This window comes from Haladaptatus salinisoli, assembly GCF_020614375.1.
GTDB lineage: Archaea > Halobacteriota > Halobacteria > Halobacteriales > Haladaptataceae > Haladaptatus > Haladaptatus salinisoli.
In genome coordinates, this window is sequence record NZ_CP085327.1 from 875,159 (window position 1) to 928,668 (window position 53,510).

General features: G+C 66.7%; 61 protein-coding genes (2 of these 61 running past the window's edge). 28 read left to right on the forward strand and 33 right to left on the reverse strand.

Annotated features, from left to right (window positions below):
• The 6 genes from LIX00_RS04885 to LIX00_RS04910 all read right to left on the reverse strand — a co-directional run.
• Positions 1-1,371, reverse strand: partial view of an IucA/IucC family protein gene (locus tag LIX00_RS04885; RefSeq protein WP_227355081.1) — the 5' portion only. The gene continues 444 nt to the left of window position 1, outside the view; the window shows 1,371 of its 1,815 coding nt (coding positions 1-1,371); it begins with the start codon at positions 1,369-1,371; its stop codon lies off the left edge, out of view.
• A 2-nt stretch (positions 1,372-1,373) separates the two neighbouring features.
• Positions 1,374-2,762, reverse strand: coding sequence for a lysine N(6)-hydroxylase/L-ornithine N(5)-oxygenase family protein (locus LIX00_RS04890; RefSeq protein WP_227355082.1), 1,389 nt, complete (start codon positions 2,760-2,762; stop codon positions 1,374-1,376).
• Positions 2,759-3,352: a GNAT family N-acetyltransferase gene (locus LIX00_RS04895; RefSeq protein WP_227355083.1), complete on the reverse strand. Its 594-nt coding sequence runs from the start codon at positions 3,350-3,352 to the stop codon at positions 2,759-2,761. Before LIX00_RS04895 ends, LIX00_RS04890 begins: the two co-directional genes overlap by 4 nt.
• Positions 3,349-5,124, reverse strand: a complete 1,776-nt coding sequence (locus LIX00_RS04900; protein WP_227355084.1) for an IucA/IucC family protein — start codon at positions 5,122-5,124, stop codon at positions 3,349-3,351. Before LIX00_RS04900 ends, LIX00_RS04895 begins: the two co-directional genes overlap by 4 nt.
• Positions 5,121-6,545 (reverse strand): pyridoxal phosphate-dependent decarboxylase family protein, encoded by a 1,425-nt coding sequence (locus LIX00_RS04905; RefSeq protein WP_227355663.1) that lies wholly within the window; start codon positions 6,543-6,545, stop codon positions 5,121-5,123. The genes LIX00_RS04900 and LIX00_RS04905 overlap by 4 nt, the downstream gene beginning before the upstream one ends.
• A gap of 92 nt (positions 6,546-6,637) precedes the next feature.
• On the reverse strand, positions 6,638-8,059 hold the full coding sequence (locus LIX00_RS04910) for a diaminobutyrate--2-oxoglutarate transaminase (RefSeq protein ID WP_227355085.1): 1,422 nt from the start codon (positions 8,057-8,059) through the stop codon (positions 6,638-6,640).
• Positions 8,060-8,282: 223 nt separating this feature from the next.
• Here LIX00_RS04910 and LIX00_RS04915 point away from each other — a divergent pair, with 223 nt between their 5' ends.
• Positions 8,283-9,653: a bifunctional metallophosphatase/5'-nucleotidase gene (locus tag LIX00_RS04915; protein WP_227355086.1), complete on the forward strand. Its 1,371-nt coding sequence runs from the start codon at positions 8,283-8,285 to the stop codon at positions 9,651-9,653.
• 26 nt (positions 9,654-9,679) lie between these two features.
• On the opposite strand, the gene LIX00_RS04920 is transcribed toward LIX00_RS04915, so the two are convergent.
• The 3 genes from LIX00_RS04920 to gatC all read right to left on the reverse strand — a co-directional run bounded on the left by LIX00_RS04920 (position 9,680) and on the right by gatC (position 11,781).
• Positions 9,680-10,159 carry a hypothetical protein gene (locus LIX00_RS04920; protein WP_227355087.1) on the reverse strand — a complete coding sequence of 160 codons (480 nt, stop codon included), beginning with the start codon at positions 10,157-10,159 and terminating at the stop codon, positions 9,680-9,682.
• A gap of 78 nt (positions 10,160-10,237) precedes the next feature.
• Positions 10,238-11,506, reverse strand: a complete 1,269-nt coding sequence (gene gatA, locus LIX00_RS04925; protein ID WP_227355088.1) for an Asp-tRNA(Asn)/Glu-tRNA(Gln) amidotransferase subunit GatA — start codon at positions 11,504-11,506, stop codon at positions 10,238-10,240.
• On the reverse strand, positions 11,503-11,781 hold the full coding sequence (gene gatC / locus LIX00_RS04930) for an Asp-tRNA(Asn)/Glu-tRNA(Gln) amidotransferase subunit GatC (protein WP_227355089.1): 279 nt from the start codon (positions 11,779-11,781) through the stop codon (positions 11,503-11,505). Before gatC ends, gatA begins: the two co-directional genes overlap by 4 nt.
• Positions 11,782-12,100: 319 nt before the next feature.
• Between gatC and LIX00_RS04935 the strand changes: the two genes are divergently transcribed.
• From LIX00_RS04935 to LIX00_RS04950, 4 genes are all read left to right on the forward strand, one after another.
• On the forward strand, positions 12,101-13,075 hold the full coding sequence (locus LIX00_RS04935) for a transcription initiation factor IIB (protein WP_227355090.1): 975 nt from the start codon (positions 12,101-12,103) through the stop codon (positions 13,073-13,075).
• A 37-nt stretch (positions 13,076-13,112) separates the two neighbouring features.
• Positions 13,113-13,592, forward strand: a complete 480-nt coding sequence (locus LIX00_RS04940; protein ID WP_227355091.1) for an NUDIX hydrolase — start codon at positions 13,113-13,115, stop codon at positions 13,590-13,592.
• A gap of 32 nt (positions 13,593-13,624) precedes the next feature.
• Complete coding sequence (locus LIX00_RS04945; protein ID WP_227355092.1) at positions 13,625-13,795, forward strand: hypothetical protein; 171 nt, start codon at positions 13,625-13,627, stop codon at positions 13,793-13,795.
• A 169-nt stretch (positions 13,796-13,964) separates the two neighbouring features.
• Positions 13,965-14,135 (forward strand): hypothetical protein, encoded by a 171-nt coding sequence (locus LIX00_RS04950; protein ID WP_227355093.1) that lies wholly within the window; start codon positions 13,965-13,967, stop codon positions 14,133-14,135.
• A 14-nt stretch (positions 14,136-14,149) separates the two neighbouring features.
• On the opposite strand, the gene LIX00_RS04955 is transcribed toward LIX00_RS04950, so the two are convergent.
• From LIX00_RS04955 to LIX00_RS04965, 3 genes are all read right to left on the reverse strand, one after another.
• Positions 14,150-15,220 carry an asparagine synthase C-terminal domain-containing protein gene (locus LIX00_RS04955; RefSeq protein ID WP_227355094.1) on the reverse strand — a complete coding sequence of 357 codons (1,071 nt, stop codon included), beginning with the start codon at positions 15,218-15,220 and terminating at the stop codon, positions 14,150-14,152.
• Positions 15,220-15,903 carry a PHP domain-containing protein gene (locus LIX00_RS04960; RefSeq protein ID WP_227355095.1) on the reverse strand — a complete coding sequence of 228 codons (684 nt, stop codon included), beginning with the start codon at positions 15,901-15,903 and terminating at the stop codon, positions 15,220-15,222. Before LIX00_RS04960 ends, LIX00_RS04955 begins: the two co-directional genes overlap by 1 nt.
• 818 nt (positions 15,904-16,721) lie before the next feature.
• Complete coding sequence (locus LIX00_RS04965; protein WP_227355096.1) at positions 16,722-17,363, reverse strand: hypothetical protein; 642 nt, start codon at positions 17,361-17,363, stop codon at positions 16,722-16,724.
• 822 nt (positions 17,364-18,185) lie between these two features.
• Here LIX00_RS04965 and purL point away from each other — a divergent pair.
• Complete coding sequence (gene purL, locus LIX00_RS04970; protein WP_227355097.1) at positions 18,186-20,309, forward strand: phosphoribosylformylglycinamidine synthase subunit PurL; 2,124 nt, start codon at positions 18,186-18,188, stop codon at positions 20,307-20,309.
• Positions 20,310-20,320: 11 nt separating this feature from the next.
• Here the strand turns inward: purL and LIX00_RS04975 are convergent, their stop codons facing one another.
• Positions 20,321-20,470 (reverse strand): DUF7550 family protein, encoded by a 150-nt coding sequence (locus LIX00_RS04975; protein ID WP_227355098.1) that lies wholly within the window; start codon positions 20,468-20,470, stop codon positions 20,321-20,323.
• A gap of 202 nt (positions 20,471-20,672) precedes the next feature.
• Between LIX00_RS04975 and hisF the strand changes: the two genes are divergently transcribed.
• Positions 20,673-21,488, forward strand: coding sequence for an imidazole glycerol phosphate synthase subunit HisF (hisF, locus tag LIX00_RS04980; RefSeq protein ID WP_227355099.1), 816 nt, complete (start codon positions 20,673-20,675; stop codon positions 21,486-21,488).
• A gap of 37 nt (positions 21,489-21,525) precedes the next feature.
• Here hisF and LIX00_RS04985 read toward each other — a convergent pair whose 3' ends face one another.
• The 6 genes from LIX00_RS04985 to coxB form a co-directional block, all read right to left on the reverse strand.
• A complete protein-coding gene (locus tag LIX00_RS04985; protein ID WP_227355100.1) occupies positions 21,526-22,314 on the reverse strand; it encodes a TrmB family transcriptional regulator in 789 nt (262 codons plus the stop codon).
• 41 nt (positions 22,315-22,355) lie between these two features.
• A complete protein-coding gene (locus LIX00_RS04990) occupies positions 22,356-22,754 on the reverse strand; it encodes a DUF7344 domain-containing protein (RefSeq protein ID WP_227355101.1) in 399 nt (132 codons plus the stop codon).
• A 74-nt stretch (positions 22,755-22,828) separates the two neighbouring features.
• Positions 22,829-23,845 (reverse strand): lysylphosphatidylglycerol synthase transmembrane domain-containing protein, encoded by a 1,017-nt coding sequence (locus LIX00_RS04995; RefSeq protein ID WP_227355102.1) that lies wholly within the window; start codon positions 23,843-23,845, stop codon positions 22,829-22,831.
• Positions 23,846-23,940: 95 nt separating this feature from the next.
• Positions 23,941-24,225 (reverse strand): DNA-directed RNA polymerase subunit L, encoded by a 285-nt coding sequence (locus tag LIX00_RS05000; protein ID WP_227355103.1) that lies wholly within the window; start codon positions 24,223-24,225, stop codon positions 23,941-23,943.
• A 133-nt stretch (positions 24,226-24,358) separates the two neighbouring features.
• Complete coding sequence (locus LIX00_RS05005; protein ID WP_227355104.1) at positions 24,359-25,216, reverse strand: cytochrome c oxidase subunit 3; 858 nt, start codon at positions 25,214-25,216, stop codon at positions 24,359-24,361.
• A 130-nt stretch (positions 25,217-25,346) separates the two neighbouring features.
• Entirely contained in the window at positions 25,347-26,141 is a 795-nt protein-coding gene (coxB, locus tag LIX00_RS05010; RefSeq protein WP_227355105.1) for a cytochrome c oxidase subunit II, read from the reverse strand.
• Positions 26,142-26,242: 101 nt separating this feature from the next.
• Here coxB and LIX00_RS05015 point away from each other — a divergent pair, with 101 nt between their 5' ends.
• Positions 26,243-27,631, forward strand: a complete 1,389-nt coding sequence (locus tag LIX00_RS05015; RefSeq protein ID WP_227355106.1) for a heme o synthase — start codon at positions 26,243-26,245, stop codon at positions 27,629-27,631.
• Complete coding sequence (locus LIX00_RS05020; protein ID WP_227355107.1) at positions 27,628-28,290, forward strand: DUF7546 family protein; 663 nt, start codon at positions 27,628-27,630, stop codon at positions 28,288-28,290. Before LIX00_RS05015 ends, LIX00_RS05020 begins: the two co-directional genes overlap by 4 nt.
• Positions 28,291-28,493: 203 nt before the next feature.
• On the opposite strand, the gene LIX00_RS05025 is transcribed toward LIX00_RS05020, so the two are convergent.
• A complete protein-coding gene (locus LIX00_RS05025; protein WP_227355108.1) occupies positions 28,494-29,582 on the reverse strand; it encodes a phosphotransferase family protein in 1,089 nt (362 codons plus the stop codon).
• Between the two features lie 89 nt (positions 29,583-29,671).
• Between LIX00_RS05025 and LIX00_RS05030 the strand changes: the two genes are divergently transcribed.
• Both LIX00_RS05030 and LIX00_RS05035 read left to right on the forward strand, forming a co-directional pair.
• Positions 29,672-30,610 carry an ABC transporter ATP-binding protein gene (locus tag LIX00_RS05030; RefSeq protein ID WP_227355109.1) on the forward strand — a complete coding sequence of 313 codons (939 nt, stop codon included), beginning with the start codon at positions 29,672-29,674 and terminating at the stop codon, positions 30,608-30,610.
• Complete coding sequence (locus LIX00_RS05035; RefSeq protein WP_227355110.1) at positions 30,607-31,419, forward strand: ABC transporter permease; 813 nt, start codon at positions 30,607-30,609, stop codon at positions 31,417-31,419. Before LIX00_RS05030 ends, LIX00_RS05035 begins: the two co-directional genes overlap by 4 nt.
• Positions 31,420-32,034: 615 nt before the next feature.
• On the opposite strand, the gene LIX00_RS05040 is transcribed toward LIX00_RS05035, so the two are convergent.
• From LIX00_RS05040 to LIX00_RS05050, 3 genes are read right to left on the reverse strand one after another with little or no spacing between them, the layout of a single operon-like run.
• Complete coding sequence (locus tag LIX00_RS05040) at positions 32,035-32,595, reverse strand: hypothetical protein (protein ID WP_227355111.1); 561 nt, start codon at positions 32,593-32,595, stop codon at positions 32,035-32,037.
• Positions 32,592-33,146, reverse strand: a complete 555-nt coding sequence (locus LIX00_RS05045; RefSeq protein ID WP_227355112.1) for a hypothetical protein — start codon at positions 33,144-33,146, stop codon at positions 32,592-32,594. The genes LIX00_RS05040 and LIX00_RS05045 overlap by 4 nt, the downstream gene beginning before the upstream one ends.
• A 41-nt stretch (positions 33,147-33,187) precedes the next feature.
• Complete coding sequence (locus LIX00_RS05050; protein ID WP_227355113.1) at positions 33,188-33,778, reverse strand: DUF420 domain-containing protein; 591 nt, start codon at positions 33,776-33,778, stop codon at positions 33,188-33,190.
• 310 nt (positions 33,779-34,088) lie between these two features.
• Between LIX00_RS05050 and LIX00_RS05055 the strand changes: the two genes are divergently transcribed.
• The 3 genes from LIX00_RS05055 to LIX00_RS05065 are packed head-to-tail and all read left to right on the forward strand — an operon-like array spanning position 34,089 to position 36,483.
• Complete coding sequence (locus tag LIX00_RS05055; protein WP_227355114.1) at positions 34,089-34,505, forward strand: cobalamin B12-binding domain-containing protein; 417 nt, start codon at positions 34,089-34,091, stop codon at positions 34,503-34,505.
• Positions 34,502-35,500 (forward strand): methylmalonyl Co-A mutase-associated GTPase MeaB, encoded by a 999-nt coding sequence (meaB, locus tag LIX00_RS05060; RefSeq protein ID WP_227355115.1) that lies wholly within the window; start codon positions 34,502-34,504, stop codon positions 35,498-35,500. The genes LIX00_RS05055 and meaB overlap by 4 nt, the downstream gene beginning before the upstream one ends.
• Positions 35,501-35,544: 44 nt before the next feature.
• On the forward strand, positions 35,545-36,483 hold the full coding sequence (locus tag LIX00_RS05065; protein ID WP_227355116.1) for an alpha/beta fold hydrolase: 939 nt from the start codon (positions 35,545-35,547) through the stop codon (positions 36,481-36,483).
• Here the strand turns inward: LIX00_RS05065 and LIX00_RS05070 are convergent.
• Positions 36,460-36,831 (reverse strand): Zn-ribbon domain-containing OB-fold protein, encoded by a 372-nt coding sequence (locus LIX00_RS05070; protein WP_227355117.1) that lies wholly within the window; start codon positions 36,829-36,831, stop codon positions 36,460-36,462. The two genes, LIX00_RS05065 and LIX00_RS05070, sit on opposite strands and share 24 nt — an antisense overlap.
• Positions 36,832-36,886: 55 nt before the next feature.
• Positions 36,887-38,053, reverse strand: coding sequence for a thiolase domain-containing protein (locus LIX00_RS05075; RefSeq protein ID WP_227355118.1), 1,167 nt, complete (start codon positions 38,051-38,053; stop codon positions 36,887-36,889).
• A gap of 152 nt (positions 38,054-38,205) precedes the next feature.
• On the opposite strand from LIX00_RS05075, the gene LIX00_RS05080 reads away from it, so the two are divergent.
• Complete coding sequence (locus tag LIX00_RS05080) at positions 38,206-38,550, forward strand: DUF8070 family membrane protein (protein WP_227355119.1); 345 nt, start codon at positions 38,206-38,208, stop codon at positions 38,548-38,550.
• Between the two features lie 42 nt (positions 38,551-38,592).
• Here LIX00_RS05080 and LIX00_RS05085 read toward each other — a convergent pair whose 3' ends face one another.
• The gene (locus tag LIX00_RS05085) at positions 38,593-38,862 is read right to left on the reverse strand and encodes an HAH_0734 family protein (protein ID WP_227355120.1); all 270 of its coding nucleotides are present in this window, start codon (positions 38,860-38,862) and stop codon (positions 38,593-38,595) included.
• Positions 38,863-38,922: 60 nt separating this feature from the next.
• The gene (locus LIX00_RS05090; protein ID WP_227355121.1) at positions 38,923-39,828 is read right to left on the reverse strand and encodes a hypothetical protein; all 906 of its coding nucleotides are present in this window, start codon (positions 39,826-39,828) and stop codon (positions 38,923-38,925) included.
• 212 nt (positions 39,829-40,040) lie between these two features.
• Here LIX00_RS05090 and LIX00_RS05095 point away from each other — a divergent pair, with 212 nt between their 5' ends.
• Genes LIX00_RS05095 through LIX00_RS05115 form a run of 5 tightly spaced genes read left to right on the forward strand, consistent with a single transcriptional unit; the run spans position 40,041 to position 42,238 of the window.
• The gene (locus LIX00_RS05095) at positions 40,041-40,322 is read left to right on the forward strand and encodes a 50S ribosomal protein L44e (protein WP_227355122.1); all 282 of its coding nucleotides are present in this window, start codon (positions 40,041-40,043) and stop codon (positions 40,320-40,322) included.
• Between the two features lie 2 nt (positions 40,323-40,324).
• Positions 40,325-40,498, forward strand: a complete 174-nt coding sequence (locus tag LIX00_RS05100; protein ID WP_227355123.1) for a 30S ribosomal protein S27e — start codon at positions 40,325-40,327, stop codon at positions 40,496-40,498.
• Positions 40,495-41,295, forward strand: coding sequence for a translation initiation factor IF-2 subunit alpha (locus LIX00_RS05105; protein ID WP_227355124.1), 801 nt, complete (start codon positions 40,495-40,497; stop codon positions 41,293-41,295). The genes LIX00_RS05100 and LIX00_RS05105 overlap by 4 nt, the downstream gene beginning before the upstream one ends.
• The gene (locus LIX00_RS05110; protein ID WP_227355125.1) at positions 41,292-41,474 is read left to right on the forward strand and encodes an RNA-protein complex protein Nop10; all 183 of its coding nucleotides are present in this window, start codon (positions 41,292-41,294) and stop codon (positions 41,472-41,474) included. Before LIX00_RS05105 ends, LIX00_RS05110 begins: the two co-directional genes overlap by 4 nt.
• Positions 41,475-41,479: 5 nt before the next feature.
• Positions 41,480-42,238, forward strand: a complete 759-nt coding sequence (locus LIX00_RS05115) for a proteasome assembly chaperone family protein (protein WP_227355126.1) — start codon at positions 41,480-41,482, stop codon at positions 42,236-42,238.
• Here LIX00_RS05115 and LIX00_RS05120 read toward each other — a convergent pair.
• A complete protein-coding gene (locus LIX00_RS05120) occupies positions 42,235-42,804 on the reverse strand; it encodes a DUF7344 domain-containing protein (protein ID WP_227355127.1) in 570 nt (189 codons plus the stop codon). The genes LIX00_RS05115 and LIX00_RS05120 overlap by 4 nt on opposite strands.
• 161 nt (positions 42,805-42,965) lie before the next feature.
• Here LIX00_RS05120 and LIX00_RS05125 point away from each other — a divergent pair, with 161 nt between their 5' ends.
• Complete coding sequence (locus tag LIX00_RS05125) at positions 42,966-43,532, forward strand: J domain-containing protein (RefSeq protein WP_227355128.1); 567 nt, start codon at positions 42,966-42,968, stop codon at positions 43,530-43,532.
• Here LIX00_RS05125 and LIX00_RS05130 read toward each other — a convergent pair.
• Complete coding sequence (locus LIX00_RS05130; RefSeq protein WP_227355129.1) at positions 43,525-44,307, reverse strand: DUF7839 domain-containing protein; 783 nt, start codon at positions 44,305-44,307, stop codon at positions 43,525-43,527. The two genes, LIX00_RS05125 and LIX00_RS05130, sit on opposite strands and share 8 nt — an antisense overlap.
• Before the next feature lie 106 nt (positions 44,308-44,413).
• Here LIX00_RS05130 and artA point away from each other — a divergent pair, with 106 nt between their 5' ends.
• Positions 44,414-45,382, forward strand: coding sequence for an archaeosortase A (artA, locus tag LIX00_RS05135; protein WP_227355130.1), 969 nt, complete (start codon positions 44,414-44,416; stop codon positions 45,380-45,382).
• Entirely contained in the window at positions 45,369-46,055 is a 687-nt protein-coding gene (locus tag LIX00_RS05140; RefSeq protein WP_227355131.1) for a metallophosphoesterase, read from the forward strand. The genes artA and LIX00_RS05140 overlap by 14 nt, the downstream gene beginning before the upstream one ends.
• Before the next feature lie 36 nt (positions 46,056-46,091).
• On the opposite strand, the gene LIX00_RS05145 is transcribed toward LIX00_RS05140, so the two are convergent.
• Together LIX00_RS05145 and LIX00_RS05150 are read right to left on the reverse strand one after the other, a co-directional pair.
• Positions 46,092-47,159 (reverse strand): phosphotransferase family protein, encoded by a 1,068-nt coding sequence (locus LIX00_RS05145; protein ID WP_227355132.1) that lies wholly within the window; start codon positions 47,157-47,159, stop codon positions 46,092-46,094.
• Between the two features lie 423 nt (positions 47,160-47,582).
• A complete protein-coding gene (locus LIX00_RS05150; protein WP_227355133.1) occupies positions 47,583-48,167 on the reverse strand; it encodes an NUDIX hydrolase in 585 nt (194 codons plus the stop codon).
• A gap of 76 nt (positions 48,168-48,243) precedes the next feature.
• Between LIX00_RS05150 and LIX00_RS05155 the strand changes: the two genes are divergently transcribed.
• The 4 genes from LIX00_RS05155 (at position 48,244) to LIX00_RS05170 (ending at position 51,511) form a co-directional block, all read left to right on the forward strand.
• Positions 48,244-49,434, forward strand: coding sequence for a threonine synthase (locus tag LIX00_RS05155; RefSeq protein ID WP_227355134.1), 1,191 nt, complete (start codon positions 48,244-48,246; stop codon positions 49,432-49,434).
• Between the two features lie 10 nt (positions 49,435-49,444).
• On the forward strand, positions 49,445-49,630 hold the full coding sequence (locus tag LIX00_RS05160) for a hypothetical protein (RefSeq protein WP_227355135.1): 186 nt from the start codon (positions 49,445-49,447) through the stop codon (positions 49,628-49,630).
• A gap of 150 nt (positions 49,631-49,780) precedes the next feature.
• On the forward strand, positions 49,781-50,080 hold the full coding sequence (locus tag LIX00_RS05165) for a hypothetical protein (RefSeq protein WP_227355136.1): 300 nt from the start codon (positions 49,781-49,783) through the stop codon (positions 50,078-50,080).
• On the forward strand, positions 50,081-51,511 hold the full coding sequence (locus LIX00_RS05170; RefSeq protein ID WP_227355137.1) for a sodium:solute symporter family protein: 1,431 nt from the start codon (positions 50,081-50,083) through the stop codon (positions 51,509-51,511).
• On the opposite strand, the gene LIX00_RS05175 is transcribed toward LIX00_RS05170, so the two are convergent.
• Together LIX00_RS05175 and ribH are read right to left on the reverse strand one after the other, a co-directional pair.
• A complete protein-coding gene (locus LIX00_RS05175) occupies positions 51,508-52,650 on the reverse strand; it encodes a pyridoxal phosphate-dependent aminotransferase (RefSeq protein WP_227355138.1) in 1,143 nt (380 codons plus the stop codon). The genes LIX00_RS05170 and LIX00_RS05175 overlap by 4 nt on opposite strands.
• The gene (ribH, locus tag LIX00_RS05180) at positions 52,647-53,054 is read right to left on the reverse strand and encodes a 6,7-dimethyl-8-ribityllumazine synthase (protein WP_227355139.1); all 408 of its coding nucleotides are present in this window, start codon (positions 53,052-53,054) and stop codon (positions 52,647-52,649) included. The genes LIX00_RS05175 and ribH overlap by 4 nt, the downstream gene beginning before the upstream one ends.
• Before the next feature lie 81 nt (positions 53,055-53,135).
• Here ribH and LIX00_RS05185 point away from each other — a divergent pair, with 81 nt between their 5' ends.
• A protein-coding gene (locus LIX00_RS05185) for a flippase activity-associated protein Agl23 (RefSeq protein ID WP_227355140.1) crosses the window boundary here: on the forward strand, positions 53,136-53,510 show its 5' end (the start). It continues 1,377 nt past the right edge of the window; only the first 375 of its 1,752 coding nucleotides appear in the window; the start codon lies at positions 53,136-53,138; the stop codon falls past the right edge of the window.

The window sequence follows — 53,510 nt, forward strand, 5'->3', positions numbered from 1 at the left end:
GTCCTTCAGCACGAGGATGGCGTTCTGCCCGTGCGGGGAGAACACCGTCCCGTAGCGATAGAGGTAGTGGAGCAGCGGCGGGAGCACCGTCTCGAACAGTTCGTCGAGCCACTCCTCCGTCGTCAGCCCCGACCGTTCGACGAGCGATTCGAGGAACGGCGTTCCGTCCTCCACGTGCATCAGCGCCGAGAGCGTGACCGCTCGCTCGTCGTCGTCGAGGAACGTGTAGATGCTCTCGCGCCAGACGCAGCCGAGCAGTTCGTCGTACTGGTAGGCCGACCCGTCGAGTTCGGAAAAATCGGGGTGGTCGTAGTTCAGCCCGGCGATTTCGCCGGGAAGGACGAGGTCGCACTCCTCGCGCAGGAACTCGTCCCCGTCGCGGACGCCCTTCACGTACTCCGTGACAAGCGGCGCGACCTCCGTGCGCTCGCCCGGCAGGCCGCGGTAGACGAGCGTGTTGAGGATGCGCATCGGCACCTTGACGTGGTGGCGCTCCTCCTCGTCCACGTTCACGAACGTCCGAATCGACTGCTGGGGGAGGTACTCGTCCGGCCCCTCGCCGAGCGGAACGACGTTCTCCGACGCGATCTCGTCGGCGAACAGTTGGACGATGCTGTCGTCCCACTGCCACTCGTGCACCGGGAGGAGGTAGTAGTCGTCCGGGTCGAGCCCGCGAGATTCGAGTTTCGCCCGGAACCGCTCGCGGTGGCGGCCGAGTTCGCCCTCGACCAGCGACTCGTGGTCGAGTCCCGAGACGGCGCTGAACGTCGCCCGGTCCCGGGAGACGGCGACCCACGAAAGCGTCGTCGGTCGCTTTCGTTCCGGCGCGTACTCGAGGTAGTCGTCGTAGCCGAAGCCGAGGCGACCCTTGTTGTACGTTATCCACGGGTGACCGGTCATCTCGCCCTCGAGTTCGGCGTAGTCGAGTTCCGTCGGGTCGAACTCGTCTCGCTCGCGCGCCCTCGCTTCGACGTGCGCGTCGGCGAGCATCGTGTTCCGGTACTCCCGAATCAGGTGGCCCGCGGTCAGGTCCGAGACGCCGACGGTCTCCTGCGCGTCGAGGAGGAATCGAACGGGGTCGGTCGCGGGTTCCCAGTCGCCCGCCCCTCGGCGCGCTATCGACTCGGGGCGGACGCTGAGCCAGTCGAACAGCCGCTCCTCGGCCTCGAACCGGTACTCGATGCCCTCGGTCAATCCGATGCGGTATCGCCCGTCCTCGGTTCGCTCGGGGGCGACGAGCTCCTCGTAGCTGAACTCAGCCAGCATCTTCGCCAGCAGTCGCCGACCGACCGCCGCCCAGATGTCCGGGGTCAGCGCGCTCCGCAGTCGTTCGTACTCGATTCCGTCGTCGGTGGTGGTGAGTTCCTGCATGGTCAGTCCTCCTGCAGCGGGAATGCGTTTCGTAATCGCTCGCTGTCGGGCGCGTTCGAGACGAACCGCTCGACGGAGAAGTCCTGGAAGACGGTGTCCTCGTCGACCGGGTACACCTCCTCCCCGACCAGCGATTCGATGATGGTCGCGTTCCGGTAACAGCCCAGTCCGAGGTCGGGCGTCCCGACGCCGTGGGCGTGGAGGCCGGCGTTCTGGACGAACACGCGGCCGGGCGCGTCGAACTCGACCTCGTAGTTCTCGTCGATGCGAAGTCGACCCTTCGCGTCGCGGTCGATGGCGTCCTCGATGCCGGCGAGGAACGGCGGCGTCGGGCGGTGGTAGCCCGTCGAGAGGACGACGACCTCGCTCTCGTGGGCGAACCGCTCGCCCTCCTGCCACTGCTCGCAGGTCAGGCGGTAGCGGTCGCCGGTGCGCTCGAGGTCCTCCACCTCGGTCGTGGCGAGCATGCCGACGTCGGGGTCGGCGTCGCCGACGGAGCGCTCGTAGAGCAGGTCGAATATCTCCTCGCTGGTGCCCTCGTCGATGCCCTTGTACAGCAGGTCCTGCTCGGGCAGCACGTCGTCCCTCGTCTCCTGGGGCAGGTCGTGGAAGTACCGCGTGTACTCCGGCGTGAAGTGCTGGAGTCCCAGCTTCGAGTACTCCATCGGGAAGAAGCCCTCCGAGCGCGTGAGCCAGTCCAGCCGATAGTCCGCCTCCGGTTGCTCCCGGAGCAGGTCGAGGAACACCTCGGCGGCGCTCTGGCCCGACCCGACGACCGTGACGGAGTCGGCGTCGAGACACCGCTCCCGGCGGTCGAGGTACGACGCCGAGTGGAACACGTCCTCGTCCGGGTGTCCCCGGAGCGACTCGGGGACGAACGGGACGCTTCCGACGCCGACGACGACGTCGTCCGCGCGGTACTCGAACGTCTCGCCGCCGGGGTCGCGGGCGGTGACGCGGAAGACCTCCTCGGCCCCGTCGTACCGAACGTCGGTCACGCGCCGATTGAACCGCGTGCTGTCGAGGTTCTCCGCGACCCACCGGCAGTAGTCGTCGTACTCCCGGCGCGGAACCTGGAACGTCTCGTAGAAGTAGAACTCGTAGATGCGGTCGCGCTCGCGGAGGTAGTTCAGGTAGCTGTGCTCGCTTGTCGGGTCGGCGAGGGTCACGAGGTCGGCGAGGAACGGCACTTCGAGGGTCGCGTCCTCGATGAGCATCCCGCCGTGCCACTCGAACTCGGGCTTCTGTTCGAGAAACGCCGCCTCGCAGTCGACGTCGTCCAACAGCGCGGCGAGGCCGAGGTTGAACGGGCCGAGACCGATCCCGACGACGTCGTACGTCCTCGGCGTCCCGTCCGCGTTCGCCTCGTCGGCCCGCGCTCCGCCCGTCATCGACCCATCACCTCCGACTCGAACCGCTCGCGCTCGCAGACCATCAGCAGGGCGTCCTTCTCGTCCAGCGAGAGTTCGCGGCGGGGTTCGAAGCCGCACTTCTCGAAGACGTGGATGACCTTCCCGTTGCGAACGTCGGGTTCCGTCACCACGCGCTCGGTCTCGTCGTGGCGGAACTGGAAGGCGGTCATCGCCCGGAGGAGCGGTTCCGCGTAACCGTGCCCGAGAAACTCGGGCACGCCGATGAGCAGGTGAATCCCCTGGTCGGCGGGGTCGGCGTCGTAGTGCTCCGCGAGGTCGTCGTCCGCCGCCCAGTAGGACTCCCAGTAGCTCATCGGCACGTGGTCCAAGTGGCCGACGTAGAGCGTCTGGTGGTCGTCCGCCAGCTTCTCCGCGAGCTTCCTCCGGAACGCCGGGAGCGGGTCGTTCCATCGCCAGTACGGGAGGACGTGCGGTTCGTTCAGCCAGCGGTGGAGGCGACCGAGGTCGCGCTCCATCGACGCCCGTCGGAACGAGATGGTCTTCCCGATGTCGGCGTCACGGGTCTGGTAGTCGTAGTCCGACGCGACGATTCCGGCCGGGCCGGTCATGCTCTCACCTCCAACTCCCGTACGAGGGGATTGGGAATCTCCGTGTAAACGGATTGGTTCTCGAGCGACCCCGTCAGTTCGTCCATGCCGCGGAACCGCGTCAGCAGGTTCGCCTTGCAGGGGAGCCGCCGGTCGGACAGCAGGCTCGACACCAGCGAGGACTCCTCGCGGTCGAACTCGCGGAGCGATTCGAGCTCCTCGCGGAGGACGGCGAGCAGGTCGCGCTCGTCCGCGAGTCCGGCGGTTCCGAAGGCGTTGACGACGCCGAAGGCGTTGTTCAACACGACGTAGTACCGGATTCGCTCGTCCGCCACCGCGTCCGCGACCAGCGTGTCCGCGCGCTCCGCGACGCCCGGCAGGAGGTCGTCCACCTCATCGCGCGTCGACTCCGCGAAGTAGTAGCCCTGATTGTCGCGGTACCGGTACTCGGCGGGGTAGCCGTCGCGGAGCGTCAGGACGCCGTTCTGCTGGTGCGCTTCGAGGCCGACGCCGTAGGTCAGGTACAGCCACAGCACGGGCCGAATCGAGACGGCGAGGTACCGCCGGAACCAGTCCTCGCTCACGGCGTCGGTCGCCCGCCCCTCGCGGTCGGCGATCTCCTCGACCACGTTGGCGAGCCGCGAGTTTCCGCCGAACGCGTGGTCCTGACAGAGGCCGACGACGGGCGTCGCGTTCTTCGCGTCGTCGCCGCGGAAGGGGTTCTCGCGCAGCACGACCTCGAATCCTGACTCCGGCCCCTCCCCGGCCTCGACGGTCAGGTAGGCGGGGTCGCGCACCACGTCGAAGTCGGGGAACCGCGACCGCAACTCGGAGCCGAGGTCGGTGGTCAGCAGTTCGGTGATGGCGACGCCGCGCTCCAGTTCGGGGCGCTTGTTCGTCCGCTCCGAGTTGGTGATGTTCACCGCGAGCGACCCCTTCACCATGAACGACGAGTTCGGGGAGTACAGCGTCCGAACCGACGACGTGGGGTGGAAGGGACGCCCGCGACCGCCGAGGTAATCGAGGGTCCCGTCCGCCAGCAGCGACTCGACGTGGGGCTGGTCCAGCAGGTGCTCGGCCTGCCACGGGTGAACCGGAATCAACGCGTCACCGCTCTCGACGTGCTCCCGACGGAACGACTCCGAAACCGCCGGGTCGGCGCGCAGTTCCGACTTCACCCACTCGGCGGCGCTCCCCTCGCGCGCCGACTCCTGCGCGACGACGGCGGGGTCGGCGCGGAAGTAGTGGAGGGGGAACGAGCCGCGGAGCTCCGGGGCGTACGTCGGCGCGTCGCGCTCGGCGATTCCCTGCCGGCTCTTCGGCGTCGGGTGGAGGAGGTGACCGAAGACGAGCGACTGCTCCGCGTCTACGAAGTCGAACTCGGTGCCGTAGAGTCGGTCGCGGTCGTCCGCGCGGGCCGCGACGAACCGCTCGGTGGCTCGCTCGCTCGACAGGACGCGCCGGAGCAACTCGTCGGCGACGTTGTCGCCCGACCGTTCGAGCGACAGTTCCTTCGTGACGAGGGTCGCCAGCGTCGCGTAGTCCGCGTCGTTCCAGTCGCCGCCCGCCCGGAACCGGACCGGGAGGTCGAACAGGTGTCGCCCCGTCGGCGAGCGGTACGACAGCGGCGCGCGCAGTTTGACGCCGACGGTCGGCAGGTCGAACGCCACCGTCTCGCCCGCCGACGCCGACTCGTCCCGCACGATTTCGTAGTTCCCCGTCTCCCGGAGGTAGGAGTTGAGGAACGCGTGGAGCGTCGCCGACTCGGCGGCGGCGCTCGCCTCGTCGCTCATCGTTCCACCCCCGGCGAGACCGCGCGCAGCGAATCGCCGCGGCGCTCCACCCTGTCGAGGACGGCCGCGACGTCGGAGAGCGTCGTGCGGGGGTTGAGCAGCGTGAACTTCAGCGCGCCGACGTCGTCGACCTCGGTGCGAGCGACGACGGCCTCGCCCTCTCGGAGCAGGGATTCGCGTATCGCCTCGTTTATCCACCCCACGCGCTCGTCCGTCGCGTCGAGGTCGTCCGGTCGGTAGCGGAAGACGACGGCGTTCAGCGTCGGCTCGGCGACCAGTTCGAACGCCGAGTCGGTGGCGAGGAGGGTCGCGACCTCCTCGGCGAGGTCGATGGTTCCGTCGACCAACTCCGCGAGTCCGCGCCGTCCGAGCGCCCGAAACGCGACGAACGGTTTGAGCGCGTCGAACCGCCGGGTCGTCTGCACCGACTTGGCGACGAGGTTCGGCGCGGAGTCGCCCTCCGGGTTGAGGTACGACGCGTTCTGCGCGATGAGTTCGTACCGCGAGCCGTCGCGCAGGAGGAACGCGCCGCAGCTTATCGGCTGGTAGAACAGCTTGTGGAAGTCGACGGCGACGGAGTCCGCGCGGTCGATGCCCGCGAGCAGGTCGCTCCGGCGGTCGCTGAGGGCCAGCGCGCCGCCGTAGGCCGCGTCGACGTGGAACCAGAGTCCGTGTTCCTCGGCGCGGTCGGCCAGTTCGTCGAGGGGGTCGATGCTCCCGAAGTCGGTCGTCCCCGCGGTGCCGACCAGCGCGAAGGGGAGCAGTTCGCGCTCGCGCAGTTCCGCGAGCGTTCGGTCGAGCGCGTCGGGGCTCATCCGTCGCTTCTCGTCGGTTTCGACGGTCACGACGGCGTTCTCTCCGAGTCCGAGGTGGGACGCGGCCTGCCGGGCGGTGAAGTGGGCGTCCTCCGAGCAGAGGAGGCGGAGCGCCTTCGCCCGGTGGGGCAGTCCCGACCGCTGAACGTCGGTGCCGAAGCGCTCCCGGGCGTACCAGTCGCGGGCCAGGAGCAGTCCCATGAAGTTCGACTGCGTCCCCCCGCTGGTGAACACGCCGTCCCCGTCGTCGTCGTAGCCGAACAGGTCGCAGAGTTCGGAGACCATCCGGGTTTCGAGCACCGTCGCCGCCGGGCTCTGGTCCCACGAGTCCATCGACTGGTTCGTCGCCGTCAGCATCGCCTCCGCGGCGAGCCCCGGCACCATCGGCGGACACTGGAGGTGCGCGACGCAGCGCGGGTCGGAGACGCCGACCGAGTGTCGCAGTATCGGCTCCGCCGCGTCGAGCGCCGCGTCCACCCCCTCGCCGTCCTCCGGAATCATCGCCTCGCCTTCGAGGCGCTCGCGGAGCGATTCGGGGCTCTCGCCCGAGTAGGGCGTCGCGTCCTCGACGAAGGCGTCGAGCACCGCGTCCGTCGCCCGCTCCATCGCGGTCCGGTAGGCGTCCGCGCTCCCGTCGCCGCCGAGGAACAGCGACTCGGCGCGGGCGTCGAGCGAGCGCCGGAGTTCGGTCGCTTCGCTCACGCGGCGGTCACCTCGTTCGCGGCGACCGCCTCGCCGACCGCTTCGTGGAAGCGTTCCGCGATGGCGTCCACGTCGTCCTTCGTGACGACGAGCGGCGGGAGGAACCGGACGGTGCTGCCGTGTCGCCCGCCCAGTTCCACGACGAGACCGCGCTCGAAGCACGCCGTCCGGATGGCCGACGCGCGGTCGGCGTCGGTGGGGTAACTGCCGAGGTCGTCCGGTTCCGCCGTCGGGTCGACTATTTCGGCACCGAGCATCAGGCCGCGTCCGCGAACGTCGCCGACGCAGTCGAACGCCTCGGCGGTCGCTTCGAGACGACCTCGCAGTCGGTCGCCCATCCGCGCGGCGTGGGCGTCGAGGTCGTTTTCGACGACGTGTTCGATGGTCGCGCGCCCCGCCGCCATCGCCAGTTGGTCGCCGCGGAAGGTTCCGGCGTGCGCGCCGGGCTCCCACGCGTCGAGTTCCTCGTCGTAGACGACGACCGCCAGCGGGAGTCCGCCGCCGACCGCCTTCGAGAGCGTCACCGCGTCGGGGACGATGTCGGCGTGCTCGAAGGCGTACAGTTCGCCCGTGCGACCCAGTCCGGTCTGTATCTCGTCCACGACCAGCGGGATATCTCGCTCGCGGGTCGTCCGCCGTATCTCCCGCGTCCACTCGTCCGGGGCGGGAATCGCGCCGCCCTCGCCCTGCACGAGTTCGAGCACCATCCCCGCCGGGTCGGTGATGCCGCTCTCCGGGTCGTCCAGAACGCGCTCGACGTACCGACTGGCGGTTCGGCGGCCCTCTTCGCCGCCGATGCCGAACGGACAGCGGTAGTCGTAGGGGTAGGGAAGGTGGTGGACGTCGGGCATCGTCCCCGGCACGTCCGCCTTCGGGTCGGTGTCGCCCATCAGGCCGAGCGCGCCGTGGGTCATTCCGTGGTAGCCGCCCTGAAACGCCAGAACCGAGCGGTTACCGGTCGCGGTCTTGACGAGTTTCAACGCGGCCTCGACGGCGTCCGTCCCAGCGGGGCTACAGAACTGCACCCGCGCCGAGTCGGCGAACTCGTCGGGGAGGCTGTCGAACAGCGCGTCGACGAACCCGTCTTTCGTCGGCGTCGCGAGGTCGAGCGCGTGCAGCGGCCCGCTCGCGTCCAGCACTTCCTCGATGGCCTGCACGACGGCGGGGTGGTTGTGTCCGAGCGCGAGGGTTCCCGCGCCCGCGAGGCAGTCGTAGTAGACGTTCCCGTCCGCGTCCTCGACTTCGACCCCCTCCGCGCGCCGAATCGCCATCGGGAGGTGGCGGGGGTAGGTTCGCGCGTTCGATTCGCGGCGGGCCTGCTTTTCGAGCAGGCGCTCGTTCTCGGTTCGGCTCACGGCGACCCCTCCGTCGAATCGAGTCGCGGAGCCGCGGCTATTCGTCCGTCCTGGGGCTTGCATCGGCGCATCACGGGTTTTAGGCTCGCCTAAACCGAGTAAAAGCTTGCGGTTTTTAGGCAGCCCTAAAAGAAAGAAAAGCGATAGTTACCGACGAACGACCGGATGTACCATCGTCGTCCGTCCGAGTTCGGAACGTCCGTTCCACCGGCGATATCGCCCCCGACCGAACGGGACCGGCCCACTTCCGAAGACTTACCTCGTATTGTTTCGACGTTGTCACTAAATGGTCGTTCGCCTCCTACAGTACGCCGACGTGGAAAACGCGTACGATTCGCCCGAACGAATCGGTCGCCTCGCGGGACGTATCGAAGAGTTGCGCGACGAGCGAACGTTCGTCTGCGGGGCCGGGGACGACACCGGACCCGGCGTCCTCTCGCTCGTCACCGGAGGGAGACAATCGCTCCCGTTCTTCGACGCCGCTTCGCCGGACTTCGAGACGTTCGGCAACCACGACTTCGACCACGGGTTCGACGCCATCCGGGAGATCGTTCGAGAGTCGCCGCAGCGGTGGCTCAACGCGAACGTGGAACGCGACGGGAAGCGGTTCGCCGCGGAGCACACCGCCCCCACCGCGCTGGTCGAACGGGACGGTCGCCGAATCGGGTTCGTCGGCGTGACCGCCCCGGAAACGCCGGACATCAACCCCGCCGCCGAAGAACTGACCGTTCTCGACCCGGTGCCGGTCGTTCGCGACGCGGCGGCGCACCTCCGGGACCGCGGCGCCGACCACGTCGTCGTCCTCTCGCACTGCGGCGACGACGCCGACCTCGCGGAACTCGACGTCGACGTCGTCCTCGGCGGTCACGAGCACGAGGAGCGAATCGAGCGCGTCGACGGGACGCTCCTCACCCGCCCGGGCGACCTCGGACGAACGCTGCTCGAAGTGGAACTCGGCGAGGGGCGACCGACCGCGACGCACCACGACACCGCCGATGCGACCCCCGACGCCGACGTGGTCGCCGCCCTCCGAAACCTGCTGGACGAGACCGGCCTGACCGAGACGGTCGGGACGCTCGACGAACCGGTACTCCGCCACGACCGCGCTCGGAAAGCCGGGGAGAGTCGCCTCGGCAACCTCGTCGTCGACGCTCAGCGCTGGCGCGCCGACGCCGACGTCGCCCTCGCGCTCGGGGGAATCCGTCCGGGCGACCCGCTGGAAGGCACCGTCACGGCCGCCGACCTCGTCGGATTGATGCCCTACGGCAACGACCTCCTCGCGGTCGAACTCCCGGGCGAACGCCTCGCCGAAGCGTTCAGGGAACTGTCGCTATCGTACCGATACCCCGATTCGCCGCAATACATGTTCGGTCACGTCTCCGGCGCGACCGTGACGTGGGACGACCGCGACGATACGCTGTCCGAAGCGACCGTCGACGGCCGACCGCTCGACCCCGAGAGACGGTACGAGGTCGCCGTCTCGGAGTACTTCGCGGAGGCGGACAACCTCTTCACGTCGTTCGACCGGAACGACGCGGTTCGAACCTGCGGAACCGTCCACGACGCGCTGGTCGAGTACGCCCGCGAGCGCGGACTCGACCCGACCGTCGACGGCCGCATCCGACGACCGCACTTCGACCCGCCGACGGTTCGCTGACGACCGACGAATCTTCGTCGTCCCCCTCAGTACACGAAGACCTGATCCGACAGTTCGACGTAGAGGCCGTAGTAGGTCCCGTCCCGTTCGAGGTACGCGTGTCTATCCTCGGCCTGTCGCTCCGCGCGGTTTCCGACGCGCTCGACGAACCGATGGAACGCGTCGGAGGGGTCGCACGTCCCGTATCCCCCCTCCTCGACGACGGTTCGGAGGATCGCCTTCTCGGCGGACGAGAGCGTCGAGAAACGGATGGGTGCGTACCCGTCGCCGATTTCGGAACGAACTCGCTCGACTCTGATGACGCTGTCGTGCATCGAGTCGTGGGTCTCCCCGCAGTCGGTCGACCGCTCCCAGTCGGTCAACGAAGGCTCGTTATTTCCGGTCTTCTCGCGCTCCCCGGGTCGTTCGCGTTTCGTCGTTTCGGGCGCGCTCGCCGGCGTCGACCGACCGAGGCAACCGCCGACGAAGACGGCGGGGAGACTCGCGACGAGCGTACGACGGTTCATACCGGTCGTACTCGCCGTTCGTTCCTAAGCGTTCGGAAGACTGAAAGAATCGTTTGACCGTTCGGTTCGACCGTTCGGCTACTCCAGCGCGCTTCCGGCCCGAATCACGCGCTCCTCGCCGAACTTCGGCCCGATGAACTGCACGCCGACCGGGAGGCCGTCGGTCTCGCCCGCCGGAACCGAGATGGCGGGGAGGTCTGCGAGGTTCACCGGCACGGTGTTCGCGTCGGCGAGGTACATCTGGAGCGGGTCGTCCAGGCTCTCGCCGAGTTCGAACGGCGGCGTCGGCATGGTCGGACTGGCGAGCACGTCCACGTCCTCGAAGGCGGCGTCGAAATCCTGTTTGACCCACGCCCGGGCGTCCTGGGCCTTCTTGTAGTACTTGTCGTGGTAGCCGGCCGAGAGCGCGTAGGTTCCGAGCAGGATGCGGCGTTTCACCTCGTCGCCGAAGGCCTCCTCGCGGGCCTCCGAGAACACCTCGTTCCAGTTGCCGTCGAACCCGCCTGAGTGGCCGTATCGCACGCCGTCGTAGCGCGCGAGGTTCGAGGACGCCTCGGACATGGCGATGACGTAGTACGCCTCGACCGCGTGCTCGACGGAGGGGAGCGAGACTTCGTGCACCGTCGCCCCCTGCGATTCGAGGGCGTCGATGGCGGTCCGGAACCGCTCGACCACGCCCCCGTCCGCACCCTCCACCAGTTCGGTGGGGACGCCCACGTCGAGTCCGGAGACGTCGCCGTCCGCCGCACCCGCGTAATCGGCGTTCGCGCCCTCCTCCCTCGTCGTGGAGTCGCGCTCGTCCGGCCCGGCGACGACGTCGAGCAGTTCGGCGGCCCCCTCGACCGTGGGGGCGATGGGGCCGATCTGTTCGAGGCTGTTGGCGTACGCGACCAGTCCGTACCGCGAGACGAGTCCGTAGGTCGGTTTGATGCCGACGACGCCGCAGAAGGCGGCGGGGCAGCGAATCGAACCGCCCGTGTCGGTGCCGAGCGCGAGGTCCGCGTCGCCCGCCGCGACCGCGGCGGCGCTTCCGCCCGAGGAACCGCCCGGAACGCGCCCCTCGGCGGCGGGGTTCTCGGTCGGGCCGAAGGCTGACGTTTCGGTGGTCGTGCCCATCCCGAACTCGTCCATGTTCGCCTTGCCGACGATGGTCGCGCCCGCGTCCTTCAACCTCCTGACGACGGTGGCGTCGTAGGGCGGGACGTAGTCGTCGAGCATCGCGGATCCGCAGGTGGTTCGGACGCCCTCGGTGCTGATGTTGTCCTTGACGGCGACCGTCTTCCCGGCGAGCGGGCCGTCCCCCTCGCCGTCGATGGTCTCCTCGGTGATGAACGCGTTGTGGCTCATGAGACGTTCGGCCCCTTGAAGTAGCCGTCCTCGGATTCGGGGGCGTTCTTCAGCGCTTCTTCCTGGTCGAGACCGTCGCGCACTTCGTCCTCGCGCATGACGTTCGCGAGGTCGGACTCGCGCTCGACCTCGGGCACCTCGTCCAGCGTCTCGAAGTAGCCGAGGATGTCCGCGAACTGGTCGGCGAACCGCTCGGCGTCCTCGTCGGAGATACCGACGCGGGCCAACCGCGCGACGTACCGAACCTCGTCGGGGCCGGGAGACGTATCGCTCATGTGTTGACGAACCCGCGGACGAGCGGTAAGGGTTTCGATACGCCACCTACCGGGTCGTCGAGTATCATAAAGCGAGCGATAACCGAGTCGTGTATATCTTTCGAATACTGTCTTCTTCCCCGAGGAAGACCGGATGAATCCGAGGTTTTTCGTCCGAGAAAATCGCCCGTCTACCCACTGGACTTAAGTAGGTGGAAGTGCTACATGATATGTCTATCGATTACTTCGAATCTCGGCCTATCGACCGGCTTCTGAGTGCTATATACGCGACTAACACACGGTCCCGACAGGACGCAACAACCGAACACAGCACGCGCCCATGACTGATACACGCACCCGAACGAACGACGAAACTGAGACCAGCGACGAGCGAACGGAAGAGCGAACCGACGAGCGACAGCGTTGCCCCGAATGCGGCGGTTCGCTCGTGACCGACGAGGAACGAGGGGAGCGAGTGTGCGCCGACTGCGGTCTCGTCGTCGAAGAGGACGCGGTCGACCGCGGGCCGGAGTGGCGCGCCTTCGACGCGGCCGAACGCGAACAGAAGTCCCGCGTCGGCGCACCGACGACGACGATGATGCACGACAAGGGGCTCTCGACCAACATCGACTGGCGCGACAAGGACGCCTACGGGAACTCGTTGGGGTCGCGCCAGCGCGAGAAGATGCAGCGACTCCGAAAGTGGAACGAGCGGTTCCGCACGCGCGATTCGAAGGAGCGCAACCTCAAGCAGGCGCTGGGCGAGATCGACCGGATGGCCTCGGCCCTCGGGCTACCGGACAACGTCCGCGAGATGGCCAGCGTCATCTACCGCCGGGCGCTCGACGAGAACCTCCTCCCGGGACGCTCCATCGAGGGCGTGGCGACGGGGGCCCTCTACGCCGCCGCCCGACAGGCGCGAACGCCCCGCAGTTTGGACGAACTCACCGCCGTCTCGCGCGTCGAGAAGGACGAAATCGCCCGCACGTACCGCTACGTCGCCCGCGAACTCGGCCTCGAAATCGAACCGGCCGACCCGAAGAGCTACGTCCCGCGGTTCGCCTCGGAACTCGACCTCTCGGACGAGACCGAGCGCCGCGCCCGGTCGTTGCTCGATTCGGCCATCAAGCAGGGACTCCACAGCGGGAAGTCGCCGGTCGGCCTCGCCGCCGCCGCCGTCTACGCCGCCGCCCTCCTCACCAACGAGAAGGTGACCCAGAGCGAGGTGAGCGACGTGGCGAACATCAGCGAGGTCACCATCCGCAACCGCTACCACGAACTGCTCGACGCCGAAGAGGGAACCGTCACGCCCTGACCGAAACCGTGAACTGCGGTCGGTCATCCTCCTTTACATGGAGACGACGCGACACTTCACCGCGACGACGTACGTCGTCCACGACGGCGACTGCCTGCTCCACGAACACGACCGACTCGGCATGTGGCTCCCGCCGGGCGGTCACTTGGCCCGCGACGAACTCCCCCGCGAGGCCGCCCTCCGGGAGCTCCGCGAGGAGACGGGGTTGGACGCGACCCTCCTCGAACCGGAGACGCGCGTGACCGCCGATTTCGGGCGGGAACTCCCGCCCGCCGAGCACACCATGCTCTACGACGTCGACGTGGCGGACGGCGAGGTCGCCCACCAGCACATCGACTTCGTCTACTACGCCGAAGCGCCGAACCGAACCCTCTCGCCCGCCGACGGCGAGGCGGGGACCGACGAGTGGCGGTGGTTCTCCCCCGACGAACTGCGCGACCGCGACGGGTTGACGGAGGAGGTCGCGACGCTCGGCATCGAAGCCGTAGAGCGCGTCGAATCCGCCCGAACGCGGTGATTAAGCGGTGTATAATAAGGTCGGTCCGGTGGATGGCCGACCCCATGAGCATCATCGACCGACTCCAACGACGACTCGGCGGCGACGACGACGAAGACCCCCGACCGACCTACGTCTGCACCGGTTGCGGGAAGGCGTTCGACGCGGACCGGGACCGCTGTCCCGACTGCGGAAGCGAGAACGTCGTGACGCCGCGACACTGACAGAATTCGCACCTGTCGATGTTCGATTTCTGATTATTACCTCGGAGGTATTTCGTCGGAATCTAACTTTACGCCCACAGTAGCGTTTTAGGGCCGTTTACCCCGTCCATAATAATGGGGGCTCTCCGTGTCGAACGATTCAGGGATGAGATTTGTCAGGAGTTTGGGTTTGGGTTTCGGGAGCCCGGACTCGGCGCGATTCGAGTGTAAGGGCTGCGGGACGCCGTACGAACTCGACCGGCAGGTGTGCGCGGAGTGCGGCGGCTGTTGCATCGGGTACCGCGATTCGTGGCTCGAACGAGAACTGGGCGAGCGGGCGTCGCGGTCGCGGACGTACTGAACCGCCGGGCGGAGTCACTCCGCCCGCGAGCGAACGTACTTCGTCACGTGGTCGTCCATCCGGCGCTTGTACCCGGCCCGCCGCGCGAGACGGTCGAGTTCCCGCGCCACGAGACTGCCGTACTGAACCGCTTTCTTCCGCCGCGTCGCCACCTCGTCGGGGACGAACCGCCGGGCCGCCTCCCTGAACGCCCACTTTCGGACCCCGTCGTCGGAGACGAGCATGCGTCCGGGCAGTCGAAGCGCGGCCAGAACCACTCGGTCGTCCAGCAGCGGCGCGACGGGTTCGACGCCCGCAGCTCGGAGCGCGAGCGCGTCCCGGGTCAACTGCTCGGGCAGGGTTCGAATCGTCTCGCGCGCCGCACCCCGCACCGTCTCGGCCGCGACGCGGTGGTCCGCGCGGGCGACCTTCTCGTAGCCGCCGAACAGTTCGTCCGCCCCCTGTCCGACCGCGAGGCGGTCGTAGCCGTCCGCCCGCGCTCGCTCCGCGGTCAGGTACAGCGGGAGCGCTATCTGCACGTCCATCGCGTTGGTGCGTCCGATGGCGCGGGCCACCTCGGGGACGGCGCGTTCGATATCGTCGTGGGCGAGTTCGACCACCCGCACCTCGCGGTTCATCCGCTCGGCCGCGGTTCGGGCGGCCTCCGCGTCGTGACTGTCGGGGAACCCCGCCACGTAGAGCGGGCGGTCGAAGGCGCTTGCGACGACCGCCGAATCGACGCCGCCCGAGAACGCCACCGCGAGGTCGGCGTCGGAGACGTCTCTCAAACTCGCGTCGACGGCGTCGCCGACCGCCGAAACCGCTTCCGCCTCGTCCTCGAAGACCGACGGGTCGGGGAGCGTCCAGAGTCGTTCGTCCCCGTCCCGCGTCCGGGCGTGGCCCGCGGGGACCGGGTCCGGGTCGTCCAGTTCGGTCGGGTCGTATCGCCACGTCGTCGGGTCGCCGGCTTCGGAGAAGAGCGGATGGCGGCCGAGCACGTCCCGGACGAGTCGCCCGTCGAGTTCGCCGGCGAACCCGCTCCCGCCCGGGAGCGGATCGCCCTCGTCGATGGCTCGGCGAACGAGGTCGGGGTCCGCGCCCCGCATCAGCCGAAGAACTGCGCGACGCGGTTGACGACCCGGCGTTTCGCGCCGCCCGCGGCTTGGCGGAAGCTGATGCGCCACGGCGTTCGTTTCCCCTGCACTTCGGTTCGCCCCTCCGCGATGGCGTCGAGGATGTCCCGCACGTCGGGCGCGGCGTCGATCCTCGTCACGGCCTGTCCGACCATCTCGCTGATGTGGGCGTCGCTTCCCGCCGTCATCGGAATCCGGTGTCTGCGGGCGAACGCCTTCGCCCGGCGATTACCCCGGCCGGTCAACAGGCGCGAGTTGTACACTTCGATGGCGTCCGCCTTGATGAGTTCCCCGCGGTCGATGTTCGCGACGACGCCGCTCCGCGACTTCTGGAAGGGGTGGGGAACGACGGCGACGCCGCCCTGTTCCCTGATTCGGTCGAGCGTCTCCGCGAACGACAACCCCGGCGGAACGCGCTCTTCGACGCCGATTCCGAGGACGTGGCCGGCCCGCGACGTGATTTCCATGCCGGGGATGCCGACCAGTCCGTAGTCGGGAGCGCGCTCCGCGACTTCGAGGCTCGCCTCGATGTGGTCGTGGTCGGTGACGGCGATGGCGTCGAGACCGACCGCTTTCGCCTGTTCGAGGATGAGGTCCACCGGGTCGCGGCCATCGTGAGAGAGCGCGGAGTGACAGTGCAACTCGACCGAAAGCACGACCGACCGTTGGGCGAGTGGGGGGAAAAACGCCTCGGTCTGCGACGACGGACGGGATTTCGCAAAACGGCGTCGACCTACTATCGTTCGATCTTTGGCGTCGAGTACGGGTATCGAAAGCGGCGACGTCGCTCACGAAACGACTCGAAAGGTAGGTATCGCACGAATAACGGCGACAACACGGTGCATCGCCGTCGAAGATACGGATAGCGGGGCGTAGACCGGCGATCGCGGAGCCGTGGTAAGTTGCGTTCGGGTTCGGAAACGACGTGGAAAACTCGATTATCCGTCTCGAGAGATTGAGAGAGGAGTTCGGACGGTGTTTTTCGTAGCCGCCGCGTAAGCGTGCTGGTTCGACTTCGTCGTGCGGTTCGCGCATATTTTACCCCGTACGGACGGAACCCATCCACGGTCGAACCGAACTACAGATATTGATTACCGCGTGTTATTTTCTAATTTTGTTAGTTAATTTTATATCCGGCCGGAGAGGATACCGAACTGCCCCTCTAAAGGGCAAAAAACGATAGCCAGTGGCCGTGGCAGACGGACAAGGAAAGAATGGGCTTCACCTCCCTCCGTTTTGATTTTCGGTGGCGAACGTAGCGAGAGCCGTCGGCTAATTTCGTACCGTCGGACGGACGCTCACCCATCGGTCGACCTCACGTTGTGACTGGACTTGTTTTCGGTCTTCCCACTTGATTCTCCAGCTGTTCAACGTCGTCTATTAGCCGGTCATCTTTCTCTTTGATCTCCGCGATGACCGTCTCTGGCGCGTCAGTGTATTCTCCGAAGGCAGTGGCCAGAATAGTCGGAAACTCTTAAGATTGTAATGGCAACTTCATCCAAATCCCAATCGATACATTTCTAAAGACAAATGCGTTTCTTAGTAGGTCAGGGTCTGAATATTGTTGTTTGATTTGGAAACCAATTTTCCGTGCCTCACCTGGATCGTATTCTGCTTTTGGTCCGTCGAATAACTGAGTTCCCCCAACTTCTGTCATTTCGTTCGGGGATGAGAGTGTCACTTCTGTCCCTTTAATTGGGTCCTCGCTAGTCTTGTCATATAGCCTTAGTGAAACGCTTGCTAAATTTGGTTCAGATCCTTGGTGCAGTAACTCACCAATCACCGAGATATAAAGTGGAACACCGTAATCAAAACTTTCGAACGGGAAAATGCCGAATGATTCGGGATGATCTTCTACAGTATACTCCCGTGACAACTCCGAAGAAGGAGGGACGGCAGAAATAGAAGGAACGGTTTCAGTCTGGTAGAGGGGGATATACTGATCACATTTTTGCTGTTGAGCGGCGGATTCGGCTGACGCAGAATTACTATTGAAGAGGACTCCACCACCTACTCCGAGTAGTGATGCGAGGGTCGTCCGACGTGAAAAGTTAGTTTTTTCTTCGCTACTAAATGTAGTACTTCTTCTAACGTCAGCGTCCGATTTCTTTCCCATGCTATCGGGTTAATTCTCGACCTCTTTTTATTTTTTATTAATTTTCTATGTTATCCTCACGATTGAATTCATCCTTTGCGTCATGTTTTCGTCTCTTCTCTAGTAGAAAATAATATGAGATGGACAACAGTACCTCAAGGATCAGCGCGTACTCTCTAAACTTGTCTCAAGAGAGTAGAGTGGTGGATTGCATACCTACACATCTTTCGATTCTCGATGTCTCTACTGCCTGTCGGGACAACAGTCTACGAGGTTAATTTAGTGTATGGGGGACGCGAGTAGTTACGTCATAGTGAACCCAAGGACTAAGTGAGCGACTAGCATACTTTTTGTGTCGGGCACGCGTGAAGGCTGATTGGAAGGCTATTGGATAAGCATGCCCGACGAACGTGGGTTGCACGGTGCAGCCAAACACCTACCAACGTCCCCACGTTCGATGCAGCTAGAGAACTATTACAGGCGTATGCAACCCGAGTCATTAAGCAACCATAGTTCATAATATTATTTGTCGGGTTCTGTCAAGCTAAGAACGTGCGTACCCGACGAACGTGGACAGCGCGCAACAAAGGAACCATCCAACTCAATGCTCACTGCTCATTCCCACGTTCCGTGTATATAGCAGTCAGCGGCGTGCTAGGTCTCTTGATTGTTGGATAGAAAAGTCTCCTACGGCGAGGGGCAGTCGCTTCCCGACTCAATTCAAAGTTGGTCGGAGTCACCGTTTTCTTCGTGTCGCGGTACCTCGAAGCGTCGGCGTTCGAGGAGTAGCACGTTCGTGCACATGGAAAGGCATTAATCCGCCCTGTCTGTACAGGACAGTGAATGAGCCTGTCCGAGTCCGACCGAGAGTTGGTCGTCGCCGAACTCGGCCGCGACCCGACTCCGGCCGAGGAAGCGCTGTTCGAGAACCTCTGGAGCGAACACTGCGCGTACCGTTCGTCGCGCACGCTGCTGTCGGCGTTCGAGTCGGAGAGCGAGGACGTGGTCGTGGGTCCCGGCGACGACGCCGCGGTCGTGGCGCTGAACGACGACACCTACATCACGATGGGCATCGAGAGTCACAATCACCCCTCCTACGTCGACCCCTACGACGGCGCGGCGACGGGCGTCGGCGGCATCGTCCGCGACACGCTCTCGATGGGGGCCTACCCCGTCGCGCTCGCCGACTGCCTCTACTTCGGCGGGTTCGACCGCGAACACTCCCGCTACCTGCTGGAAGGCGTGGTCGAAGGCATCGCCGACTACGGGAACTCCATCGGCGTTCCGACGGTGACGGGGAGCACGCAGTTCCACCCCGACTACGAGGGCAACCCCCTCGTCAACGTGGCCTGCATCGGACTGCTCCCGGCCGACCGCCTCGTCACGGCGAACGCGCGAGAGGCGGGCAACAAACTCGTCCTCGTCGGCAACGCGACCGGTCGTGACGGACTCGGCGGCGCGAGCTTCGCCAGCGAGGACCTCTCGGAGGACGCCGAGACGGAAGACCGCCCCGCGGTGCAGGTCGGCGACCCGTACACGGAGAAACTGCTCATCGAGGCGAACGAGGAACTCGTCGACGGTAACCTCGTGGAATCGGCCCGCGACCTCGGAGCCGCGGGTCTCGGCGGCGCGTCCAGCGAACTGGTCGCGAAGGGCGGTCTCGGGGCCGCCATCGACCTCGACCGCGTCCACCAGCGCGAACCGAACATGAACGCGCTCGAAATCCTGCTCGCCGAATCGCAGGAGCGAATGTGCTACGAGGTTCGCCCGGAGAACGTCGACGCGGTGGCCGACATCGTCGAGAAGTACGACCTCGGCTGTTCGGTCATCGGCGACGTGACCGAGGGGAACTACGTCTGCACGTTCGAGGACGAGACGGTGGTGGACGTTCCCGCCGAGTTCCTCGGCGACGGCGCGCCGACGAACGACCTGCCCGCGGAGGAGCCCGAACGACCCGAGCGCGACCTGCCGGACGCCGATCTGCGCGAAGCGTTCGAAGCGGTGGTCGGGTCGCCCAACTGCGCGAGCAAGCGGTGGGTCTACCGGCAGTACGACCACGAGGTCCAGACCCGAACCGCGACCCCGCCGGGCGACGACGCGGCGGTGCTCGCCGTCAGGGACGCGGACCTCGGCCTCGCGTTCTCCGCGGGCGCGAACCCGCACTGGACGACCGTAGCGCCTTACGACGGCGCACGCGCCGTCGCGCTGGAGAACGCCACGAACCTCGCCGCGAAGGGAGCGCGACCCCTCGCGGCGGTGGACTGTCTGAACGGCGGCAACCCCGAAAAGCCGGAGGTGTACGGCGGGTTCGAGGGAATCGTGGACGGTCTCGCGGACATGTGCAGCGCCCTCGCGGTTCCGGTCGTCGGCGGAAACGTCTCGCTCTACAACGACTCCCCGAGCGGCCCGATTCCGCCGACGCCGACGCTGGCGATGGCGGGGACGACCGCCGACTACGACGCTCCGCCCGCCGAACTCTCGGGCGACGGCACCCTGCTCCTCGTCGGGGAACCGAGCGCACCGCTCGGCGGGACGGAGTACCTCGCGCGATTCGGCGGGAGCGACCGCTTCCCCGAACTCCTCGACAACCCCAGCGAACGCGTCGCCCGCCTGCGCGAGGTCGCCACGCAGGAGGGGACGCTCGCGGTGCACGACGTGAGCGACGGCGGACTCGCGGTGACGCTGGCCGAGATGGTCTCCGAGGACGCGGGCGCGTCGGTGTCGCTCGACGGCGACGCGACCCCCGCGGAACTGCTGTTCAGCGAACTACCGGGTCGAGCGGTCGTCGAGACGACCGCCCCCGAGGACGCCTTCCGCGCGTTCGACGGCGTCGCGCCGGTCGCCGAAATCGGCGCGGCGAACGACTCCGGGGTGCTCCGAATCGAAGTCGGCGACGGGGGGCTTCGCTGCTCGGCCGATAAAATCGCGGGGCTTCGGGACGTGCTCGCGCGAGAACTGGAGCGATAGGGCGAGAGAACTCAGCCGAACAACAGGAGCGGGACGCCGAACGTGATGGCCAACCCGACGACGAGGATGACGAATCCGGTCGTCACCTGGCTCATCGTAAAGTCCTGCTGCGGTGCCGTCACTCGGTCTCTCTCTTCGGCGTCGTACTCGTGACCACTCATATTCGGAGGTGTGCGTGCCCGGTACTTCGGTGTATCGGTGTTCCTGTCGAGTTCGAGGGTGACGCCCTCGAGAGGAACCGCCGCACGCGTAGCGGTTCGCCCGCGCAGCCGATCGATCCATCGGCGTCGCGACCGGTTCCCCGATCACCTCTGCCACAAACCGACCCCTTTTGACGCCCGACTCCCTACCGTCTCCCAATCGATGACCCTCACCAAGCGAATCGTCCCGTGCATCGACGTGGACGTGGACGAGGACGGGAACCCCGCGGTCTACACGGGCGTCAACTTCGAAGACCTCCGGTACACCGGCGACCCGGTGGAGATGGCCCGGCGGTACAACGAGGCGGGCGCGGACGAGTTCGTCTTCCTCGACATCACGGCCAGCGCGGAGGGGCGCGAGACGATGCTCGGCGTGGTCTCCGCGGTGGCGGACGAAGTGTTCATCCCGCTCACCGTCGGGGGCGGCATTCGCACGCGCGAAGACATCAAGGAGACGCTCCGCGCCGGGGCGGACAAGGTCTCCATCAACACCGCCGCGCTGGAGCGCCCTGAACTCGTCACCGAGGGCGCGGAGGCGTTCGGCAACCAGTGCATCGTCATCAGCGTGGACGCCCGCAGGCGGTTCGACGAGGGGGGCGAGCACTACGCGCGGGTGGACGGCGAGTCCTGCTGGTTCGAGTGCACGGTCAAGGGCGGTCGCGAGGGAACCGGCGTGGACGTGGTCGAGTGGGCGACGGAGGCCGAGTCGCGCGGCGCGGGCGAACTGTTCGTCAACTCCATCGACGCCGACGGGACGAAGGACGGTTACGACGTTCCCCTGACGAAGGCGGTCTGCGACGCCGTCTCGACGCCGGTCATCGCCTCCTCCGGCTGCGGCGGCCCCGAAGACGCCTACGAAGTGTTCGCCGAGGCGAACGCGGACGCGGCGTTGGCGGCCTCCATCTTCCACTACGGCGAGTACTCGATTCGGGAAGTGAAGGAGTACCTCGCCGAGCGCGACGTGCCGGTTCGGCTGTAAACTCGAACCCTACCCCCGACCGCTTCGCGGCCCGCCCTCACTCGGTCGCCCCGGTTCCGCCGACCCGCTCCGCGAGCAGCTCGCGTATCCACGTGGCGAACCCGTGGTCGTGCCCCCGAGTCCACACCCCCGTCTCCTCCGTCACCTCCGGGAGGTCGCTCTCCTCGACGCCGCTGGCGAGAACCGAGTGGTGGTCGACCAGCGCCAACTGTCCCGGCCACTTCTTCTCGACTCGGGTCGTCCGCTCCAGCTTTTCCGTGACCGCAACGTGCGCGTTCGGTACGGCTTCCTCGATGCGTTCCTTCACCGACTCCGACGGTACCTCCACGGTGACGGCGACGCCGCGGTCGGTGGCGGCCGCCAGTCGGTCGAGCACCCGGTCTCTGAGCACCGTCTCGTCGGCGACGATGAACGCGACGCTGACCTCCGCGTCGTCAAGCAGCGCCATCACCCTGTTGGTGACGTGTTCAGCGTCCGCGACCGCCCACACCCCCTCGTCCTCCCGTATCTCAGCCGATTCCACCGCGTCGAGCGCGGTGTCCGCCGCCTCGATGTTGGTGCGGTAGTTTCGTCGGAGCACGTCGAACGCCTCGTCCTTGGGAACCGCCCTGTACTCACGCGGGTCCGACTCCTGGACGTCCACCAGCCCCCGCTGGTGGAGGCGCTCGACCGTGTCGTAGACGCGCGACCGGGGTACCTCGGAGAGTTGGCTGACGTCCTTCGCGGTTGCCTTGGTGACGCGAGTGAGCGCGGCGAAACACTTCGCTTCGTACTCGGTTAAACCCAAGTTTTCCAACGCGCTGACCGCCTCGCTCTCACTAGTCATGGGGCGAGTAGCGGGGCGACGAATAAACCCGTATCGGCGGACTATCGCTGCGGTTCGACCAGGCGGAGGAGCGCCCGAACTCGTCCGTCGTTCGCCGACATCGAGACCGAATCCCGCTTTTGGTCGTACTCGACGATGTTCGCTTCGGCCAGTTTCGGGACGTGTTTGTGATAGAGCGAGAGGTAGGTTCGCTTCACCTCCTCGGCCGGAACGTCCGACAAATGGGACTCGTGTTCCCGCACCGCAACCTCGTCCGCCAGGTCGGCCAGCGCGATGGGCGAGTCGTGCGCTTCGATACACCGGAGGAGGCAACGACGGCGTCGGTTCGCGACGATGTCGAACTGCGCGTCGAGGGGTAGCGTTTCTTCGACCGTTCGAACGTCGCTTTCGGTATCCATCACCCCGCCGTACGGGCCGCCCACGTTTAAGGTGACTGTCATTACTGCCGACGTAACGCGCCGTTCACTACGGAGATGACAACGCCGAGAACCGGGGAGGACGCGGCGTCCGGCGCTCAAACGGAGTACGTCTCGTAGAGCGCGGCCACCCCGCCGATAGCGAGGACGAACCAGTAACTGGCCACCCGGTAGACGAGCGCGATGGCGGCCGCGGTGTCGGCCGTCACCGACGCGAGGGCGACGAGGAGCGCCACGATGGCGACTTCGACGCCGCCGAGACCGCCGGGGGTGGGGACGATTCCGGCGACGGTGCTCGCCGGGACGACGAACAGGACGACGACGGGGTTGAGGCGGACGCCGAACGTCAACCCCGCCACGTACAGCGGCAGCGCGAAGAACACCCATCCCACGTAGGCGTACGGGAGCGTCCGCTTGACGGCGGTCGGATGGGTTCGTATCTCGTCGATTCCGAGGAAGAACTCCCGAATCCGCTCGCGGACCGACTCCGTATCGACGCGCGAGGTGCGAGCGGCGAGCGGTTCGAGGAGGCGGGTGACGACTCGCTCGACGAAGCCTCGCTTCCGCCAGCCCGCGTACGCGACCGCCGGGACGACGACCGCCAGTCCGGCCAGTCCGGCGACGAGGAGGTTCGCCCGCCCGGAGATGTCGGTTCGGAACGCGAGCGCGACTCCCCCGACGGTGGCGAAGGTGAAGAAGGGAACGAGGTTCAGGAGGTCGGCGGCGACGACGCCCGCGAGGCTCTCCTGATAGGTGGCGCGCTCGTCCGACGACAGGACGAGCGCGATGAACGGACCCCCGCCGGCCTTGCCGAACGGGGTCGCGTAGTCGGCGAACGTCGCCGCGAAGTAGGTGACGACGAGCGACCGAAACGGAATCCGCACGTCGACGGCCGAGAGGACGATGTCCCACGCCCTCGACCAGAAGACGAGGCTGACGACGCTCGACGCGCAGGCGACGGCCACCCACCGCCAGTCGGCCTTCGCGAACGCCCGTCCTATCTCCTTCCACCCGACGACGCGACCGAACAGGTACAGGAGCAGGCCGGCGACGACGAAGCCGACGAGCACCTTCGCCACCGTGCGACGGTCGACCGCAGAATCGGTTCCTGACATGAGTTTCCCCTCCTCGATTCGCCCGACCGCTGGGTCTCACGAGGACTAGTCCGGACCGACGGTTGTGTCTGTCGGCGGCGGAAGCGTCGAAGAGATCAGGCCGCGGTCTCGAACGCCTCGCGGAAGGCGCTCGTCTTGTCCTTGATGTTCTGCGCGCCGGCTTCCAGCGCGTCGAGGGGGTCGGTGCCGGTTTCGGTTTTGAGGCTGAGTATCGGGTCGGTCTGGCCGCCGGACTGTTCGGGGTTCACGTCGTAGGTGGCCGCCGCGACGCCCTCGGTTTCGAGGAGCGCACCCTTGAGCACGTTCATGAACGTGTGGTTCTCGCCCCCGATTTCTATCTGGAGTTCGGTGTCGCTCTTCTCGATAACCCGCAGTTCCATGCCCACGAATTCTGCGTTGTCGCGTTTCAATCTTGCGAAGCGCGCGTTTCGCGGCGGCTCTCGCGGAACGTCGTCTCCGAACGTCGACGGGGCGAACTCGCCGGTCGGCGCTCGAACGAAAAAGAAGCGTAGCTCAGATGTTCATCTCCGCGCCGAAGTACAGCACGACGACGAGGAAGATCCAGACCGCGTCCACGAAGTGCCAGTACATCGACACCGTCGTGACCGAGAGGTGGCGCTCGGCGGAGTACTGGCCGTAGAGCGCCCGCGCGAAGACGATGCCGATGAGGACCGCGCCCATGGAGACGTGCAGACCGTGCAGTCCCGTCAGGCCGTAGAACGCGCTGTTGAACACGCCGCCCGTGAGCGTGAAGTCGTGGTGGACGATGAACTCGTAGTACTCCAGAATCTGCCCGCCGATGAACACGATGCCGAGCAGGAGCGTCGCTCCCAGTCCGGCGAGGAACCGACTGCGGTTGTTCTTCCGGAGTTCGACCTCCGCCCAGTGGAGCGTGATGCTGCTCACTATCAGCAGGGCCGTGTTGATGAGGACGAGGTTGGTCGTCAGGTCGGGGAGGTGGCTCGTGTCCCACGTCCCGGTCCGGATGAAGAAGTAGTAGACGAACCCCGCGCCGAACGTCGCCACCTCCGACCCGAGGAACGTGATCATGCCCCAGCGGAGCGCGTTCGCGCCGGATTCGTGCGTGTCGCGGCTCCAGAAGTGCTTGACGAAGGCGTGGTACACCCAGCCGTACAACCCGGCGAGGAAGACGGCGGTGCTGGCGATGAACACCGTCGGGCCGATGGTCGGGCCGACGAGATTGTTTCCTCCGTGTCCGAGGATGAACAGCGCGGCACCGACGTAGAATCCGGCGCCGCCGATAGCGGTGACGAAGGGCCACCACGACGCCTCGCCAAAGCCCTTCGGCCAGTCCTCGACGGCCGGGAGGTGATGGCCGTGCTCCTCTGTCGAATCGTCCGTTACCGTCATACTGGGACGGTTACCGTCCGACCACTAAAAATGCACCCAAAAGCCTCCGCTGTCTCAAACGGTCGCGCCGCGTCGGATGAAGCGGTAGCGTCGCTGACGTATCTCGCGGTCGAAGGGAGAAAAGTCGGTCTCAGGCCGAACTGTTGTTTCCGCCCGAGCTGCCGTTGCCGGCCGTACTGTTGCCCGTGCCGTTGTTACCGCCCGGCTTGGGCTGGTATCCTTCCTGGTTCTGGAGCCACTGCTGGTACTCGGGTTGACTGACGACCCTGACTTTGCCCAACATGCTGGAGTGCCCCACGCCGCAGTACTCCGCGCAGTAGAGCTGATACGTCCCTTCCTCCGTCGCTTTCGTCTTGATGACGTTGTGCTGGTTCGGAATGGCGTCCTGTTTCAACCCGAGACCGGGGACGTGGAACGCGTGAAGCCAGTCTTTCGAGGTGATGTTGAAGTAGACCGGACGGTTCTTGGGGATGACCGCGTTCGTGGAGGCCGAGACGTTGTGACCCTTGTAGTTGAACGTCCACGCGTATCGCTCGGCGACCACCTCTATCTCGACCGCGTTCTTCTCCACGTTCTGCGCCTGCTCGGGCGTCGTCGTGACGTACTCGTTCGCCATCACGCCGTAGGAGGCGTAGCCGACGAACAGCAGGACGATGGCGGTGGCGACCGTCCACGTGATTTCGAGCCGACGGTTCTCCTTCGTCGGGAGCGGGTTCTCGTTGTTGCGGAACTTCCACACGGTGTAGATGAGGATGCCCTCGACCAGCACCGTGATGGGAATCGCGGCGTACAGCAACTGGGTGTTGAGCGTCTTGATGAGGTTCTCGGTCGTCGAATCGTACCCCTGCGCGAGCGCGGGGTCCACCGCGACCGCGAGGAGGGCCGCGCCGAGCACCGAAACGAACGCTATCCGCTTCGAATCCATACTACCTTAGGCTTGGGAAGTACTCCATAAATATGTGCTGTCTTCGTCCTCGGGAGAAGTCGGATGGTCTAAGTACGCGGGAAGGCAACCGTCGGACAACGGTGGCATCGCAGCACATCTCTTCGGACCGATTCGAACGCGCACTGACGGCGACGGCGGTCGGCGTCTACCTGCTGGTCGTCGTCGGTGCGACCACGTCGCTCACGGACGCGGCGGCCGCCTGCCCGACGTGGCCCGCGTGTAACGGTCGTTGGGTCGTCCCCTTCGACGATACGAACCTCGCCATCGCGTGGGGACACCGCGTCGTCGCGCTCGTCGTCGGCCTGCTCCTCGCCGCCACGACGCTGTTCGCGTGGCTGCGCGACTCTCGGCCGCGGGTTCGAGCGACCCTCTCGGCCGCCGCGGTGCTCTACCCGGTGCAGATCGGACTCGGCGCGCTCGCCGCGACGACGGCAACGACCGCGACGTTCGCGGCCGTCCACCTCGTCGTCGGAATGGCGATCTTCGCGGGGTGCGTGCTCGCGCTCGCGTGGGCGCTCGAACCCGCGGAGCGCGACGGCCCGGTCGAGACGGGCATCCGGGCCTCGGACGTGCCCGCGACTCCGGACGAGGGACGAACCCCGTCCGGACCGAAGGCGACCGCCTACGCCTACTTCCAACTGATGAAACCGCGCCTGATGTGGCTCCTCTGTCTCGTCGCGTCCGCCGGGATGGCGCTCGCGGCGGGGCCGAACCTCGAAGTGGAAACGGTCGTCGCCACGCTCGCGGGCGGCGTCCTCTCCATCGGCGCGAGCGGGACGTTCAACCACGTCCTCGAACGCGACGTCGACAGGCGGATGTCCAGAACCGCCGACCGGCCGGCGGCGACGGCGCAGATTCCGGTTCGGAACGCGGTGGCCTTCGGCGTCGCGTTGGCGATCGCCTCGATCGCCGTCTTCCTCTCGGTGAACCTCCTCGTCGCGGCGCTGGGGCTGACGGCCATCGTCTACTACAGCGTCGTCTACACCCTCCTGCTGAAGCCGAACACGGTACAGAACACGGTCATCGGCGGGTTCGCGGGGTCGCTCCCGGCGCTCATCGGCTGGGCCGCCGTCACCGACGGTTTCGGCCTGCCCGCGCTGGTGCTCGCCGGGGTCATCTTCCTCTGGACGCCGGCGCACTTCTATAACCTCGCGCTGGCGTACAAGGACGACTACGCGCGCGGGGGCTTCCCGATGATGCCGGTCGTCCGCGGCGAGGTCGAGACCCGGAAACACATCGTGCTGTGGCTGGGCGCGACGCTCCTCGCGGCGGGCGCGCTCGCCGCGGTGACGACGCTCGGCTGGCTATACGCCCTCACGACGCTCGTCTTCGGAGCCGTTTTCATCGTCGCGGTCGTCAAACTACACCACGACCGCGACGAGCGGGCGGCGTTCCGCTCGTTCCACGCCTCGAACGCCTACCTCGGGGCGCTCCTCGTCGCCATCGTCGTCGACGCACTCGCACTATGAGCACACGAATCGCGCGATTCCGACCGGAGGGGGAAACCCTGCTGTGGGGAGCGGTTCTGCTCAACGCCGAACTGCTCCTGTTCTTGCTGTACTTCGCCGTCGAAGGCCCGCCCTCCGGCGACCTCCGCTACCTCTTCTACCCGTTCGTCTGGATAAACGTCGCGCTGTTCGCGGTGTGGGGAACGAACCCCGTCGCGGAGAGCGACCGCGACCGGGTCGTCGGAATCGTCATCGCCGCGGGCTACTTCCTCGTCCTCGGCTACGTCGGCGGACTGTTCGGTCCCGGCCACACGATACCGGGGGTGTCGACGAGTTCCGTCCGAATCGCGTGGCTCCCGCCGGGGTGGGGTCCCGCCCTGCTCTACAACGGCGACCTGCTCCGCCTCTCGCTCCTCCCGTTCAAACTGATCGGCTACCTCGCCCTCGCGTACCTCGTCTACGCCACCGTGTTGGACGCCGCGGGGTCGGTCGTCGCCGGACTCCTCGGCCTGTTCTCGTGCGTGAGTTGCACGTTCCCCGTCGTCGCCTCCGTCGTCACCGGCGTCGCCGGCGCGGGAACGGGACTCGCCGCGACGGTCGCGTCCGGTTCCTACGACATCTCGACGGCCGTGTTCGTCGTGACCGTCGCGCTGCTGTACTGGCGGCCGACGATACGGTAACCGAAGCGGCGATTACGGCCGGTTGACGTTTCTCGGTCGGGTGAGTCGGAAATACGATCGAAACCGCCAACTTCGGATGGCGCTCGCGCTCTGCCTCGTCGCCGCGCCGATACCCGTCCTGCACGTCTCCGGCGCGTTCCGGTTCGTCAGCCCCCTGCTCGCCTCCTACCGGTCGACCTCGGCCCGCGAGCGCTCCCGACGTTTCACACCGAATCGGCCCACCGGTCGAGCGTCTCGCGGTGCTCGTCGGCACGGACGTCCGGGTCGGCGTCGGTCTTCGCCACTATCGTCTCGAAGTTCTTCATCAGTCGGACGAGTACCGCGAGCCGATACAGGCGACGGCGTTCGGAGAAGCCGGAATCTCGCGCGGGCGAGTTCGTCCGGTCGTACCCCTCGTACAGTCGTTCGCGGAGGCGCTCCCGCCTCGACTCGGGTAGTTCGGGTCGATTTATCAGCACGGCTTCGGTCTGGACGAGTTCGTACTCGGCGTGGCCGGTCGCCGGTTCGCCCCAGTCCAGTACCGCGTTCGTCACCCGCCCGCCGTCCCACGAACCGCTCACCGCGTCGGAATCGAGCAGGAGGTTCGCGAGCCGGTAATCCTGGTGCATGAGCGCCGGTTCGAACTCGCCGTCCAGTCGCCGGGCGACCGTCTCTGCGTGCGATTCGAGGTCGAGAACGAGGTCGCCGAATCGGGTTCCGGCGAGTCGGTTCGCGTTCGCTTTCACCGCCGTCTCGAACAGGTTCGGCCAGCTGTCGAACGCCGAGGTCACGCGGAGCGTCCCGGCGTCGTCCGGTGCGACCGGACCGAACCCGTCGAACGAGAACTCCGCGTGGAGTTCGCCGAGGTTTCGGCCCGCTTCGAAGCACACCCGTTCAAGGATGTCGGGGGGCAACTCGTCGGGGCGCAGTTCGAGCGTCCGCCCTTCGACCGCCTCCGCGACGAAGCAGGGCGTTCCGAGCGCGTCGCCCGCGTCCGACCCGAGCACGCGCGGAACGGGAATCGAAGTCCGCCGAGGGACGAGTTCGAGCAGGCGCGGTTCGGCTCGAAACGCGGCGTCGTCCGTGGCGGTGGCGAATTTCAGTACGACCCGCTCCGTTTCGGTCGTCCGAGATTCTCCCTCGGCTGGCCGTTCCGCGACGAGCGAGTAGACCGCGTTCTTTCCGTGCTCGATCGGTTCCACGTCGATGATCCGCGCGTCCGGGAGGACCGCCGCTATCGCGTCGCGAATCTCGCCGTCGGAGAGCCGGTCGTCCGGCGAACGAGACGGTTCGTCCGAACTATCTCCCGACATTCACGTTTCGGGCGACGGGGAGGGTCCTGATATACTTTCCCGGGCGCCGAATCGAACCGCTTACCTGCGGACGAGGGTAAGTTCCGAGCATGACCGACGCACTCGTCGCCGAGAACGTTCGACGGCGATACGGCGACACCGTGGCGCTCGACGGCGTCTCGCTCTCGGTCGGTGCGGGCGAGGTGTTCGCGCTCATCGGGCCGAACGGCGCGGGGAAGACGACGCTCGTTCGGTCGCTCACCGGGACGACGACGCCCGACGAGGGGCGGGTATCGGTCCTCGGGGTCCCCCCCGCCGAGGTGGACGAATCGCGGGTCGGCCTGCTCCCGCAGTCGTTCGACCCGCCCGCGCGCCTCTCGGCGCGGGAACTCGTGCGGTACTACGCGGGGCTGTACGACGACCCCCGCGACCCGGACGAGGCGCTGGCGGAGGTCGGACTGGCGGACGCCGGTGAGACGTGGTACGAGAACCTCTCCGGCGGGCAGCAGCGTCGCGCCTGCGTGGCGGCGACGCTGGTCAACGACCCCGACGTGCTCTTCCTCGACGAACCGACCACGGGCATCGACCCCGCGGGACGGCGCGCGCTCTGGTCGCTCGTCGAGGGACTCGCGGCCGGCGGCACGACCGTCTTCCTGACCACGCACTACATGGCGGAAGCCGAGCGTCTCGCCGACCGGGTCGGCCTGCTCGCGGACGGCAACCTCGTCGCCGTCGGCACGCCCGAGTCGCTCGTCGCGGAGCACGGCGGGGAGAGCCGACTCGTCGTGGAGACCGCCGCGTCGCGCGTCGCGGTCGAGACCGGGTTCACCGTCGAGGAGACCGAAACCGGACTCGTCTTCGACGGGGTCACCCCGGCCGACATCGGCGCGGTGGTGTCGGAGCTGAACGACCGAGGTATCGAGTACGAGGCCCTGACGTGGACCGAACCCGACTTGGAGGACGCGTACCTCCGACTGACGGGGGCGGCGCTCGGCCCGGAAGCGACGCGGGAAGCGGGCCGAACCGCCGTTGCGGAGGGAGAGCGATGACCGGAGCGACGACCGCGACGCGGCGAGTTCGCGCGGAGGCGGGCGCGGCGTGGCGGTCGTTCCTCCGGCGGCGCACCGCCGTCTTCTTCACGTTCTTCTTCCCGGTCATCCTCATCCTCATCTTCGCGGTGCTCGTGCAGACGAACCCCGGCGACGGCGGTTCGGGCGGCGGCCTCTTCGCGGAACCGCCCGCGTACTACCTGCCGGGGTACCTCGCGGTCGTCGTGCTGTTCACGCCGCTCTCGCGCGTCGGCAGCTCCGTCTCCCGCCACCGGGAGTCCAACCGCTACGAGAAGCTGGCGACGACCCCGCTCACGCGCGCGGAGTGGCTGTTGGCGCACACCCTCGTCAACGTCGTCATCATCGGGCTGGCGGGTCTCGTCATCCTCGCGCTGATGGCGCTCGTGACGGACGCGGGCGTCTCGCTCGCGGCGCTGCCGCTCGTCGCCGTCTTCGTCGCGCTCGCGGTCGCGCTGTTCTGCGGCGTCGGCGCGCTCCTCGGCAGTTTCGCGGGGTCGCAGGACGGCGTCATCGCGGCGAGCAACGCCATCGCCCTCCCCCTCCTCTTTCTGTCGAACACGTTCGTCACGCCGGACCTCCTGCCGGCGTGGTTCAGACCGGCGATGAACCTCTCGCCGCTGACCTACTTCGCCCGCGGCGTGCGGGAGTTGACCTACGACGCGCCCTCCGCCGCCGTCGTCGGGGGGTCGAATCCCCTCGGCGGGTGGGAACTCGACCTCGTCGTCCTCGCGGTGCTCGCGGCGCTCTTTTTCGCCGCCGGTGCGAGCGCGATTCCGCAAACCGACTGAGTTCCCCCCGCGTCCCGGCGGAATCGTATTCGGAACGAATATACGGACTGGCGTCACTCTCGCGCATGGTCGGTCGCCCCTCCTCGCGGTCGAACGCCCGTCGATGGCATCGACTCGTCGAACACTACACGCCCGACGGTGCCCTCGGGGGGGTCCTCCTCGCCGCGGCGTCCGGGTCGGTCAGCCTGTTGTTCTTCTACGCGACGGTCGCGAGCCTGGTCGGGGGCAATCCGTTGTCGTTACTGCTCTCTCTTCTCTGGACCGAATTCTGTCTCGGAGCCGCCGTCCTGGCGGTCGTTACGCTCTGGCCGGTGTACCTCTCCCTCATCGGATACGTGGAGTCGGCGAAGGAGTATCCGCGGGGGGCGTCTTCGCGTTCGCGGCGGTCCGGTTCCCCGCCGGACGAACCGGACGAAACCGACCCGACGGAGGTACTGAAACGCGAGTACGCGGCCGGAAACGTCTCCGAATCGGAGTTCGAGCGACGCCTCGACACCCTCCTTCACGCCGACGACCGGTTGCAAAACGAACGGGCGCGTCCCCCCGAGACGCCGAAGATGCGCGCGAAACGGGGACGAACTGAATCGTCTTCGGGCGCGTCGCCGCCGAAATCCGTCAGTTCGTTTCGACCTCCCGTTTCCGCCGCCGTTCGATATCCTCGCGGAGGTTCGCCCTTCGCTCTCCGACCTCCGCGATTCGGATCCCCTTCCAGCGGAGCAGTTCGACGGCGGCGTCGGCGTCGGACTCGCCCGGGAACGCGATAGTCGTCCGCTCGACGTTCCCGAACTCGCCGTGGACGACCTCGAGTTTCGTCGGGTCGTTCCCTCGTTCGACTTCGCGGACGGTTCGGAGCGGAATCGAGACGCCGTCCCGGAGTCGCCCGAGCGCCAGTTTGAGCGCGAGAAAGAGCGCGTAGACCAGCAGCGCCGAGAGGACGAACCCGACCGATAGCGGTCGCCCGGAGAACCCGAGCCACTCGCTGACGAATCGTCCGAGCGTCATCACCGCGAAGAACGCCGAGAAGACGAACCAACCCTGCTGCAGCTTGTCCTTTCCCTTCCAGCCATCGAGGTAGACGTTCCGGACCACGCCCCGGGGCGTCGTTCGAACCCGGAACACGCCGCGTTCCGCGACGAACCGTCCGCCCTCCGTCGGAACGCGCTCGCGGTCGGTCATTCTTCCGGTGCGGTCCCCTCTCGCAATCGCTCGCGATACCCCTCCGCCGCGGGGCGACGGTCCGAAGACGTCTCCGATACGCGAACCCCCTTCCAGCGGAGCCGTTCGGCCGCCTTCTCGACGCCCGAATCCGAGACGAACTCGATATCGGTCGTTTCGGCGTCCCCGTCCTCGGCGTGGACGACGCGGAGCGTCGAACCGTCGGCGCTCCGCTCGACCCGCGAGATGGTGCGGAGCGGAATCGTCACGTTGCGACGCCTCGCGTCGCCCAAGAACCCGAGAACCACGAACGCGAATCCACCCCAGAGGAGCGCGTACGGCAACCACTCGTCCGGCCCGCCGCGCATCGCGGTGCTCGCCAGTCCGTAAAACCCCCACCCCGTCGAGAGTAGCGAGAGGAGAAACAGCGCGCGTCGTATCGCGCTCGCTCGCCGCCACTTCTGCAGGCGTATCCCCCCGAGAACGCTCCGAGGGGTCGTCCGAACCCGAAGTCGGCCGTCGCGCACCGACAGCGCTCCTCGCTCGGTTCGGACGCGCCGTTGGTCTCGCATCGAACGGGGCGACGCCGGCGGCGGGTTTAAAAGTGGGGTGTTCACATCGTGACGTGCGTCCAGCCGTAGACGTGGTTCAGCATCACGTACGTGACGACGCCCAGCACGAGCGAGAGAATCCACGCCGCGGCCGCGATTCGGCCCACTCTCGCGTGGCTCGTGTTCCGAAGCTCGGCGGGCGTGTGCGTGAGTCCGAGCACGAGGGCGTACAGCACGACCGGAACGGAGACGACCGAGAGCACGATGTGTATCGCCAGCATGGCGATGTAGGCGTAGTAGACGGGCCCCGCCGCGAGGTCGATGTGTTTCTCCCCGCCGCCGCCGACCTTCGTCAGGTAGAGCGCGAGGAAGACGAGGATGAGGGCGAACGCGGTGAGCATCGCGGCGCGGTGCTTTCGAACTTCGCCCTCGCGAATCCAGTACCAGCCGAGGACGAGCGAGACGGTCGCCGCGCTGTTGACGACCGCGATGGCGTCCGAGAGGAGGTTGATGGTTCCGATGCCGATCTCCGGATAGATGGGGATGACGCCCGCGAACGTTCCGAGGACGAGGACGTATCCGAGCGCCGAGAGCGCTGCGGTCACCTTCGCCGGACTCTCCCGAGCGCGTTGTCGCGCGGTCGCCGTGGCCATGCGCGGGGGTAGGGAGCGGCGCGGTAAGGTGGCTTCGTTTCTCCTTCGAGGTTCTCGATTCGCTCGACGCTCCCCCTCGACCGCCTCCGACGCGACTCGGAGGGTCTCGGACGAAAACCGCAACCGCACCGCATCGGGCGCGCCCTCGACCGGTTCCGTCGCTCCCTCTCGGTCGCTCGGTCATCCGCCGTCACGAACTCCGGGGGTCGGTCGTTTCGCCCGCGTTTCACAACCGAAATTGCCTATTATCAAATGCGGTTTCACACGTATTTCCGTTAAAGTGAAACCCGGACGCGGGGAAGGGTGATGTATGAGCGCAGATCAGGAACAGCAGTCGATTCGCTGCCTCGTCGCCAAGGTCGGACTGGACGGCCACGACCGCGGGGCGCACGTCATCGCCCGCGCCTTCCGCGACGCGGGTTTCGAAGTCGTCTACTCCGGTCTCCACAACGCCCCCGACGAAATCGTGCAGGCCGCCGTTCAGGAGGACGTGAACGTCCTCGGCATCTCCATCCTCTCCGGGGCCCACAACACTCTCGTCCCCAAGATAATTGACGGGCTGAAGGAGTACGACGCCTTCGAGGACACCCTCATCCTCGTCGGCGGCGTCGTGCCGGACGACGACAAGGAGAAACTCAAGGAACTCGGCGTCGCGGAGGTGTTCGGTCCCGGCACGCCGATGGAAGAGACTATCCGATTCGTCCGCGAAAACGCGCCCGAACGATGAGCGCGAAGCACGCGGAGTTGCTGGACGACCTCTTAGCCGGAAAACACCGGGCGTTGGCGCGCGTCATCACGAAGATAGAGAACCGCGACGCCGGTTACCGGGAACTCGTCTCGGAACTGCACGCCCACACCGGCGACGCCGAGGTCATCGGCATCACCGGCAGTCCCGGCGCGGGCAAGTCGACGCTCGTGGACAAGGTGGCGAACCGCTACCGCGAGCGCGGCGAGACGGTCGGCGTCATCGCCATCGACCCCTCCTCGCCGTTCACCGGCGGCGCGGTGCTCGGCGACCGCATCCGGATGGCGAGCAACGTCGGCGACATGGACGTGTTCTTCCGGTCGATGAGCGCCCGCGGCAGCCTCGGGGGGCTCTCCACCGCGACGACGGACGCCGTGAAGGCCCTCGACGCCTTCGGGAAGGACAAGATAATCGTCGAGACGGTCGGCGCGGGACAGAACGAGATAGACATCGTGCGAACCGCCGACACGGTCGCGGTGCTGGTCCCCCCGGAGAGCGGCGACGCCGTCCAGATGCTCAAAGCGGGCATCCTCGAAATCGCCGACGTGTTCGCGGTGAACAAGGCCGACCTCCCCGGCGCGGACCGGGCGGTGCAGGAACTCACGGAGATGATAGAGATGCGCGGCCACCAGCCCACGCTGGAGTTCGCCGACGGCGTGGGAGGGTACGATTGGACGCCCCGCGTCGTCGAGACGGTCGCGAAAGACGGCGGGGGCGTCGCCGAGTTCGTGGACGTGCTGGACGAGCACCGCGACCTGCTCGAATCGACGGGGATGCTGGAAGCGAAGGCCCGAACCCGCTACGCCGAGGAGATTCGAACGCTGCTGCGCGAGGACGTGAACGAACTCGTCGCGGAGGAAATCGAGGCCCGCGGCGGGATGCGGGAGTTGGTCGACGGGGTGCTCGAACGCGAGACCGACCCCTACTCCGTGGCCGACGAGATAGTCGCGCCCGTCGAAGACTGCCTACACGACTGATTTCTGGCATAACCGATAAACCCGTCCGCGCCGCCTTGGTAGATATGAAACTTCGCAGACTCGCCACGGCCGCGGCGGGCGGATTGGGACTGACCGCGCTCGCCAATCGGACGCTGGCCCGGCGGGCGGAACCGATCGACCCGCCGCTGTCCGGAGAGCAGGGTACGTACCACTGGCGCGGGTTCGACGTGGCCTACACCGAGGCGGGCGACCCGAACGACCCGGACGTGCTCCTGTTGCACGGCATCCACGCCGCCGCCTCGAACAAGGAGTTCGACGGGATATTCGAACAGCTCTCGACGCGGTACCACGTCCTCGCGCCGGACTTCCCCGGTTTCGGTCGCTCGTCGCGTCCGCCGGTCGAGTACTCCGCGTCGCTGTACACCGCCTTCGTCGTGGACTTCGCGGACGATATGACCGACGACGCCATCTGCCTCGCGTCGTCGCTCTCCGGGGCCTACGCGACGCTCGCGCAGAACGAAACGGGGGCGTTCTCCCGGCTGGAACTCATCTGTCCGACCGCCGACACCGGCCCGCGGCGGCCGTGGCTCCGGGCGCTCCTTCGCGCGCCGGTCGTCGGCACCGCGCTGTTCAACGCCCTCGCCAGCAAGCGCTCGATTCGGCGGTTCAACGAGCGCGACGGCTACTTCAGCGAGGCGTCGTACACGGAGCGCGACGTGGAGTTCGAGTGGCAGACCGCGCACCAGCCCGGCGCTCGGTTCGCGCCCGCGTCGTTCGTGGCGAACTACCTCGACCCCGACGTCGACCTCGGCGAGGAACTGGCCCGGGTCGACGTGCCGGTGACCCTCGTCTGGGGACGGGAAGCGAAGGTCACGCCGCTCGAAGACGGCCAGAAACTCGCGGACGAAGGGGATACTCGACTCGTCGTCTTCGACGAAGCGCGACTCCTCCCGCACGCCGAACACCCCGGCCCCTTCTTGGAAGTGCTGTTCGACGAGTTAACGGCGCTCGAACAGCAGTAGTCGCTCGCCCGCCGTCTCCGTCTCGCCGACCGTCGCGGCGACCTCCGTGCCGACCTCCACGTCGTCGTCCGCCACGCCGGTCAGCCGAACCGGGCCGAAGTCGGCGACGGCGGTCGTGTAGGGCGCGTCGTCCGCGAACGACGGCGCGGCGACGTGGACGACGGTGTACGTCTCCACCTCGCCCGTCTCGGGAAGCGGCGTCTCTTCGAGGTCGGTCGCGCCGCACCGGGGGCAAACTCGACGCGGCGGGAGCGAGCCGTGACCGTTCTCGCACTCGAGGTAGTAGCCCTCCCCATCGGCGACGGCGTCCAGCCACTCGTCGTAGCCCGTGTTGGCGTGCTCGCTCATTCTTCCACCTCCGGAGCGCGGTCCCGGCGTACCCTCGTTCGCTCGCAGTGCTCGCTCACGAGACCACCTCCAAAACGTGAACGGTGGCGCTGGCGACGGTGCCGCCCGCGTTGTGCGCGACGCCGATTCTGGCGTCCGGCACGGCGTCGCTGTTCGGGTGGTCGCCGCGCAGGAGGCGCGTCAGCTCCGCCAACTGGCTCGTCCCCGTCGCGCCGACCGGGTGGCCCTTCGCTTTGAGGCCGCCGGAGAGGTTGACCGGGCGCTCGCCGTCGCGGGTCGTCTCGCCGCGCCGCGCCGCGTCGATTCCCTCGCCGGGCGCGTAGAAGTCGAGGGCTTCGAGCGCCAGCACCTCTGCGATGGTGAAACAGTCGTGCACCTCGGCCACGTCCACGTCCGTCGCGTCGACGCCCGCCTCGGCGTAGGCTTCCTCGGCGGCCTCCTCGGCGGCAGGCGAGCGGGCGAGGTACTCCCGACCGTGGAGGGCCATGCGGTCGCCGCCCTGTCCGGTGCCGGCGACGGACACCGGCGCGTCGAGACCGCGCTCCTCGGCGAACTCGTCGCTGACGAGCACGGCGGCGGACGCCCCGTCGGTGATGGGGCAGGCGTCGAACAGCCCGAGCGGTTCCGCGATTAGCGGCGCGTCGAGCGCCTGTTCGACCGTTATCTCCTTCTGGAACTGGGCGTGTTCGTTCGGAAGGGCGTGCTCGTGGTTCTTGACCGCGATGTGGGCCAGATCCTCGCGCGAACCGCCGTACCGCTCGAAGTAGGCGCGGGCCATCAGCGCGTACGCTCCGGGGAACGTCATGCCGGCCCGAACCTCGTAGAGGTCGTCCGCGGCGATGGCGAGCGCCTCGGTGGTCTTGGCGGTTCCGAGGTTGTTCATGCGCTCCGCGCCGCCGACGAGCAGGGCGTCGGCTTCGCCGTTCCGGACGTCCTTGACGGCCTGCCGAATCGCCGCGCCGCTGGAGGCGCACGCGCTCTCGTAGCGCGTGGCCGGGGCGCGAATTCCCGCGGCCTCGGCCATCAGCGGTCCCTGGTGGCCCTGGTGTTCGGCCAACTCGCCCATGAAGTTGCCGTAGTAGAGCGCCTCGATGTCCTCGCGTGAGACGTCCGCGTCGTCGAACGCCGCCGCGCTCGCCTCGGCGAAGAGGTCTCGCCCCGTCCGCTCGGGGTGCTTCCCGAAGCGGGTCAGCCCGACTCCCGCTATCCGAACGCCTGTCATACCAGCGCCTACGAGATACGGAGTTAAGTAAGCCACTCCTTTTGAATTCGCGAAGGGCGAGACGATTCGGCGGCGCGGCTCCGAGGGGCGCGCATAGATGTAAAAATCCCTACAATATCTACTTAAATATTCTCCGACGATTACCGGTCGAGATGAACGTTACACGGCTCTGGAAACCGCTCGCGGTTTACTCCGGGCTCGCCGCTGTCGTGACGGTCGGTCTGGTGTACGTCGCCACCCACTCTGGGGCGCTCGTACTCGGAGTGGCCGGTTTCGGACTGATGCTCGTCGTCCTCGGCGGCGCTGCGCCGGGGGCGGTCAGCTCCGCGGGCGCGGAACACGCGGAGAGCGCGGGGCTCGGCCTGATGGTCGAGGATATGGGACTCCGACCGGGGTCGTCGGACGTCCCCGTGCGCGCGCTGTTGTTCCTCTACGGTCTCGGGCTCTTCCTCTGGAGCCTCACGGTGTTGCTCACGCTCCGCTCGACGCTTCGGTGAACGCTCGAAGACGAGAGAGCGACGAAAACCTCGGCCGACGGACTACGACACCGCGACGTCGTCCGCGTGCTTGATGACATCGACCGTCTCGGCGTCGACGGCCTCGGTGTCGAGCCAGTGGGGGACGTAGTTTCGGGCTTCGAAATCGTCGCGTTCTTCTTCGCTGCCGATGACGCACCAGAGCTGAGGCTCGTCCGGGCCGTGCCAGTCGCCCTGTCGAGTGACGGAGAAACAGACGACCTCGGCACCGTCGTGTTCGATGATGGCGTTCTTGCGAATGCCGGCGTCGCCGTGGATGATGAGCCGCTTCATACCCGAGCGTTCGGAAGGCGGTCAATTAAGCGCTTCGAAGGGTGGTACGCGCCGTCGAATTCAGTCGTAGGACGGCACGTTGTTCATGTGGTGCACTAGCTCGTCGCCGAGGTGGTCGAGGTAGCCCGAGTGGTCGTGACCGACCTGCGAGGTGGCGTCGAACTCGTTGTAGTTCGGCGCGGGCGTGTTGCCGCTCTCGTAGCCCGTCTCGCCGAGGGCCTGGTCGACCTCGTAGGAGTTGTAGATCCACTGGAGCACGTCGTCCTCGTGACTGTGGTAGTTGAACGTCGCCGCCGTCTCGTTGGCGATGGCGTTGTACGTGTCCGACCACTCCTGGGTCGGGGCCTCGTTGTCCTGCGCCGCGCCGAGCATGTGCGTCGAGTACACCCGGTGGCCCTGCTCGTCCCACCACGAGGTCACGTCGAGCGAGCGGAGCGAACTCAACAGCACCTGCGCGCCGAGCGAGTGACTGACGAATCGGAGCGTCGCGTTCGGACAGTAGTACTTGAAGTCGACCGCGAACTGCGCGAGCTTCTGCCCGTTCTCCTGCGCGACGGTCTGGGCCGTCCCCCACCCGTAGTCCGCGTCGCCGCTCCCGGCGTCGTTGTCCCACGAGTAGCCGACGAGCGTTCCGCCGTAACCCGCGTTTTCGAGGGTGTTTTTCGCGTCGAGGAACTTGTCCTTCGCGTCCTGTTCCGGATTGTCGCCCTTCTTGTGCCAGCCGTGGATGAACACGGTCAGGTCGTTCGCGCAGTAGGTGTCGACGCCCGGCACGTCGCCCGTCGTGTCGTAACTCGTCTGCGTCTCGCCCGCGACGAGACCCCCGTCGTCGTTGTAGTGACCGCGCGTCGAGACGATGGGAATGCCGTATCGCTCCGCGCCGGCGGTGCCGATGCCGAGCGTCGCCAGTCCGGTCGCGGCGACGCCCGTTCGCTGAAGAAATCGTCGTCGGTTAACGTCTACCATGGGTGGTACGAAGTATGTTTCGAGCCGTTACCACTTCAAAATTTTTATTCTGCTCATACAATAAAATATCCGGAGCCTGCGGCGGATAGATATCCCTCCGGACCGGGCGGTCGGGGTTGGCCGTCCGGCGCGGGCGCGGGGTTCCGCCGCCGGACGCGAAACCAAACGGGTTTTAAGTCCCGGTCTACAAACTCTCCGTAAGGTCGATATCTATGCAGATGCCACGCCGATTTAACACGTACTGTCCGCACTGTCACGAACACCAAGAAGTCGAGGTCGTGAAGGTTCGCACCGGCCGCCAGACCGGTATGAAGTGGAACGCCCGCCAGCAGCGACGCGGCAAGGCCGTCATCGGTAACGCCGGCGGTTTCTCGAAGGTGCCCGGCGGAGACAAGCCGACGAAGAAGACCGACCTCAAGTACCGCTGCAGCGAGTGCGGCAAGGCCCACCTCCGCGAGGGATGGCGCGCCGGCCGACTCGAGTTCCAGGAGTAACAATGGCAGGGAACTTCTACACCGTCCAGTGTCCGGACTGCGAGAACGAACAGACCCTCTTCGGAAAAGCGGCGACCGAGGTCAACTGCGTCGTCTGCGGGCACCGACTCGCCTCCCCGACCGGCGGTGAGGCCGAAATCGACGGCGACGTCGTAGAAACGATCCAATCCCGATGAAGTACAGTGGCTGGCCCGAGACCGGAGAACTCGTCGTCGGAAAGGTCGACGAGATAGAGGACTTCGGGGTGTTCGTCGACCTCGAAGAGTACGAGGACAAACGCGGTCTCGTCCACGTCAGCGAAGTCGCCAGCGGGTGGATAAAGAACGTCCGCGACCACGTCAGCGAGGGGCAGACGGTCGTCTGCAAGGTGCTCGACGTGGACGAGGGGTCACAGCAGATCGACCTCTCCATCAAGGACGTCAACGAACACCAGCGCAGCGAAAAGATTCAGGACTGGAAGAACGAGCAGAAGGCCGACAAGTGGATGGCCCTCGCGTTCGGCGAGGAGATGACCGACGAGCAGTACACGAACGTCGCCAACGAACTCCTCGCCGAGTTCGGCAGCATCTACGGCGGCTTCGAGCAGGCGGCCATCCACGGCCCGGACGCGCTCGCCGACACCGACCTCTCGGACGACGAAGTCTCGTCGCTGGTCGAGACCGCCCGCGAGAACGTCTCGGTTCCCTACGTCAACGTCACCGGCTACGTCGACCTCAGAAATGCGGGGAAGAACGGCGTCGACGCCATCAAGGAGGCGCTGAAAGCCGCCGAAGGGAACGGCGACATCCCCGAGGAGATCGAACTCTCCGTGACGTACGTCGGCGCGCCCGAGTACCGAATTCGGGTCAAGGCACCGAACTACAAGACCGCCGAGGCGCAACTGGAAGAGAGCGTCGCCCGCGCCGAGGCCGTCATGGAGGAGGTCGGCGGTACCGCCGCCTTCCACCGCGACCGTCACACCGACGACGAATGAAATCCGACATCCGGGTGTGTTCCGCCTGGGAGGCGAAACACGACCGCCCGGTGTACACCCTCACTTCTACCTGTCCGGAGTGCGGAGCCGAGGCCGTAAACAGCGCCCCCGCCCCGTTCGACCCGGACGACCCCTACGGCGAGTACCGACGCGCTCTTAAGCGGCGCGCCCGCGAATAAGCCACATGGACGAAGTCGATATCGAAATCGTCGCCAATCCGGACGTAGAGTCTCCGGTGCTCATCGAAGGACTGCCGGGCGTCGGCCACGTCGGCAAACTCGTCACCGAACACCTCCTCGAAGAGAAGGAGTGCGAACTCGTCCGGCGGGTGTACTCCGAACACCTACCCCCGCAGGTGAGCGTCGGCGACGACGGGACGACCGAACTGGTCTGCGTCGAACTCCACGCCCTGACGCTCGACGGGCGGGACGTGCTCCTGTTGACCGGGGACTATCAGGCGCAGGACAACGTCGGTCACTACCGACTCACCGACGCCTTCCTCGACGTCGCCGAGGAGTTCGGCGTCGAGCGCGCGTTCGCCCTCGGCGGCGTGCCGACCGGCGAACTCATCGAGGAGTACGACGTGTTGGGCGCGGCGACGACCTCCGAGTTCGTCGCGGAACTCGAAGACGTCGGCGTCGAGTTCCGCGATGACGAACCGGCGGGCGGTATCGTCGGCACGAGCGGTCTCCTGCTCGGTCTCGGCCAGCGCCGCGGCGTCGAGGTGGCCTGCCTGATGGGCGAGACGAGCGGCTACCTCGTCGACCCGAAGAGCGCGCAAGCGGTGCTCGAAATCCTCCAGGAGGTGCTCGGGTTCGAAGTGGACTTCGGCTCGCTCGAAGACCGCGCGGAGGAGATGGAGGAAGTCGTCGGCAAGATAGAGGAGATGGAGGCACAGCAGTCGGCGATGCCGTCCGACGACGACCTCCGGTACATCGGTTAAAACAGCGCCGTCTCTTGTTCGCTGTAGACGTGGTAGAGCGCGGAGAGGACGAAGAGCGCGAGGAAGAACCACGTCCAGAACTCGAAATCGAGTAGCTCAGCCGAGAAGAGGCTGAGCTTCGCCGCGAAGAGGACGACCAGTTCGAGCACGCCGAGACCGAAGTAGTACGCCGCCCACGACACGTCGTGTTGGGGGACGACCTCCATGTACACTTCCACCTCCCGCACCCGGTCTTCGAGCGTGAGCTCCTTCGACCGCTGGTCGTACGCCACGATACCGAGGTCGTCCAGTTTCGGGAGATGCGTCTGGTGGAGCGAGACGTATACGCTCTTTCTGACGTTCCGCGGCGGCGGCGATTCACCCGTCTCTAGCGTGGCGATGTGCTCCGACAGGTCGTCGACCGACAGCGAGCCGTCCGATTCCCGGAGGTATCGAAGCGTCTCGCGTCGCCGGTCGTTCCGTAGGACGTTGTGAATCTCGCTCTCGTCGAGTTCTCGCCCGTCCTCCGGTTGAGTGAGTTTCATGATGGAGGCATCGATGTTGATTCGAGGTGGTTCGTTACTCATACACATCATAACCGACGGGTATTAAGTTTGCCATTATTTCAGGATTCTAATCTTGGAACGAATTATCGGCGAGCGCGAATCGTAGTGGAGCGAGTACAGGTCAGTTCGCTTCGGAATTCTCGGCGGGAGTTTCTTTATTATCGGTGTCCTACAGGAACACCATGCCCGACTGGTTGGTTCTGGGCTTATGGCTGTCGGTGGCGGTGGCCGTAGTGATCACCGGCATATTTCTCGTGGGGGCGCGCCTGTTCCCCACGCGGCGAGCGACCAACGCCACCTACGTGTTCGGCGAGGGGAAACGCCGAACGGAGATCCGCCAGTACCTCCGCGCCATCGGCGAGGACTTCGCGGAGGACCACTTCGTCGCGGGCCAGCACGTCGCGTTCTACCTTCCGAAACGCGACGTCGCCATCACCTTCGACGCTCGGGCGTTCTTCCGCATCGAGAAATCGGAGACGTACGCCGTCCTCGTCGAGCACGAGATGCCGGGCTACCACCTCGGCGACCGGCTCCCGTTCGAAACGCCGAAACTGGGCGACGAGGAGGAAGTCGACACCACGCGGGCCGCGTTCGCCGTGCTCGGGTTGCCGACCAACGCGACGCTCTCGGAGATCAAATCGGCCTACCGCGAGAAGGTGAAAGACGTGCATCCAGACCACGGCGGCACGCGGGAGGAGTTCCAGCGCGTGCGCGAGGCGTACACGACCGCGAAGCGACGCGCTAGCTGACGTTCGCCACTTCGTACGCGACGCCCGCGTCGCGGAGGGCGTCCGTCACGCGCCCCACGCTGTCCGCGGTCGCGACGATGACCACGTTCAATCCGCGCTCCGCCCCTTCGGCGGCGACTTCGCCCGCCGCGAGCGTCGTGTCCGGTTCGACGTTCGCGGCGCGGAGGGCGACGACGGCTTCGACGCCGGTCGCCGCGAGCACGTCGCCCCGCTCGCACGCCGCCGCCAGCGCGTCCGAATCGACCGCTCGACTCCCGCCGGAGCGAACTGGCGGAATCTGATACACGGTCACCCGGCCCGGTTCGAGGTCGATGATTCCCTCGAACTCCGTGACGCCGACCTCCTCGCCGGCCTCGGCGTCGGTCGTGGCGATGCCCGTGGCCGGACCCTCGTCGCTCGGTCGGGCGTGGAGCAGTCCGTCCCGCAGCGAGAGCGTCACGGCCGACCCCTCCTCGACGTCGGTCGTCGCTATCGCGGCGTCCTCGCCGACGTTTCCGAGGATGTCGTCGGTGACGTGCTCCGCGAACCGGCGCACGTCCGCCGCCGACTGCAACAGCCAATCGACGCCCTCCTTCGTCACGCTGTAGCGCGAGCGACCCTCCTTCTCGACGAGCCCGTCGTCGACGAGCCCTCGGATGTACTCGCTCACGGCCTGACTCGTGACGCCGACGGCGTCCGCTATCTCGCCCTGACTCACCGCCGGTTGGCGGTCCGCGATCTCGGAGAGGATGCGAAACCGGGTCGCGGCACGCTTGTCCTCCAGCACGTCGGCCATACCCGAATTCTCGGGCGGAGCGATAAAAATACCAGCGGTGTTTCGCCGTCTTCCGGTAATCCGGAAGAGCGTCAGGTCTATATTTCGTGACGACAACTGGCGAACAGTGATCGCAGCACTCCCCGAAGCCCTCCTCGACGTGCCCGCGTGGCTCCCCGACGCGCTCGCGTGGCTGGTCGTCGTCGCGTTCGTCGCGACCGCGGCGCTCGAACGGTTCGACCGCCGCATCGCACGCGCCGTCGGAGCCGGGGCGTGGGTGCTGTTCGGCGCGTTCTGGGGCGTCCTCTTTCCGCGGTTCGCGTTCGAGATGAAGAGCTTCGTGGAAGGTGCGCTCAGCCTCGCGGCGGTGCCGCTCTGCGTCTACGCCGGCTACCAACTCTACGCTGGTCGGGACTCCCTGTTCGTGCTCTCGCGCGCCGTGGCGGCGATGGGCGTCATCTACCTCCCGTTCACCGAAGTCGGTTTCCTCCGCGAGTGGCTGGTCGAGACGGTGAGCTATCAGACGAACGCCGTCATCGAACTGCTCGGTTACGACCCCGAGTTCACGACGGCGAAGGAGAACGGCTACCACAGCGCCTTCGTCTTCACCGACCGAACGGGCCACACCTACTACACGTACCTCGTGCTCGCCTGCACCGGCATCGGGAGCATGAGCATCTTCGGCGGCCTCATCGCGGCGGTGAAAGCGCCCCTCCGCCGGAAGCTTCGAGCGTTCGCGACGGCCGTCTCCGTCATCTGGGTGCTGAACGTCGCCCGCAACGTATTCATCGCGCTGGCGTTCGGCAACCAGTGGTTCCAGTTCTTCGTCGGCCCCATCACCGACCTCGTCGGCTACAGCGACCCCGGCATGGTGTCCTTCTTCATCGCCGACCGCGTGCTCTCCCAACTGCTCGCGGTGGTCGCGCTGGTCGGCATCCTGTGGCTGGTCGTCCGCGACCTGCCGGAACTGCTGACCGTCATCGAGGACGTGGCGTACCTCGTCACGGGCAGGGAGTACGACCTCTCCCGCGCCGTCGGCGACGACAACAACGCTCGGGGCGACGACGCCACGGTCAGGGCCGATGGAGGACGCTGAGTTCGCCGACCGGGCGGTCTACCTCCCCGCCGCGGACGCGCTCGTCCTCGCCGACCTCCACGTCGGTAAGGACGCCACCTCCGACGTCGAACTCCCGCTCGGCGAGCGGCGCGACCTCACGACTCGGTTCGACGCCCTGCTCGACCGATTCTCCCCGAGCGAGGCCGTCCTCGCGGGCGACGTGCTCCACGCGTTCGACCGACTGCCGGACGGCGCTCCGGAGACCGTCGCCGACCTCGCGACGCTCGCCGACGAGGCGGGCGCGGAACTCGTCGCCGTCGCGGGCAACCACGATTCGATGCTCGCCGAACTGACCGACTGCCCCGACGAACACCGCCTCGCGGACGACACGTTGGTCTGTCACGGCCACGCGGAACCCGAGGGGACCGCCCCGCGCTACGTCGTCGGCCACGACCACCCGGCCATCGAAATCGAGGGCAAACGACGTCCCTGCTACCTCTGGGGGCCGGGGACGTACCGGGGTTCGGACGTGCTCGTCCTCCCGGCGTTCACCCGCCTCGCCAGCGGGACGGTGGTAAACGGGTTGCGGGGACGCGACTTCCAGACGCCGCTGGTCGTCGATTCCGATCCGTTCCGACCCGTCGTCCGCGACGAGGACGCCGACGAGACGTACCGATTTCCGGCGCTGGGGAAGTTCCGGAAGATGCTGTAGGTCGTCGAACGCCGTTGGGGCGGCGCTCGAGTCCCGTCAGCAGAAGCTCTCGACCCGTTTGCGGAGCGGATCGACGGCGGCCCTACGTTGTTCGTCGGTCGCGTCGACCTGGTCGAACCAGTCTTCGAAGTTGAGCATCGAGTGGAGGTTCGCGAGCAGCGCGTAACAGTCGCGGCTCTCGCGGAACTGTTCGACGATACGGGAGGATCTCGCTTCGGAGTAGCCGTCGAGCATGGCTGATCGGATCGTCGCTTGGTGATCCGGGACCTCCGGGACGAACTTCCAGTTACCGCCGGACAGGCTGTGTTCGACGAACGCGAGGTCGTAAGCCGGCGTCGCGGCGATGCAGAACTCCCAGTCGAGCAAGCCGGTGACAGCGCTCGTCTCCGAGTCGAGCAGGACGTTGTCTAACGACTGGTCGATGCGAGCGATGACGGAATCGAACTCGCCGGACAGGGCGTGAATTCGTGCTTCGAGAACCGGGCGAACCGTCGCGCCCAGATCCCCGAACCGGGTTGCGTCCAGACCGGTGACCACTCGGTCGACCTCGGCCGTGAGGTAGTCGACCCAAGAGTGTGTGGGGTTCTGGACGACGATTTGCTCGACACGAGCACTGGGCCGTTCACCGGAGAGCGTCTCGTCGGCGTCGACGCCGACGAACCCGTAGGAATCGACCGCGTCGAGACTGTGAAGTTCCGCAAGGTGTCGACCCGTCGAGCGGGCAAGTCGCTCGACGGCGGTCTCGGAAAACTCGGTCAAGTCGATCCGGTTGTGGTTCGCACCGGGGAGCGTCGACGAGAGGAAAAACGGCGTGGGAAGGTACTCGTGTTCGTCGACCACCCCTAAAACGTCGGGGATCGGCAGGGACGTGTGGGTATCGAGGATGGCGAGAAGTCGCGCTTCGTCGTCGCACGTCGGCGACTTCTCCGGCGGCGTTGCCTTGAGGACGCACTGCCGACGTCCAATCTCCGCCTCGATGTCGAGGTGGTAGACGATGTGGTGTCCGTCGTCGGCGGGAGTCGCTTTCTGAACCTCCCACGTCGGTTCGATGTGCTGTACCATCTCCGTGATCGTCTCGTGTGAAATCGTTCGGTCGTAGATCATGTGGACCCCGTTCCGCGTACCGTCTGCGGTCGTTCGTTCGATAGGAGCGCGTTCGCCCGGTTGGCGGTGCGTGGTATGGATTCGTGTCTCATCCGGGTGCGGCGGTTCGTGCACGTTCCATCGGTCGAACCGAGGGACAGTTCACCGACGTTCGATACCTGAATCGAAAACGCCGCCGAAGACGACGCTATCGGAGCGGTCGTCCGGCGGAGACCGGAGTCGAAGACCGACGACTGTCGGCGTTATCCGCCGAGGTCCTCGTTGAATCTTCGGCGTCCGGTTAGAAAACGAAACTCATCGTAGCTGCTTCAGCGGACGGCATCGAGGGATAAATATTTTTGCGGATACGAATTCGGGGAAATCGCGGCCATCGCCTATCCGGAGGGGCATTCACGGCGATAGACGCGACTTCCGATCGGACCGCTAATCAGACGCTAGCGACGAGATGTTCCCACGAAACTGCGTACCGTCGGGCAGTTCGTCCATCGGAAACCACGCGGCGGTCACGATATCTTCCTCGTCCGCGCGTATCCGCCCGCCCACCCGTCGGGCGACGAAGCCGGCCTGCAGGACGGGAGCGAACGCCGGCGCGCCGTAGTCGAATCGGAGCGTCTCGGTGAACAGCAAATCGGTTACCTCGCACTCGACCCCCGTCTCCTCGCGCGTCTCGCGCTCCGCGGTTCCGGCGACCGTTTCGCCGTCCCCGCCGCGCTCGCGGCGTTCGCCGCTCTCCGATTCCGAGGCGTCGCGCGCCTCGCCCTTTCCGCCCGGCGGTTCCCACGGGAACGAGTGTCCCGAATCGCGCACCAACAGAATCTGCCCGTCGTCCGAGACGAAACAGACCGCGACCCACGGGAAGAGGTCGTCCGGCGTCTCGGGGAAGTCGTGCTGCGGGACGCGAATCGGCTCGCGCACCCGGTGGGGAACCTCGCCCCAGCGGTCCGTCAGCGAAGCGCGAAGTCGCTCGGCGCGGTCGGCGAGTTCCGACGCGACGACGTCGGGTTCCATGGCCGTCGCTTCGCGGCTAGGAGCAAAAAGGACGGGGGATGAACAGGGCTTAGTGTTCGGCCGCGAACGTCCGACTATGGAGACGACGGACGCGTTCATCGGTCTGACGTGCGTTGACTGCGGCGAGACGTTCGACGCCGAGACGGGGACCCACCGCTGTCCCGACTGCGGCGGAATCCTCGACCCGGACTACGACTACGACGCCATCGACCTCTCGCGGCGCGACCTCGAATCGCGGCCCTTCGAGACGATGTGGCGGTACGCGGAACTGCTCCCCTTCGCGCGCGACTCGGCGGTGACGATGGACGAGGGCGCGACGCCCCTCGTCGAGTGCCCGGCCCTCGCGGAGGAGATGGGCGTCGGGCGCGTCCTCTTCAAGGACGAGGGGCGCAACCCGACCGGGACGTTCAAAGACCGCGGGCAGACCGTGGCGGTGACCGCGGCGGCGCAGCACGGCGCGACCGACGTGGCCCTCGCCTCGGCCGGAAACGCGGGGCAGGCAGCGGCGGCCTACGCCGCCCGCGCCGGACTCGCCTCGCACGTCTTCCTCCCGGCGCGCGCCGGGTTCACGAACAAGGCGATGGTCAACGTCCACGGCGGCGACATGACCGTCGTGGAGGGGCGGATCGGCGACGCGGGCGCGGCCTACGCCGACGCGATGGAAACCGAGGACTGGTACTCCGTCAAGACGTTCGTCACGCCCTACCGCCACGAGGGGAAGAAGACGATGTTCTACGAGATCGCGGAGCAGTTGGACTGGGACGTCCCGGACGCCGTGGTGTATCCGACCGGCGGGGGCGTCGGACTGGTCGGCATGCACAAGGCCGCCAAGGAGTTCCGCGACCTCGGGCTGACCGACGACCTCCCGGCGATGTACGCCGCCCAGTCGACGGGCTGTGCGCCCATCGTGGAGGCGTGGGACGAGGGCGAAGACGCGCACGAAGCGTGGGAGACGCCCGACACCATCTGCGGCGGCATCGAGATTCCCGACCCCGGCGCGAGTCCGATGATTCTCGACGCCCTCCGCGAGAGCGACGGCGGGGCGGTCGCGACGAGCGACGAGGACATCCTCGATTCCGCCGTGGCCGTCGCGCAGAAGGAGGGACTGGAGATGGGCGCGACCGCCGCCGCCGCCGCGAGCGGCGCGTGGGAACTCGCACAGCGCGGGGAGTTCGACGACGACGACACCGTCGTCCTGCTCAACACGGGCGCCGGAAACAAGGACGACGACGTGCTCCGCAGCCACCTGATGGGCATGGGCGTCTGAGGCGGTTCGAATGTCCACTTCGCCGCTCAAGCGCGCGCTCGCCGCGGGACTCGTTGGATTTCTGGTCGTGTTCCTCCTCGCGTTCTTCGCGTTCGACTACGGCCTCCAGCGGAGCCTCCTCTCGTCGGTTCCCCCGGCGGTCGGCGTCGTCATCGGCGTCTACCTCGCGAATCGGTTCTTCCTGCGGAACCGGTAGGCGGGGAGTCCCGTCCGCGGTGAGCGCCGCCCCGCCGAGGAGTCGGGGACTTCGTCGGACGAGGCTCCCTCGGCAAGTCTTTCCCACAACTCCGACGCGACGGCGACCGGAGGACGCGCCGCTCCGTCGCTGAATCGACCGTCGTCGGCGATGCGACCGCGCTTCGGCCCCGTCGAGGGAGCGGGGGTTTTCGCCGCCAGCGGTCTCGGTATAGGTGCGACCCGCATACCGACCGACGATGCGACGTTTCGATTTCGATGCAGCGGGGTACCGCACGACCGAACCGACGACGACGACCGCGGAGCCATGACCGTCCTCGGGCTACCGCTCTCGACGTTCCTCGTGTTCGTCGCGACGTTCGTCGCCGGGAGCCTCGGCGCGGTGCACTACCTCGTGGTGCACGTCCTCCGGGGCGAGTCGTTCGACCGGTACGACGCGGAGGGGACGTAGATGGCGATAAACGCGGTCTACCTCGCCACCTTCGCGGCGTACCTCCTCGTCGTCCTCGCGGTCGGCGCGTGGGGCTACACCCGAACGAACGACGTGGAGGACTTCTGGGTGTACGGGCGCGATTTGGGTCCGTGGCTCGCCACGTGGTCGTACGTCGCCAACTTCGTCAGCGCGGTGGCCGTCGTCGGCTTCATCGGCGCGATATACGACGTGGGCTACGCCGTGATGGCGGGCATCTCGTTCGGGCTGATGCTCGGCATCAGCTGTCTCTACTTCGTCGTCCACCGGGTGCGCGCGCTGAACCACGTCACGCTGCCGGACATCATCGCCGACGTGACCGGACGCGAGTGGTCGCGCCCGATAGCCGCGGTCGTCCTGCTCGGCAACGCGTGGCTCTACCTCATCATGCAACTCGTCGGGGCGAGCATCCTCGTGACGACCATCACGGGCGTCCCCTACCGCTACATGGTGTGGGTCATCGGCTTCGTGTTCATCGCCTACACCGTCATGGGCGGGCTGGTGAGCGTCGCGTGGACCGACCTCATGCAGGGGGTCGTGATGTACGCGATGGTCGTGCTGGCGCTCGTCTACCTCTCGTTCGACCTCGGCGGCATCGCGTCCATCAACGCGCAGTTCGCCGCCCTGGACGCCGCGAACACCGCCCCGCTCGGGAGGGGCGTCTACACCGTCGTCGGCATCGTCGGCTCCATGGTCGCGTTCTTCGGGACGGTGTTCACCAGCCAGAGTAACATCATCCGCATCAACGCGACCCGCGACGTGAAGACGGCGAAGTTCCACCTCGCGGCTGCGGGCGTCCTGCTCGGCGTCTTCGAGGTCGTCCTCGTGCTCCTCGGCGGCGCGACGAGCGTCGCCCTCCACAACGCGGGGCTCACCATTCAGAACACCGACCGCGCCTTCCCGGTGCTCATCACGCAGTACCTCCCCACCGAGGTCGGCGTCGTCATCATCCTCGCCGCGATGAGCGCCATCCTCTCGACGACCGACACCCGCCTCCACGCGACCGGCGTCACCACGGCGCGCGACATCTACGGCTACTTCGAACCGGACGCCGACGAGTCCCGACAGCTCGCCGTCTCGCGCTACGCGACCGTCTTCTTCGGCCTCGCGGCGACGGTGGTCGCGGTGAACCCGCCGGGCGCCATCATCACCCTCTACGAGTTCCGCGCCGTGTTGCTCACCTGCGCGTTCCTCCTGCCCGTGTACGCGGGCCTCTACTGGCGCGGCGTCGCGGGGCGCGCGCTCGTCGCGTCGATGGTCTTCGGAACCGTCGTCGGCGTCGGCCTGCGACTCGCAGGGAGCCCGACGGGCATCCCGCCCACCATCGCGGGAGTCGGCGCGGCGGCGCTGACGCTCGTCGGCGGGCACCTCCTCGCGGAAGAAACGTCGAAACCGGCGTCGGCGACCGACTAGAGGAACTCCTTCTCGACCAGTCTCTCGACGGCCTCCTCGATTCGCTCGATATCCGCCGCGTAGGAGATGCGCGCGTAGCCCGGCGCGCCGAACGCGCTCCCCGGCACCGTTGCGACGTGGGCCTCTTCGAGCACGTCCTCGCACCACTGTTGGTCGTCGTCGGCCACGGGCAACATCAGATAGAACGCTCCGTCGGGCGTCCTGACGTCCACGTCGTGCTGTTTCAGCAGGGCGACGAGTCGGTCTCGACGCTCGTGGAACTCCTCCACCATCTCGTCGACCGCGGCGTCGGTGTCGCGCAGGGCTTCGATTCCGGCGCGCTGGACGAAGTTCGTCGCCGACGAGACGGAGTGCGAGTGCAGTTTCGCCGCCTCCGAGACGAGTTCCTCGGGCGCGGCGAGGTAACCGAGCCGCCAGCCCGTCATCGAGTATGCCTTCGAGAAGCCGTTTATCGTGACCGTGCGCTCGAACATCCCGTCGAGCGCGGCGAGACTCGTGAGATCGACGCCGTACGTTATCCGCTCGTAAATTTCGTCGCTGATGACCGTCACGTCGTGCTCGACGGCCAAATCGCGGACGCCCTTCAGCGCGGCGTCCGAGTACACCGCGCCGGTCGGGTTCGACGGCGAGTTGACGACGAGCAGTTCGGTCTCGTCCGAAATCGCATCGCCGAGGTCGTCGAGCGCGGGTTCGAGTTGGAAATCGTGGGGCGCGAGGTTCACGCGGGTCAGGTCGCCGCCCGCTAGCTTCACCATCGCCTCGTAGGAAACCCACGCCGGGTCGAGCAGGACGACCTCGTCGCCCTCGTCCACCACGGTCTGTACGGTTTCGTAGAGCGCCTGCTTCGCGCCGGGCGTGACGACGACGTTCTCGGCCCGGTAGTCGAGGCCGTCGGCCTGCAGTTTCTCGGCGACGGCTTCGCGGAGTTCCGGAACGCCCTTCGACGGCGGATATCCCGTGTGGCCCGCTTCCATCGCCCGTTCGCAGGCTTCGACGACGTTCTCCGGCGTGGCGAAGTCCGGTTCGCCCACGCTCAGGTCGATGACGTCCACGCCGTCGGCTTCGAGTTGCGAGGCGAGACTGCTGATGGCGAGCGTCGCGCTCGGCTCGACGCGCTGGATTCGCTCGGAGAAGTTCATGCGGCGAGTTCCTCCGTGAGGTCGACGGCTCCTTCGACCGCCCGCGCGCCGTAGTCGGTGCGCTCGCGGGCCTCCGCGCCCGACATCCCCGGGCCGGTGATGCCGAGCGCGACGGGGGTGTCCCGGTTCAAGCTCACGTCCGTCAGCTTCTGGGTCGCCGCGGTCGTGATGACCCGGTCGTGGTCGGTGTCGCCGGTGACGACCGCGCCGAGCACCGCGACCGCGTCGATGTCGTCCCGCCGGGCGAGCCTGTCCGCCGCGAGGGGCGTGTCGTACGCCCCCGGAACGTGTAGCGTTTCGACTATCTCCGCGCCTCGCTCGGCGGCAGCCTCGCGCGCCGACGCCTCCATCTGTTCCGTTATCGGAGCGTTGAACTCCGCAACGACGAGTCCGAGCGTTACCATGTGTGGCGGGAGGCCAGCGCGGCTAAAAGAACTACCGCTCTCCGCAACGCTTGTATCCCCCCTCCGTCTTGAAAGGAAACGATGAGTTCAGACGAACGAGCGCCCTCCGGGTGGATAGCTTCCAACCGGACTCTCGCCGCCCTCCTCGCCGTCTCGGCGCTCGCGCTGGCGCTGCGGCTCTTCCGTCTCGGAAATCGGGTCGCCCACTGGGACGAAGCCCGCGTCGGCTACTGGATACTCCGCTACCAGGAGACGGGAATCTGGGAGTACCACGCCGTCATCCACGGGCCGTTCTTCCCGCAGGTGAACAGCGTCCTCTTCCAACTGGTCGGCGCGAGCGATTTCACGGCCCGGCTACCGGTCGCGCTCGTCGCCGGACTGCTCCCGCTCGCGGCGTGGCTCTACCGCGACCACCTCCGCGAATCGGAGATGGTCGCGCTCGCGCTCTTTCTCGCC

Coding starts and splice junctions, on each gene's coding strand:
- LIX00_RS04890 (WP_227355082.1), bottom strand. CDS start 2,762: ATGACGGGCGGAGCGCGGGCCGACGAGGCGAACGCGGACGGGACGCCG.
- LIX00_RS04895 (WP_227355083.1), bottom strand. CDS start 3,352: ATGACCGGCCCGGCCGGAATCGTCGCGTCGGACTACGACTACCAGACC.
- LIX00_RS04900 (WP_227355084.1), bottom strand. CDS start 5,124: ATGAGCGACGAGGCGAGCGCCGCCGCCGAGTCGGCGACGCTCCACGCG.
- LIX00_RS04905 (WP_227355663.1), bottom strand. CDS start 6,545: ATGGAGCGGGCGACGGACGCGGTGCTCGACGCCTTCGTCGAGGACGCG.
- LIX00_RS04910 (WP_227355085.1), bottom strand. CDS start 8,059: ATGCAAGCCCCAGGACGGACGAATAGCCGCGGCTCCGCGACTCGATTC.
- LIX00_RS04915 (WP_227355086.1), top strand. CDS start 8,283: ATGGTCGTTCGCCTCCTACAGTACGCCGACGTGGAAAACGCGTACGAT.
- LIX00_RS04920 (WP_227355087.1), bottom strand. CDS start 10,159: ATGAACCGTCGTACGCTCGTCGCGAGTCTCCCCGCCGTCTTCGTCGGC.
- gatA (WP_227355088.1), bottom strand. CDS start 11,506: ATGAGCCACAACGCGTTCATCACCGAGGAGACCATCGACGGCGAGGGG.
- gatC (WP_227355089.1), bottom strand. CDS start 11,781: ATGAGCGATACGTCTCCCGGCCCCGACGAGGTTCGGTACGTCGCGCGG.
- LIX00_RS04935 (WP_227355090.1), top strand. CDS start 12,101: ATGACTGATACACGCACCCGAACGAACGACGAAACTGAGACCAGCGAC.
- LIX00_RS04940 (WP_227355091.1), top strand. CDS start 13,113: ATGGAGACGACGCGACACTTCACCGCGACGACGTACGTCGTCCACGAC.
- LIX00_RS04945 (WP_227355092.1), top strand. CDS start 13,625: ATGGCCGACCCCATGAGCATCATCGACCGACTCCAACGACGACTCGGC.
- LIX00_RS04955 (WP_227355094.1), bottom strand. CDS start 15,220: ATGCGGGGCGCGGACCCCGACCTCGTTCGCCGAGCCATCGACGAGGGC.
- LIX00_RS04965 (WP_227355096.1), bottom strand. CDS start 17,363: ATGGGAAAGAAATCGGACGCTGACGTTAGAAGAAGTACTACATTTAGT.
- purL (WP_227355097.1), top strand. CDS start 18,186: ATGAGCCTGTCCGAGTCCGACCGAGAGTTGGTCGTCGCCGAACTCGGC.
- LIX00_RS04975 (WP_227355098.1), bottom strand. CDS start 20,470: ATGAGTGGTCACGAGTACGACGCCGAAGAGAGAGACCGAGTGACGGCA.
- hisF (WP_227355099.1), top strand. CDS start 20,673: ATGACCCTCACCAAGCGAATCGTCCCGTGCATCGACGTGGACGTGGAC.
- LIX00_RS04985 (WP_227355100.1), bottom strand. CDS start 22,314: ATGACTAGTGAGAGCGAGGCGGTCAGCGCGTTGGAAAACTTGGGTTTA.
- LIX00_RS04990 (WP_227355101.1), bottom strand. CDS start 22,754: ATGACAGTCACCTTAAACGTGGGCGGCCCGTACGGCGGGGTGATGGAT.
- LIX00_RS04995 (WP_227355102.1), bottom strand. CDS start 23,845: ATGTCAGGAACCGATTCTGCGGTCGACCGTCGCACGGTGGCGAAGGTG.
- LIX00_RS05000 (WP_227355103.1), bottom strand. CDS start 24,225: ATGGAACTGCGGGTTATCGAGAAGAGCGACACCGAACTCCAGATAGAA.
- LIX00_RS05005 (WP_227355104.1), bottom strand. CDS start 25,216: ATGACGGTAACGGACGATTCGACAGAGGAGCACGGCCATCACCTCCCG.
- coxB (WP_227355105.1), bottom strand. CDS start 26,141: ATGGATTCGAAGCGGATAGCGTTCGTTTCGGTGCTCGGCGCGGCCCTC.
- LIX00_RS05020 (WP_227355107.1), top strand. CDS start 27,628: ATGAGCACACGAATCGCGCGATTCCGACCGGAGGGGGAAACCCTGCTG.
- LIX00_RS05025 (WP_227355108.1), bottom strand. CDS start 29,582: ATGTCGGGAGATAGTTCGGACGAACCGTCTCGTTCGCCGGACGACCGG.
- LIX00_RS05030 (WP_227355109.1), top strand. CDS start 29,672: ATGACCGACGCACTCGTCGCCGAGAACGTTCGACGGCGATACGGCGAC.
- LIX00_RS05035 (WP_227355110.1), top strand. CDS start 30,607: ATGACCGGAGCGACGACCGCGACGCGGCGAGTTCGCGCGGAGGCGGGC.
- LIX00_RS05040 (WP_227355111.1), bottom strand. CDS start 32,595: ATGACCGACCGCGAGCGCGTTCCGACGGAGGGCGGACGGTTCGTCGCG.
- LIX00_RS05045 (WP_227355112.1), bottom strand. CDS start 33,146: ATGCGAGACCAACGGCGCGTCCGAACCGAGCGAGGAGCGCTGTCGGTG.
- LIX00_RS05050 (WP_227355113.1), bottom strand. CDS start 33,778: ATGGCCACGGCGACCGCGCGACAACGCGCTCGGGAGAGTCCGGCGAAG.
- LIX00_RS05055 (WP_227355114.1), top strand. CDS start 34,089: ATGAGCGCAGATCAGGAACAGCAGTCGATTCGCTGCCTCGTCGCCAAG.
- meaB (WP_227355115.1), top strand. CDS start 34,502: ATGAGCGCGAAGCACGCGGAGTTGCTGGACGACCTCTTAGCCGGAAAA.
- LIX00_RS05065 (WP_227355116.1), top strand. CDS start 35,545: ATGAAACTTCGCAGACTCGCCACGGCCGCGGCGGGCGGATTGGGACTG.
- LIX00_RS05070 (WP_227355117.1), bottom strand. CDS start 36,831: ATGAGCGAGCACGCCAACACGGGCTACGACGAGTGGCTGGACGCCGTC.
- LIX00_RS05075 (WP_227355118.1), bottom strand. CDS start 38,053: ATGACAGGCGTTCGGATAGCGGGAGTCGGGCTGACCCGCTTCGGGAAG.
- LIX00_RS05080 (WP_227355119.1), top strand. CDS start 38,206: ATGAACGTTACACGGCTCTGGAAACCGCTCGCGGTTTACTCCGGGCTC.
- LIX00_RS05085 (WP_227355120.1), bottom strand. CDS start 38,862: ATGAAGCGGCTCATCATCCACGGCGACGCCGGCATTCGCAAGAACGCC.
- LIX00_RS05090 (WP_227355121.1), bottom strand. CDS start 39,828: ATGGTAGACGTTAACCGACGACGATTTCTTCAGCGAACGGGCGTCGCC.
- LIX00_RS05095 (WP_227355122.1), top strand. CDS start 40,041: ATGCAGATGCCACGCCGATTTAACACGTACTGTCCGCACTGTCACGAA.
- LIX00_RS05100 (WP_227355123.1), top strand. CDS start 40,325: ATGGCAGGGAACTTCTACACCGTCCAGTGTCCGGACTGCGAGAACGAA.
- LIX00_RS05105 (WP_227355124.1), top strand. CDS start 40,495: ATGAAGTACAGTGGCTGGCCCGAGACCGGAGAACTCGTCGTCGGAAAG.
- LIX00_RS05110 (WP_227355125.1), top strand. CDS start 41,292: ATGAAATCCGACATCCGGGTGTGTTCCGCCTGGGAGGCGAAACACGAC.
- LIX00_RS05115 (WP_227355126.1), top strand. CDS start 41,480: ATGGACGAAGTCGATATCGAAATCGTCGCCAATCCGGACGTAGAGTCT.
- LIX00_RS05120 (WP_227355127.1), bottom strand. CDS start 42,804: ATGAGTAACGAACCACCTCGAATCAACATCGATGCCTCCATCATGAAA.
- LIX00_RS05125 (WP_227355128.1), top strand. CDS start 42,966: ATGCCCGACTGGTTGGTTCTGGGCTTATGGCTGTCGGTGGCGGTGGCC.
- LIX00_RS05130 (WP_227355129.1), bottom strand. CDS start 44,307: ATGGCCGACGTGCTGGAGGACAAGCGTGCCGCGACCCGGTTTCGCATC.
- LIX00_RS05140 (WP_227355131.1), top strand. CDS start 45,369: ATGGAGGACGCTGAGTTCGCCGACCGGGCGGTCTACCTCCCCGCCGCG.
- LIX00_RS05145 (WP_227355132.1), bottom strand. CDS start 47,159: ATGATCTACGACCGAACGATTTCACACGAGACGATCACGGAGATGGTA.
- LIX00_RS05150 (WP_227355133.1), bottom strand. CDS start 48,167: ATGGAACCCGACGTCGTCGCGTCGGAACTCGCCGACCGCGCCGAGCGA.
- LIX00_RS05155 (WP_227355134.1), top strand. CDS start 48,244: ATGGAGACGACGGACGCGTTCATCGGTCTGACGTGCGTTGACTGCGGC.
- LIX00_RS05160 (WP_227355135.1), top strand. CDS start 49,445: ATGTCCACTTCGCCGCTCAAGCGCGCGCTCGCCGCGGGACTCGTTGGA.
- LIX00_RS05165 (WP_227355136.1), top strand. CDS start 49,781: ATGCGACCGCGCTTCGGCCCCGTCGAGGGAGCGGGGGTTTTCGCCGCC.
- LIX00_RS05170 (WP_227355137.1), top strand. CDS start 50,081: ATGGCGATAAACGCGGTCTACCTCGCCACCTTCGCGGCGTACCTCCTC.
- LIX00_RS05175 (WP_227355138.1), bottom strand. CDS start 52,650: ATGAACTTCTCCGAGCGAATCCAGCGCGTCGAGCCGAGCGCGACGCTC.
- ribH (WP_227355139.1), bottom strand. CDS start 53,054: ATGGTAACGCTCGGACTCGTCGTTGCGGAGTTCAACGCTCCGATAACG.